47 protein-coding genes, 2 tRNA genes and 3 pseudogenes are annotated in these 50438 nt (G+C 59.5%); 31 read left to right on the top strand and 21 right to left on the bottom strand.

Going from position 1 to position 50438, the window contains the following annotated elements; genetic code table 11:
• Positions 1 to 185, top strand: a 185-nt coding sequence (locus Q0562_RS11590) for a transposase (RefSeq protein WP_298644543.1), incomplete at its 5' end; no start/stop codon positions are given.
• Here Q0562_RS11590 and Q0562_RS11585 read toward each other — a convergent pair.
• Positions 182 to 463, bottom strand: coding sequence for a hypothetical protein (locus tag Q0562_RS11585; protein WP_298644542.1), 282 nt, complete (start codon positions 461 to 463; stop codon positions 182 to 184). The two genes, Q0562_RS11590 and Q0562_RS11585, sit on opposite strands and share 4 nt — an antisense overlap.
• A gap of 137 nt (positions 464 to 600) precedes the next feature.
• Between Q0562_RS11585 and Q0562_RS13825 the strand changes: the two are divergent.
• The 5 genes and pseudogenes from Q0562_RS13825 to Q0562_RS11560 all read left to right on the top strand — a co-directional run.
• Positions 601 to 1044 (top strand): annotated as a pseudogene (locus Q0562_RS13825) (OsmC family protein); the annotation flags it as partial.
• A gap of 160 nt (positions 1045 to 1204) precedes the next feature.
• Complete coding sequence (locus Q0562_RS11575; RefSeq protein WP_298644545.1) at positions 1205 to 1786, top strand: hypothetical protein; 582 nt, start codon at positions 1205 to 1207, stop codon at positions 1784 to 1786.
• A 364-nt stretch (positions 1787 to 2150) separates the two neighbouring features.
• A complete protein-coding gene (nhaC, locus tag Q0562_RS11570; RefSeq protein WP_298644540.1) occupies positions 2151 to 3620 on the top strand; it encodes a Na+/H+ antiporter NhaC in 1470 nt (489 codons plus the stop codon).
• Positions 3621 to 3634: 14 nt separating this feature from the next.
• Positions 3635 to 4666, top strand: a complete 1032-nt coding sequence (locus tag Q0562_RS11565) for an Ldh family oxidoreductase (RefSeq protein ID WP_298644538.1) — start codon at positions 3635 to 3637, stop codon at positions 4664 to 4666.
• Positions 4667 to 4717: 51 nt separating this feature from the next.
• Complete coding sequence (locus Q0562_RS11560) at positions 4718 to 5959, top strand: FAD-dependent oxidoreductase (RefSeq protein WP_298644536.1); 1242 nt, start codon at positions 4718 to 4720, stop codon at positions 5957 to 5959.
• 118 nt (positions 5960 to 6077) lie between these two features.
• Here Q0562_RS11560 and fghA read toward each other — a convergent pair whose 3' ends face one another.
• Both fghA and Q0562_RS11550 read right to left on the bottom strand, forming a co-directional pair.
• Positions 6078 to 6923, bottom strand: a complete 846-nt coding sequence (gene fghA, locus Q0562_RS11555) for an S-formylglutathione hydrolase (RefSeq protein WP_298644535.1) — start codon at positions 6921 to 6923, stop codon at positions 6078 to 6080.
• Positions 6924 to 6930: 7 nt separating this feature from the next.
• The gene (locus Q0562_RS11550; protein WP_298644533.1) at positions 6931 to 8049 is read right to left on the bottom strand and encodes an S-(hydroxymethyl)glutathione dehydrogenase/class III alcohol dehydrogenase; all 1119 of its coding nucleotides are present in this window, start codon (positions 8047 to 8049) and stop codon (positions 6931 to 6933) included.
• A gap of 88 nt (positions 8050 to 8137) precedes the next feature.
• Here Q0562_RS11550 and bioB point away from each other — a divergent pair.
• Positions 8138 to 9091 (top strand): annotated as a pseudogene (bioB, locus tag Q0562_RS11545) (biotin synthase BioB); the annotation flags it as partial.
• A 121-nt stretch (positions 9092 to 9212) separates the two neighbouring features.
• On the top strand, positions 9213 to 10079 hold the full coding sequence (locus Q0562_RS11540; RefSeq protein ID WP_298644529.1) for a transporter associated domain-containing protein: 867 nt from the start codon (positions 9213 to 9215) through the stop codon (positions 10077 to 10079).
• A gap of 190 nt (positions 10080 to 10269) precedes the next feature.
• Here the strand turns inward: Q0562_RS11540 and Q0562_RS11535 are convergent, their stop codons facing one another.
• The gene (locus tag Q0562_RS11535) at positions 10270 to 11739 is read right to left on the bottom strand and encodes a S41 family peptidase (RefSeq protein WP_298644527.1); all 1470 of its coding nucleotides are present in this window, start codon (positions 11737 to 11739) and stop codon (positions 10270 to 10272) included.
• 106 nt (positions 11740 to 11845) lie between these two features.
• On the opposite strand from Q0562_RS11535, the gene carA reads away from it, so the two are divergent.
• Together carA and Q0562_RS11525 are read left to right on the top strand one after the other, a co-directional pair.
• The gene (carA, locus tag Q0562_RS11530) at positions 11846 to 12976 is read left to right on the top strand and encodes a glutamine-hydrolyzing carbamoyl-phosphate synthase small subunit (protein ID WP_298644525.1); all 1131 of its coding nucleotides are present in this window, start codon (positions 11846 to 11848) and stop codon (positions 12974 to 12976) included.
• Positions 12973 to 13434, top strand: a complete 462-nt coding sequence (locus Q0562_RS11525) for a hypothetical protein (RefSeq protein ID WP_298644522.1) — start codon at positions 12973 to 12975, stop codon at positions 13432 to 13434. Before carA ends, Q0562_RS11525 begins: the two co-directional genes overlap by 4 nt.
• A gap of 26 nt (positions 13435 to 13460) precedes the next feature.
• On the opposite strand, the gene Q0562_RS11520 is transcribed toward Q0562_RS11525, so the two are convergent.
• The 4 genes from Q0562_RS11520 to Q0562_RS11505 all read right to left on the bottom strand — a co-directional run bounded on the left by Q0562_RS11520 (position 13461) and on the right by Q0562_RS11505 (position 17527).
• Positions 13461 to 13724 carry a hypothetical protein gene (locus tag Q0562_RS11520; protein ID WP_298644520.1) on the bottom strand — a complete coding sequence of 88 codons (264 nt, stop codon included), beginning with the start codon at positions 13722 to 13724 and terminating at the stop codon, positions 13461 to 13463.
• 20 nt (positions 13725 to 13744) lie between these two features.
• Entirely contained in the window at positions 13745 to 14677 is a 933-nt protein-coding gene (locus Q0562_RS11515; protein WP_298644519.1) for a LysR family transcriptional regulator, read from the bottom strand.
• Positions 14678 to 14754: 77 nt separating this feature from the next.
• Entirely contained in the window at positions 14755 to 16212 is a 1458-nt protein-coding gene (locus Q0562_RS11510) for a hypothetical protein (RefSeq protein WP_298644518.1), read from the bottom strand.
• A gap of 28 nt (positions 16213 to 16240) precedes the next feature.
• The gene (locus tag Q0562_RS11505) at positions 16241 to 17527 is read right to left on the bottom strand and encodes an ATP-binding protein (protein WP_298644516.1); all 1287 of its coding nucleotides are present in this window, start codon (positions 17525 to 17527) and stop codon (positions 16241 to 16243) included.
• A 216-nt stretch (positions 17528 to 17743) separates the two neighbouring features.
• Between Q0562_RS11505 and Q0562_RS11500 the strand changes: the two genes are divergently transcribed.
• From Q0562_RS11500 to Q0562_RS11490, 4 genes are all read left to right on the top strand, one after another.
• Entirely contained in the window at positions 17744 to 18877 is a 1134-nt protein-coding gene (locus tag Q0562_RS11500) for an alpha/beta hydrolase (RefSeq protein WP_298644514.1), read from the top strand.
• A gap of 95 nt (positions 18878 to 18972) precedes the next feature.
• Positions 18973 to 19368 (top strand): cyclophilin-like fold protein, encoded by a 396-nt coding sequence (locus tag Q0562_RS11495; RefSeq protein WP_298644512.1) that lies wholly within the window; start codon positions 18973 to 18975, stop codon positions 19366 to 19368.
• Positions 19369 to 19390: 22 nt separating this feature from the next.
• On the top strand, positions 19391 to 19624 hold the full coding sequence (locus Q0562_RS13820; protein ID WP_366144774.1) for a type II toxin-antitoxin system mRNA interferase toxin, RelE/StbE family: 234 nt from the start codon (positions 19391 to 19393) through the stop codon (positions 19622 to 19624).
• Positions 19606 to 20151 (top strand): DapH/DapD/GlmU-related protein, encoded by a 546-nt coding sequence (locus Q0562_RS11490; RefSeq protein WP_298644510.1) that lies wholly within the window; start codon positions 19606 to 19608, stop codon positions 20149 to 20151. The genes Q0562_RS13820 and Q0562_RS11490 overlap by 19 nt, the downstream gene beginning before the upstream one ends.
• A 336-nt stretch (positions 20152 to 20487) precedes the next feature.
• Here the strand turns inward: Q0562_RS11490 and Q0562_RS11485 are convergent, their stop codons facing one another.
• The 13 genes from Q0562_RS11485 to Q0562_RS11425 form a co-directional block, all read right to left on the bottom strand.
• On the bottom strand, positions 20488 to 21831 hold the full coding sequence (locus Q0562_RS11485; protein ID WP_298644509.1) for a GTP-binding protein: 1344 nt from the start codon (positions 21829 to 21831) through the stop codon (positions 20488 to 20490).
• Complete coding sequence (locus tag Q0562_RS11480) at positions 21767 to 23260, bottom strand: GTPase (RefSeq protein ID WP_298644507.1); 1494 nt, start codon at positions 23258 to 23260, stop codon at positions 21767 to 21769. Before Q0562_RS11480 ends, Q0562_RS11485 begins: the two co-directional genes overlap by 65 nt.
• On the bottom strand, positions 23250 to 23681 hold the full coding sequence (locus Q0562_RS11475; RefSeq protein WP_298644505.1) for a thioesterase family protein: 432 nt from the start codon (positions 23679 to 23681) through the stop codon (positions 23250 to 23252). Before Q0562_RS11475 ends, Q0562_RS11480 begins: the two co-directional genes overlap by 11 nt.
• Positions 23678 to 24340 carry a tRNA (adenosine(37)-N6)-threonylcarbamoyltransferase complex dimerization subunit type 1 TsaB gene (tsaB, locus tag Q0562_RS11470; protein ID WP_298644503.1) on the bottom strand — a complete coding sequence of 221 codons (663 nt, stop codon included), beginning with the start codon at positions 24338 to 24340 and terminating at the stop codon, positions 23678 to 23680. The genes Q0562_RS11475 and tsaB overlap by 4 nt, the downstream gene beginning before the upstream one ends.
• The gene (locus Q0562_RS11465) at positions 24337 to 26403 is read right to left on the bottom strand and encodes an ATP-dependent DNA helicase (RefSeq protein WP_298644501.1); all 2067 of its coding nucleotides are present in this window, start codon (positions 26401 to 26403) and stop codon (positions 24337 to 24339) included. The genes tsaB and Q0562_RS11465 overlap by 4 nt, the downstream gene beginning before the upstream one ends.
• Before the next feature lies 1 nt (position 26404).
• Complete coding sequence (locus Q0562_RS11460) at positions 26405 to 27322, bottom strand: tetratricopeptide repeat protein (protein ID WP_298644499.1); 918 nt, start codon at positions 27320 to 27322, stop codon at positions 26405 to 26407.
• A gap of 371 nt (positions 27323 to 27693) precedes the next feature.
• The gene (gene galE, locus Q0562_RS11455) at positions 27694 to 28707 is read right to left on the bottom strand and encodes a UDP-glucose 4-epimerase GalE (protein WP_298644497.1); all 1014 of its coding nucleotides are present in this window, start codon (positions 28705 to 28707) and stop codon (positions 27694 to 27696) included.
• A 692-nt stretch (positions 28708 to 29399) separates the two neighbouring features.
• The gene (locus Q0562_RS11450; RefSeq protein WP_298644495.1) at positions 29400 to 30602 is read right to left on the bottom strand and encodes a glycosyltransferase; all 1203 of its coding nucleotides are present in this window, start codon (positions 30600 to 30602) and stop codon (positions 29400 to 29402) included.
• 19 nt (positions 30603 to 30621) lie between these two features.
• Positions 30622 to 31977 (bottom strand): undecaprenyl-phosphate glucose phosphotransferase, encoded by a 1356-nt coding sequence (locus Q0562_RS11445; protein WP_298644494.1) that lies wholly within the window; start codon positions 31975 to 31977, stop codon positions 30622 to 30624.
• Between the two features lie 19 nt (positions 31978 to 31996).
• Positions 31997 to 32968: a glycosyltransferase gene (locus Q0562_RS11440; RefSeq protein ID WP_298644493.1), complete on the bottom strand. Its 972-nt coding sequence runs from the start codon at positions 32966 to 32968 to the stop codon at positions 31997 to 31999.
• Positions 32969 to 32970: 2 nt separating this feature from the next.
• Positions 32971 to 34119: a UDP-galactopyranose mutase gene (glf, locus tag Q0562_RS11435; protein ID WP_298644492.1), complete on the bottom strand. Its 1149-nt coding sequence runs from the start codon at positions 34117 to 34119 to the stop codon at positions 32971 to 32973.
• The gene (locus tag Q0562_RS11430) at positions 34116 to 34838 is read right to left on the bottom strand and encodes an ABC transporter ATP-binding protein (RefSeq protein ID WP_298644491.1); all 723 of its coding nucleotides are present in this window, start codon (positions 34836 to 34838) and stop codon (positions 34116 to 34118) included. The genes glf and Q0562_RS11430 overlap by 4 nt, the downstream gene beginning before the upstream one ends.
• A 2-nt stretch (positions 34839 to 34840) precedes the next feature.
• Positions 34841 to 35611, bottom strand: a complete 771-nt coding sequence (locus Q0562_RS11425; protein WP_298644489.1) for an ABC transporter permease — start codon at positions 35609 to 35611, stop codon at positions 34841 to 34843.
• A gap of 159 nt (positions 35612 to 35770) precedes the next feature.
• Between Q0562_RS11425 and Q0562_RS11420 the strand changes: the two genes are divergently transcribed.
• The 17 genes and pseudogenes from Q0562_RS11420 to Q0562_RS11340 form a co-directional block, all read left to right on the top strand.
• Positions 35771 to 35855: transfer RNA gene (locus Q0562_RS11420), tRNA-Leu, on the top strand.
• A 53-nt stretch (positions 35856 to 35908) separates the two neighbouring features.
• Positions 35909 to 37225 carry a trigger factor gene (gene tig, locus Q0562_RS11415; RefSeq protein WP_298644488.1) on the top strand — a complete coding sequence of 439 codons (1317 nt, stop codon included), beginning with the start codon at positions 35909 to 35911 and terminating at the stop codon, positions 37223 to 37225.
• A 248-nt stretch (positions 37226 to 37473) separates the two neighbouring features.
• On the top strand, positions 37474 to 38094 hold the full coding sequence (clpP, locus tag Q0562_RS11410) for an ATP-dependent Clp endopeptidase proteolytic subunit ClpP (protein ID WP_298644486.1): 621 nt from the start codon (positions 37474 to 37476) through the stop codon (positions 38092 to 38094).
• A 27-nt stretch (positions 38095 to 38121) separates the two neighbouring features.
• Entirely contained in the window at positions 38122 to 39369 is a 1248-nt protein-coding gene (gene clpX, locus Q0562_RS11405) for an ATP-dependent Clp protease ATP-binding subunit ClpX (RefSeq protein WP_298644484.1), read from the top strand.
• 22 nt (positions 39370 to 39391) lie between these two features.
• Positions 39392 to 41788 carry an endopeptidase La gene (gene lon / locus Q0562_RS11400; RefSeq protein ID WP_298644481.1) on the top strand — a complete coding sequence of 799 codons (2397 nt, stop codon included), beginning with the start codon at positions 39392 to 39394 and terminating at the stop codon, positions 41786 to 41788.
• A gap of 218 nt (positions 41789 to 42006) precedes the next feature.
• On the top strand, positions 42007 to 42312 hold the full coding sequence (locus Q0562_RS11395; protein WP_298644479.1) for an HU family DNA-binding protein: 306 nt from the start codon (positions 42007 to 42009) through the stop codon (positions 42310 to 42312).
• Positions 42313 to 42383: 71 nt separating this feature from the next.
• Positions 42384 to 42470 (top strand) — tRNA-Leu (locus tag Q0562_RS11390).
• Positions 42471 to 42805: 335 nt separating this feature from the next.
• Positions 42806 to 43114 (top strand): PTS sugar transporter subunit IIB, encoded by a 309-nt coding sequence (locus Q0562_RS11385; protein WP_298644478.1) that lies wholly within the window; start codon positions 42806 to 42808, stop codon positions 43112 to 43114.
• Between the two features lie 101 nt (positions 43115 to 43215).
• The gene (locus Q0562_RS11380) at positions 43216 to 43830 is read left to right on the top strand and encodes a hypothetical protein (protein WP_298644476.1); all 615 of its coding nucleotides are present in this window, start codon (positions 43216 to 43218) and stop codon (positions 43828 to 43830) included.
• Entirely contained in the window at positions 43827 to 44408 is a 582-nt protein-coding gene (locus tag Q0562_RS11375) for a GrpB family protein (protein ID WP_298644475.1), read from the top strand. The genes Q0562_RS11380 and Q0562_RS11375 overlap by 4 nt, the downstream gene beginning before the upstream one ends.
• A complete protein-coding gene (locus tag Q0562_RS11370; RefSeq protein ID WP_298644473.1) occupies positions 44405 to 45541 on the top strand; it encodes a VWA domain-containing protein in 1137 nt (378 codons plus the stop codon). Before Q0562_RS11375 ends, Q0562_RS11370 begins: the two co-directional genes overlap by 4 nt.
• Before the next feature lie 45 nt (positions 45542 to 45586).
• Positions 45587 to 47038: an IMP dehydrogenase gene (guaB, locus tag Q0562_RS11365; protein WP_298644471.1), complete on the top strand. Its 1452-nt coding sequence runs from the start codon at positions 45587 to 45589 to the stop codon at positions 47036 to 47038.
• A 209-nt stretch (positions 47039 to 47247) separates the two neighbouring features.
• A complete protein-coding gene (locus tag Q0562_RS11360; RefSeq protein WP_298644469.1) occupies positions 47248 to 47523 on the top strand; it encodes a hypothetical protein in 276 nt (91 codons plus the stop codon).
• 78 nt (positions 47524 to 47601) lie between these two features.
• Positions 47602 to 48162, top strand: coding sequence for a hypothetical protein (locus Q0562_RS11355; protein WP_298644467.1), 561 nt, complete (start codon positions 47602 to 47604; stop codon positions 48160 to 48162).
• 121 nt (positions 48163 to 48283) lie between these two features.
• A pseudogene (locus Q0562_RS11350) lies at positions 48284 to 48430 on the top strand (Tex-like N-terminal domain-containing protein); the annotation flags it as partial.
• Positions 48431 to 48548: 118 nt separating this feature from the next.
• Entirely contained in the window at positions 48549 to 49241 is a 693-nt protein-coding gene (locus tag Q0562_RS11345; RefSeq protein ID WP_298644466.1) for an SMI1/KNR4 family protein, read from the top strand.
• Positions 49242 to 49533: 292 nt separating this feature from the next.
• The coding region (locus tag Q0562_RS11340; RefSeq protein WP_298644464.1) for a Tex-like N-terminal domain-containing protein at positions 49534 to 50438 on the top strand (905 nt) is incomplete at its 3' end.

Genomic DNA, 50438 nt, shown 5'->3' with positions numbered 1-50438 from the left:
AAAGCGAAGAAATCAGTAATTTATTGAAAGAGAATGGGCATGGAATACTATGGCTTCCGCCTTATAGCCCTGATCTTAACCCTATTGAGCATAAGTGGGCATGGGTTAAATCCATTCATAATAAGTTGCGAATAAATGATATCGACAAGCTATTTAGGATCTGTATGAAAAATGAAATCCATTAGCTATATACCAAGCGGCGGCAATCGGGGAAGGCGGTAATCAACCGCCGTGCCAATTTATCAGGCAGCCCGATAAACAGGGTGCAGGTACTGTCCCAACAAACGATTTCGAAGGATGCCTGCGGATGCTGCGGCACGTGGTCGCCCTGCCAGAATCCGGCGCTTTCCGCATCGGGCAGGGTCTGCAAGTCGATTTGCTGCGGGACAATGCCGGGCGCGAACGCGGAAAAAACCGCCCAGATGTATTGTTCGTGCGGGGGATGGGTCAGTATCCGCGCCAATTCCGCCCCCGTGCACACGCACGGGTCGGGCAGCGCCGCTTCCCGGCTTCATTTTTGAGACTGGTACAAGAAGTGCCATCCTCGCTTGCTTGATTTGGGAGAATCTTTATGAATAAACACCACACACCTACAGCACCATCGTGGAATGGACGGGTAATTTGGGCAAAGGTACCGCGTCCTACACCGCCTATTCACGCGATTACACCGTCAAAATCGCCGGCAAGCCCGACCTGTTTGGCTCGTCAGACCCCGCCTTTCGCGGTGACAAAAACCGCCACAATCCCGAAGATATGCTGCTTGCGGCCATCTCCGCCTGCCACAAACTCTGGTATCTGCACCTGTGCAGCGCCGCAGGCATTACCGTAACCGCCTACACCGACAACGCAGAAGCCGTGATGGACGAAGGCGACAGCGCCCGGCCGGGCAGATTTATCAAGGCCACCTTGCGGCCACGGGTAACCATCACCCAGGCACAGTACATTGAACAAGCCAAAGCCCTGCACCACGAAGCCCACCGTTTGTGTTTCATTGCCAATTCTTTGAATTTTGCAGTGGAATGCCAATGTGAGATTGCCGTTAAGCAAGATGCAGCAGAAGGAGTCCCATGGAAATTGCAATACAGGTTCAAGCGGAATAAAACCGGCTTTCTTGCGAATACAACAAGCCCCCTTCAATTACCCCGCCTACATGGGAAAATAACCGCGCCGCCTTCCGGCGGCTTCCTTACTACTTGGAGAAAACATGAAAAAAACCCTCACCTTCACCTGCGCCCTGCTTCTCGCCCACACCGTCGGCGCGGCCACGGATGCCGGCAAAATCGCCGTCGGCGGTATCAAACTGGGCATGACTCGTGCGCAAGTAACACAAGTGCTGAACAAAAGTTGCCCCGGTTACCAAGAAGCAAAAGACATACCGGCCGCATCATTCACCACCATCAACTGCGCGCCGACCGGCAAACAACCCCTTTCCGTGATGCTGGACAACGCCGTCATCAGCGCGGGCTATCCGCAGCAAGAACCACTGCCGAAAGGCGTCGATTCAGCGGCAGTGAATAAAGCCATACAGGCGCAAGTGGACAAGCTGAGCAAAGAATACGGCAAGCCGGACCTCGTCGCCGACAACAGTGCCGTAAAAATGGGCGAAGCCGAACTCGGCAGAGTCAACAAAGTGCTGTGCTGGGGCGAATGCGGCAAAGCCAAAGACGGTGCCATCCACCCCGACGGCAAAGTACTGGTGGTGGGCATCGTTGCCCTGCCGGAGGCACTGCATATCTCACGCGGCATCATGGACACCGCCGCCATCAGCAAAGCCGCCGCCCAATAACCGGCAGCGACGAATGCAAAAACAGGCTGACACACGTCAGCCTGTTTTTTTTGCGCCATGCGTTATACCAATCCCGGGAAATAAAATGACGTTCACAGGACGGTCTTTAGCCCGCCATCCGCATGATTTCGGCGGGATAAAGCCCGCTCTACGGCAAGTTATTTTTTGATTTTGGCATTATCCCGCCGGGCGGCCAATATGTTCTGCGGCAAGGATGGAAAACTGCGCCGTTATTCGTGAATGTTTGCTGTTTTCCGCGTTTCTCCGTGCAATCGTGTGTGGAAGGATGTGTTTTTATTTGCTAGTTGTTGCTTATCATCCTGACTTATAGCAGTATGCAGGTGAACGTCAACCAGGAGTGCTTATGCTGTTCAGCTCATACAAAAACCGCAGCGACTATTCCTTTCGCTTTGAAGTCGCGCCGCTGTCCATCACCGTCGCCATCCTCATGGTGCAGTTCTTTATCTTCAAGGACTACACCCCGCACATTCCGCTGATTATCGGCATTTGCATCACCGGCATCTTCATGGCGCTGAAGGGGCGCAAGTGGGCGGAGATGGAAAAGAACATGTACCGCGTGATGAAAGTGGCACTGCCGACCACCATCATCATTCTCTGCGTCGGCATGATGATTGCCGCCTCCATCGCCGCCGGCACGGTGCAGACGGTGCTGAAATTCGGCCTCGACATCATCAGCCCGAGCATCTTCCTGCCGGCCACCTGCATTCTGACCACCATCGTCTCGCTGGCCACCGGCACCTCCTGGGGCACCCTCGGCACGGTCGGCCTCGCCATGCTCGGCATCGGTGATGCCCTCGGCATTCCGAACTACTGGACCATCGGCGCCATCTGCTCCGGCTCGTTCTTTGGCGACAAAATGTCGCCGCTGTCGGATACCACCAACCTGACCCCGGCCGTGGCCGGCACCGACGTGTGGTCGCACATTAAATCCATGCTGCCGAACACCACCGTCGCCTATACCCTCACCATCATCATCTACGCGCTGGTCAGCCGCCACTACCAGGGGGACGCGGGCGAAATCGCCAACCAGACCCGCGCCATGTTCCAGACCGCCATCGCGGGCCATTACAAAACCGGCTTCATTACCCTGGTGCCGGCGCTGTTCGTCATCGCCATGGGCTTTCGCAAATATTCCGTAACCGGCACCCTCTGCACCGGCATTTTCCTCGCCGTGCTTATCGCCGTCTGCTACCAGGGTGAGAGTATCAGCCGCGTGTCCGACATTCTCATGAACGGCTACAAGGCGCAGACCGACCAGGAATATGTGGACAAACTGCTTTCCAAGGGCGGCATCATGTCCATGACCTGGGTTATCACCATGATGATGCTCTCGCTGGCCTTCATCGGCGCTCTGGAAACCTACGGCACCTTCCGCGCCATACTCGGCAAACTTAAAGTTCTCATCAAATCGCGCTTCAGCCTGGTGGCGACCACCGCCATGATTGTTCTCACCGTCGGCATGGTGGCGGGCGAAATCTACACCTCGCTCGTTCTGCCCGGCCGGCTGATGAAAAGCAAATACGCCGAAATGGGCTACGACCGCGCCATACTCTCGCGCACCATTGAAGACTGGGGCACCATCGTTTCGCCGCTCATTCCCTGGAATAACGGCGGCGTCTTCGTTACCACCACCCTTGGCCTGAGCACCTTTATCTATGCGCCCTTTGCCCTCTTCTGCTGGCTCTCGCCGGCGGTCGGCCTCATCTTCGCCGCCCTTGGCTGGTTCGTGCCGAAAGACCCGCACGGCCCGCAGACCATCGACGACGAAGAAATGGAAGAAATCGCCGACGACGTGGACGACTACATGGTTTAACCGGAGGAACCGCCATGACCGACACCTACCTCAGCTATGACCAGCTACACGCTCTGCTTACGGGCGTCCTGCAAGCGGGCGGCTACAACGCCGCCCACGCCGCCGCCATCGCCCACACCATGACTCAGGCCGAACGCGACCAGTGCCGCTCGCACGGCATCTACCGCCTGGCCGGCGTCCTCAAAAGTCGCCGCGCCGGCCTGGCCACGGGTGAAAAGGCGCCCGTCATCGCCGATGCGGCCGACAAACCCATCACCAAAATCGACGCCGGCGGTGAATTTGCCCCGCTGGCCAGCGCCCAGGGCCTGCCGCTGCTGGCCGCCAAAGCGCGGCGCTACGGTCTGGCCGCCCTGGCCATCAACCACTGCCTGCACCTGGCCGCCCTCTGGCCCGAAGTGGAAGCCCTCACCCACCAGGGGCTGGGCGCGCTGGCCATGTGTCCCAGCAACGCCTACGTCGCCCCGGCCGGCGGCATTCGCAAACTCTTCGGCACCAACCCGCTGGCCTTCGGCTGGCCCACCGGCGACGACCGCCCCTATGTCTTCGACTTTGCCACCTCCGTCATCGCGCGCGGCGAAGTGGAACTCTACCGCCTCGATAACAAACCCCTGCCCGACGGCTGGGGCATTGACCGCGACGGCCAACCCAGCAACGACGCCGCCGCTGTCCTCGACGGCGGGGCCCTGCTGCCCTTCGGCGGCTACAAGGGCTCGGCCATTGCCACCATGATTGAACTGCTGGCCGCCGTCTGGATAGGCGACCTGCTCAGCAGCGAAAGCAGCGAAGCCGACGGTGGCCGTGGCCTGGCCCCGCTACACGGTGAACTCATCATCGCCCTCGACCCGACCGCCTTTGGCGCCGCCGATTACGAAGCCCACAGCCGGGCTCTGCTGGATGCCATCCGTGACCAGGGCGCACGCCTGCCATCCCAACGCCGCTATGCCGCCCGTGCTGCCGCTGCTACCCAGGGCATCCCCATCAGCGCGGACAACCTCGCCAAGCTGCGGCGCATGGAAAAAGGTGAACTGGACGTGGAACTGTACTAGCCGGCCCAGTGGAATAATTACGCCCCAACCTACTTAAATAATGGACTCCCCATGACCCAACCCACCCTCATCCTCGGCGGCGGCATAATCGGCCTCACCATCGCCTACAACCTGCAACAGCGCGGCGTTGCCACCGTTCTCATCGACGCCCACACCATTCTCGGTGGCGCCTCCAGCGGCAACGCCGGCCACCTGGCCGCCGAATACAACTACCCCGTCGCCAACCTGGCCACCCTCGCGCGCCTGCCCGCCCTGCTGCTTAACTCGCTCGGGCCCCTACGCATTGACTGGCGCTACCTGCCCCGCCTCATTCCCTTCGGCTGCCGCATGGTCGCCAACATGACCCCCAAGCGCTACCGGCACATTCACCACGCCCTGTACCAGCTCAACCGCCAGAGCGTGGCCGCCTGGGAACGGCTCGCCGCGCGCGTCCCCCTCCGGCAATACGTCCACCGGGACGGTATCCTGCACGTTGCCAGTCGCGCCAAAACCGCTGCCGGCCTGGCCGACCAGGCCGCCAAAAACCGTGCCCTTGGCCTGGCCTGCGAACACATCCCGCGCGCCGCCCTGTCCGACTACGAACCTGCACTGGCAGAAGACCAGCAGGGCGGCCTCTACTACCCCGAATCCGCCCACATCAGCGACCTCGCCGCCATCGGCCGGGCACTGGCGGACGCCCTGCGCGCCGCCGGGGGCGACATCCGCGAACACTGCCGCATCCGCCACATCACCCGCACCGAAGACGGCTACACCCTGCACGACGACGCCGGCAACAGCCACCCCGGCGCCACCCTCATTCTCTGCACCGGCGCCTACAGCAAGCCCTTCATCCAACAGCTCGGCGTGGGCAAAGTCGCTCTCGACACCGAACGCGGCTATCACCTCATGCTGCCGCACGAACCCGGCCGCCTGCGCCGCCCGCTGTCGAGCATTGACCACAGCTTCGTCATGACCCCGATGGCCCACGGCCTGCGCCTGGCGGGCACCGTTGAATATGCCGGACTCACTGCCCCGGCCAACATGGCCCGCGCCCACAACCTGTTGCCGCTGGCCAACAGACTGCTGCGCCGCCCGCTGGACGAGCGCGACGCCGCCCCCTGGATGGGCTGCCGTCCGACCACCGCCGACAGCCTGCCGGTCATTGACCGCCGGGACCGCCTGCTCCTCGCCTTCGGCCACCAGCACCTGGGCCTGACCCAGGCGGCGCTCACCGCCGAACTCATCGGCGCGCTATACCACGGCGAAACTCCGGCCATTGACCTCAGCCCCTACCGGCTGGCCCGCTTCGGTTAGGGGCTGTTGACATCCGGGCGGCGCCGGAAAATCCGGCCATGTGTCGTGTTGGCTGAGAAGCCGGTATTTATCCCGCCGGGCGGCGGCGGTTGTGGGTGCCGCCCAGCGGCGGTTCGTCTTACGGCTTTTCCAGCCCCAGTGCTTCAGCGTGGAAGACGATATGCGCGCCGATGTAGCTGGCGATGGTGTAGTAACTGTGGTCGTAGCCGGGGTGCAGGTGGTAATCCACGCGGTAGCCCGCTTGCCGGGCGGCGTCCACGAAGGTTTCGCAGCGGATTTCGCGCGGGCGGAATTCGTCGGCATCGCCCGCGTCAATGCGGATGGGCAGGTGTTGCGCGCGGGCGGTGGCGAGCAGCGCGGTGCTGTCCCAATCGCGCCAGGCGCTCTTGTTATCGCCGAGGTAGGCGGCGAAGGCTTTTTGTCCCCACGGGGTGTCGCCCGGGTTGACGATGGGCGCGAAGGCGGATACGGCGGCGTAGCGCGCGGGGTTTTTCAGGGCGATTTGCAGCGCGCCGTGCCCGCCCATGCTGTGTCCGGCGATACCCGCACGGCCATCGAGCGGGTAGTGCGCGGCGAGGTGGGCGGGCAGTTCTGCCGTGATGTAGTCGTACATGTGGTAGTGCTGCGCCCACGGGGTTTGCGTGGCGTTGAGGTAGAAGCCCGCGCCCTGGCCGAGGTCGTAGGCAGGGTCGTCGGGGACGTCCCCGCCACGCGGCGAGGTGTCGGGCATGACGAGGGCGAGGCCGTATTGGGCGGCGTAGCGCTGCGCCCCGGCTTTCTGGGTGAAGTTTTCGTCGGTGCAGGTGAGGCCGGAGAGCCAGTAGAGCAGCGGCACGCGCCCGCCCGCCAGCGCTTGCGGCGGCAGGTAGAGCGAGTAGGTCATCTCGCAGTGGTTGGCGGCGGAGGGGTGGCGGACGCGCAGTTGCAGGCCGCCGAAGCATTTGTGTTCGCTCAGGGTGTGCATGGCGGCCTCAGTAGTGGATGACGCTGCGAATGGCTTTGCCTTCGTGCATCAGGTCGAAGGCGCGGTTGATGTCGTCGAGCGGCATGGTGGTGGTGATGAAGTCGCTGAGGGCGAATTTGCCGTCGAGGTATTGCTGGACGATGCCGGGCAGTTCGCTGCGCCCTTTGACGCCGCCGAAGGCCGAACCGCGCCAGACACGGCCGGTAACGAGCTGGAACGGCCGGGTGCGGATTTCCGCGCCCGCCGGGGCGACGCCGATGATGACGGATTCACCCCAGCCTTTGTGGCAGCATTCGAGCGCAGAACGCATCACGTCCACGTTGCCGATGCACTCGAAGGAGTAGTCCACGCCGCCGCCGGTCAGTTCGATGATGACGTCCTGGATGGGTTTGTCGTAGTCGCGCGGGTTGATGCAGTCGGTCGCGCCGAGTTTGCGCGCCATCGCGAATTTGTCCGGATTCGTGTCGATGCCGATGATGCGCCCCGCACCGACCATGCGCGCACCGATAACGGCGGCAAGGCCGATACCGCCGAGGCCGAAGATGGCGACGCTGTCGCCCGCCTGCACTTTCGCCGTCTTGATGACTGCGCCCATGCCGGTCGTCACCCCGCAGCCGAGCAGGCAGACTTCGTGCAAATCCGCTTCCGGCTGGATTTTGGCGAGGCTGACTTCGGCGACCACGGTGTATTCGGAGAAGGTCGAGCAGCCCATGTAGTGGTAAATCGGCTGATCGTCCTTGAAGAAGCGCACCGTGCCGTCGGGCATCAGGCCTTTGCCCTGGGTGGCGCGCACCGCCGAGCAGAGGTTGGTCTTGCCCGACTTGCACATCTCGCATTCGCCGCATTCGGCGGTGTAAAGCGGGATGACGTGGTCACCGGGCTTGACGCTGCTCACGCCTTCGCCGACCGCGACGACGATGCCCGCGCCCTCGTGACCGAGGACGCAGGGGAAGACGCCTTCCGCGTCCAGCCCGTCCAGGGTGTAGGCGTCGGTGTGGCAGACGCCGCTGGCGACAATGCGCACCAGCACTTCGCCCTTCTGCGGCGGCATCAAATCCAGTTCTTCGATAACCAACGGCTGTTTCGGCGCCCAGGCAACGGCGGCGCGGGTCTTGATAGAGTCCATAAAAATCCTCGCTGAAAGTGGTGGGAACCCCTGAAAAACAGGGAAGTCGCATTGTACACTTAGCGCCCCATCCCCACAGGTCAAAACCATGCCCCGCTGGACCCTCGCCCGCGCGCAAGCCCTCTACCAACTGCCCTTCATGGAACTGCTCTATCAGGCGCAAACCGTGCACCGCGCCCATCACGACCCGCAGCACATCCAGATCAGCACCCTGCTCTCCATCAAGACCGGTGCCTGCCCCGAAGACTGCAAATACTGCCCGCAAAGCGCGCGCTACCACACCGGCGTCGCCCGCGAAACCCTGCTGAAAATCGACGACATCGTCAGCGCCGCCGAACGCGCCCGGGCGCAGGGCGCGACCCGCTTCTGCATGGGCGCGGCGTGGCGCGACCCGAAAGACAAAGACATGCCGTACCTCGTCGAAGTTGTGCGCCGCGTCAAGGCGCTGGGGCTCGAAACCTGCATGACCCTCGGCATGCTCGATGAAACCAAAGCGCAGACGCTCGCCGACGCCGGGCTCGACTACTACAACCACAACCTCGACACCAGCCGCCGCTACTACGGCGAAATCATCACCACCCGCAACTACGACGACCGCCTGCACACCCTGCAACACGTGCGCAACGCCGGCATGAAAATCTGCTCCGGCGGCATCCTCGGCATGGGCGAAGCAGACGACGACCGCCTCAGTATGCTGGTTGAGCTCGCCAACCTCGACCCGCCGCCGGAAAGCGTGCCCATCAACCAGCTCGTGCGCGTCAAGGGCACACCGCTGGCGCAGGCGGACGACCTCGAACCCTTCGACTTCATCCGCGTCATCGCCGTCGCCCGCATCATGATGCCCGCAAGCGCCGTGCGCCTCTCCGCAGGAAGGGAAAGCATGAACGAACAAATGCAGGCGCTGTGCTTCATGGCGGGCGCGAACAGCATCTTCTACGGCTGCAAACTGCTGACCACGCCGAACCCGGCGGAAGACCGCGACGCCGCCCTCTTTGCCAAACTCGACCTCAACCCGGAAATGCGGCAGATGGCAGAACCCGACCCCGCGCCGACGACGGCGGCAGTACGCAGGTATTACCCGAAAAAACGGCAAACCGCCTGAACATTACGGCTTGCCGGATATTTGACTACAATAACCGCCATCGCAAACGACCCGCCCCGCCATGAACGAAGACCACCAGGAACCCAAGAACCAATCCCTGCTCAGCCGCCTGACCGCCCTCTGGAACAACAGCGAAGCCCCCGAAAACATCGCCGACGCCATCCGCGACCTCCTGCAACAGGCGCGCGCGCAGCAGCAAATCGGCGAAGACAGCGCGCAGATGATTGAACGCCTGCTCAGCATCGACGACACCCGCGTGCGCGACATCATGGTGCCGCGCGGACAAATCATCCTCATCGAAGAACACTGGACGCTGGAACACATCTTCGCCGTCATCACCGAATCCGGCCACTCGCGCTACCCGGTGGTGGACGAAACCCACGAACAAATACGCGGCATCCTCCTCTCCAAAGACCTCCTGCCCTGCGCCTTCGGCCGCCCGCTGCCGGCGACCATCCCGGAAATGCTGCGCCCGGCAACCATCGTCCCCGAAAGCAAACCGCTGGACGCGATGCTGCGCGACTTCAAAACCAACCGCAACCACATGGCGCTCGTCATCGACGAATACGGCAACCTCTCCGGCCTCGTCACCATCGAAGACGTCATCGAAGAAATCGTTGGCGAAATCGACGACGAACACGACGAAATCGCCGCCGCGCCCATCATCGCCAACAGCGACGGCAGCTATCAGGTGCAGGCGCTGACGCCCATCGACACCTTTAACGAGACCTTCGGCACCGACCTCTCCGACGAAGACGCCGACACCATCGGCGGCTACATCCAACACATCCTCGGCAAAATGCCGGACATCGGCGAAAGCGCCGACCTCGGCGGCTGGCAGGCGATCGTGAGCAAGGCCAACCGCCGCCAGCTTATCAGCCTGCACCTGCGCCCGCTGCCGCCGGAGACGACGACGGCAGACGCCTGAACGGACACGCCCGCCACGAACCAATGGCACCACCTCGCACCCCGGCCAGCCACCAGGTGGGTTCCGGCCGGGCGGTGAACTTTGACGATGGTGCCATCAACCCCGACATTTCCATATCCGGCTTACCGCTGATGACCTCAAAGCTTCCGGCGAAACCCCGGCGCAGGAAGCGGCGCGCGTCGTTTCCCGTCTAGCGGCCGAAGCCCGCCGGGATTTTCGGGGCATTTGCCTTATCGGCGGTTCCGTTTTCCGTCTTTTCTGCGGGTTTGTCCCCTGCCGCCGTCGTGTCCGCCTTTTGTTCGCCGCCCGGCGCGCCGTTCGCCGGCAGTTGCGTTTCCGGGGCGATGGTTGCTTGCAGGATGGCCATGGTTTTCAGCACGTTCAGCGCTTCGTAGAGGGCGAAGTCCTGTGTGGCGAGGTCGGGGTTTTGCGCGGTCTGTGCGGCGGCCTGTCCGGCGGGGTTGACGAGGTGATAGGGCAGCGAGCTTTCCCGCTCGCTGATGCTTTCGCCTTCCGCCTGCTGCACGCGCAGCGGGGTAAGGATGACTTGCGGGGTGATGCCTTTGGCCTGGATGGAGTTGCCGGACGGGGTGTAGTAGTGCGCGGTGGTGAGTTTGACCGCGCCGCCGTGGTAGAGCGGGATGACGGTCTGCACGCTGCCTTTGCCGAAGGTCGGCTGGCCGACGATGACGGCGCGGCGCTGGTCTTGCAGGGCGCCGGCGACGATTTCCGAGCCTGATGCCGAGCCTTCGTCCACCAGCACGACGATGGGGAGGCCGGCGAGGATGTCGCCGTCGCTGGCGAGGTATTGTTCTTCCTGGTCGGGGTCGCGGCCGCGCACGTAGAGGATGGGGCCGCTGTTAAGGAAGAGGTCGGCGGTTGCCACGGCGCTGTCGAGGTAGCCGCCGGGGTTGTTGCGCAGGTCGATAATCGCGCCGCGCAGGGTGTGTTTGACGCGCAGCGCAGCGACTTCTTTTTCCAGCGCTTCGGTAGTGTCGTCCTGGAACTGGCTGATACGCAAGTAGGCGTATTCGTCGTTCAGCATCCGCGAACTGACGCTGCTGGTGGCGATGATTTCGCGCAGCAGGCTGTATTCGACGATGCTGTCGCCGCGCTGCACGATGATTTTGACTTCGGTGCCCGCTTCGCCGTTCAACAGTTTGGCGGTTTCGTTCAGGGTGAGGTCGGCGACGTTCTGCCCGTTCACCTGGGCGATGATGTCACCGCTCTGGATGCCCGCGCGCGCTGCCGGCGAGCCTTCGATGGCGGAGACGACGCGCATCGAGCCTGCCTTGATGTCGAGGACGACGCCGATGCCGGCGTACTGGCCGTCGCTCTGCTGCTCGAAGTCCTGGTATTCCTTGTCGTTCATATAAACGGAGTGCGGGTCGAGGCGGACGAGCATGCCGCGAATGGCTTTTTCCATCAGCGCTTCGTTGCTGATGGTTTCGATGTAGTTGCTTTTCACGGTATCGAAAACGTCAACAAAGGTTTTCAGCGCCTCAAAGGGAATGTCGTCATCCGGTTTGCCGCTGTCGAGGGAGGTGAGGGTAAGATCAATCGCGTTGCCGTTTTTCGGGGGAGCGGCCGCTGCGGGCGTGTTCTGCGCGAAGGTGGTGATGGTCAGGAAAAGGGCGGCAAGCGGGAGGTAGCGGAACATGATGCGGCAGACCGGGAAACGAATGGAGCGGCAAGGATAGCAGCGTCGCCCGCAAATGTCATGGCAGTATAATGCGCGCGTTTTTGCGCTAAACAGAGGCTTCATCATGCAGACCAACGCCATCCTCGCCCTCGCCGACGGCAGTGTGTTTCGCGGCCGCGCCATCGGTGCCACGGGCAGCCGCTGCGGCGAACTCGTCTTCAACACCGCCATGACCGGCTACCAGGAAATCCTCACCGACCCGTCCTACGCCGGACAAATCGTCACCCTCACCTACCCGCACATCGGCAACACCGGCGTCAACGCGCTGGATGTCGAATCCCCCGCGCTGCAAGCCGCCGGCCTCGTCGTGCGCGACGCCCCCGATACTTACAGCTCCTGGCGCGCCGACGGCTCGCTCGGCGACTATCTGCGCACGCACAACATCATCGGCATCAGCGACATCGACACCCGCGAAATCACCCGCCGCCTGCGTACCCACGGTACACAAAACGCCTGCCTGATGGCGGGCGAGATTGATGAAACCGCCGCTATCGCCGCCGCCCGCGCCCATCCGTCCATGAGCGGGCAAGACCTCGCCAGCGGCATCGGCATCAAAGAGGCGCAGCCGTGGCGACAAAGCATCTGGGACGCGGCCGGCGACCGCTACCCGGAACACGCCGACGGGCAATACCACGTCGTCGCCTACGACTACGGCATCAAGGCCAACATCCTGCGCCTCCTCGTCGCGAGCGGCTGCCGCGTTACCCTCGTCCCCGCCGACACCACGGCAGATGCGGCCATGGCGCTGCTGCCGGACGGCATCTTCCTCTCCAACGGCCCCGGCGACCCCGAACCGATGACCGCCGCCATCGCCACCATCCGCGACTTTATCGCGCGCGACATCCCCATCTTCGGCATCTGCCTCGGCCACCAACTGCTCGGCCTCGCCTGCGGCGGCCAAACCGTGAAAATGAAATTCGGCCACCACGGCGCCAACCACCCCGTGCAAGACCTCGACAGCGGGCAAGTGATGATCACCTCGCAGAATCACGGCTTCGCGGTGGACGAAACCACACTGCCCGCCAACGTCCGCCCCACGCACCGCTCATTGTTCGACGGCTCACTGCAAGGGCTGGCCTTCACCGACCGCCCCGTCTTCGCCTTCCAGGGCCACCCCGAAGCGAGCCCCGGCCCGCATGATGCGGAAAACCTCTTTGCCCGCTTCGTGGCGGCGATGAAAGAGAGACGGGTGTGATCGTCATCGCCCTCTACTACGCGGCTCTCTTCTATCACCTCTTTGGCTATCATGCGTTTTGCCTTGTAAGCGGGCGCCTGCCGGAACCCTTGGAATACTGGGGCATTCCGACCCTGACCTGCTTTCTGGCAGCGGGAATATTGCTGTATATCCCGCTCGCCAAAAGCCTGGTCAGACTTTCATCGGCGGCCAGAATCATCTTAGCAATAATCATAGCGATGCCAATTATCCGGATATATACAGAGCCTTTATTTGACTATTATCTGGAATCCCAAAAACCTGATGACTTTGCATCGGTAGAATCCATTATGCGATCCGTTTCGCATCCGCTTGGGAAATTGAATATATGGCTGGAAGGGATCAGTAACTTATGCGGAATGTTCATTGTGCCGACTTGTCTGATTTACCCAATATACAGCGCATTTATCCTTATCAGGAAGAAGATCCGGATTTATTAAAAAAGCAGTGCGATACGCGTTGCTTTTTACTTCTGACACCTGCCAAACGGCGTAAATACCGGATTTCGTAGAAACGTTGCCTGCAAGGTCTCAAAAACAAAAAACGCGTGATTCCCCGCTTCGCGGCTGCGTTTATCCAGGATCTGTTGATATTCGACTGGCGCAGCGGATTTTTGCGGCAAAAACGGCAGATGCAAGGCAAAAAGCGCAGCAAGATTGGGCACTTTGCGAATATTTTTAATGCAGCCGCCGAATCTTGGCTGAAAAGCTGCCGCGATGTTGAGTGTCAACAGCCCTTCCATCAGGCAGCTCAACCGCGCAGGTTTTTTGTCGGCCCGGCTCCGCCGTAAAAGCCGTCGATGATTTCCGTCAGCCAGTCAAAGACGACGAGGACGCGCGGGCTGGTGATGCTGCGTTGCGGACGGTAGAGAAAGACCGGCCAGCGGTAACGTTCCAGCTCGGGCAGGAGTTCCACCAGCCGCCCGGCGGCGAGGTGTGGCCGGCAATAACTATCGCCAATAAGGGCACAGATAGCCCCCGCCAGCACCGCCGCCAGTTCGCTGTAAGCGTCATCGCACACGAAGCGTGGATTTTTCGGCATGACCTGCACCGTGTTACTGATCGGCCAACCCCAAGAGCGGCCGGTGTTGATATTGATCTGGCTGCCGGTGGGATAGCGGGCGAGGAGATCGTCGAGATCGGCGGGCGTGCCCAATTTTTCCACCAGCGACGGCGCGGCCACCAGCAGTTCGCAGGTGTAGCCGAGGTGGCGCACAACCATCCACGGCTCCGGTTCGCTGCCGATGCGCAAGCCAATGTCGATCTGGTTTTCCACGTTGTTCAAGCGGGCGGCGTTCACCCGCCAATCCGGCTGCAAATCAGGGTATTCGGCGCAGCGCGCGAAGAGCGCGGCGATGATAGCGTCGTTTTCCGGCAGCAGCGGTAGGGTGATGCGCACCGTGCCGCGCATTTCATCCGCTGGGGTGCGAGTACGCGCGGCGGTGAAAAGCCGCTCGCTGTCGGCGAGGAGCCGCTGCGCTTTGGGCAGGAAACGCGCGCCGAAATCGGTGAGCTGCACGTTGCGGGTGTTGCGCACGAACAGCGTCTCGCCAAGATAATCTTCCAGCTCGGCGATGACGCGCGTCACCACCTGCGGCGACACGGACAAACGCTGCGCCGTCTCGCGGAATTGCAGAGTATCGGCAGCGGTGCAGAAATATTTGAGGGCGTTGAGTTTGTCCATAGGTTGGATTGAAAATTACGTACCGCTTCTAGATAAAAATTTATATAGAAAATTGTTTTCTAATATAAAACCTAAATTTAGTCCTTTTTTGTTGGCGTAAAATTTTTTATAAACTCCCATAAATCTTTATTTTTAGCAATCTCTTCTATTGGTGAAGGTTCTTTACTATTTCCATCAAGAATTTTAGCTGGATTAAATGCTATAGCGTTTAATGTATTCTCCATTAACACTAGCAAGAGTCTATCACTCTCTTCTCCTGATAATTTTTCTATTTGCTGTTTATAACTATCATATGATTTTGCTAAAGCTTCTTTATGAGCGTATTCCTGTGCTAATCGTTGAGATTCATTGCGCCGTCTTGAAATATAAAATGCTAACCAAAGCGCTGGCAACACAAAAGGAAGTTTATAAATTATTCTATCTAACGTTGTAACTATTCTAGCCATTATAGAACTATCTAGCACCACATGTTGAGCCGCAATATTAGGAATAAAATTTACGCCAAAAACAGCACAAAGAAGTAATACAAGAGATAAGTAGAATAACCATCCATACATTTTTACTTCACCATTAAACTTGTTATACATTATATTATATGCACTAGATAGCCCTGCTGATGTCGCTCCTGGCAAAAGGCTTTCAATCTGCTTATTTAATTCTTGGTAACGTTGTTGTTGTTTTATTTTAAAATTATCTAATTCTTCTTTCCTTGTAGATATTTCATCTTTTAAACCGCCTTCTAGATTCCCATCTTGATTTTCTTTTCCGAAAATCTCTGCATGGAAATCTTCTAATTCATCTAATAATTCTTGAGAGTCATCTTTTAAAGAATGTAATTCTTTATTTTGAGTCTTTCCATCTAAGAGATATTTATCAATCTTCATCTTTATTCCATTTTCAGGATCAAAAACCTTCTTATAAAGGTTGTTAATCTGCTCACTTTTTTTCTCAAAATCATCAATAAGATCTGAAATCTTACTTTCCATTCCATCATCGTCAAATAATTTTTCATTATACTCAGAGAACTTCTCTTGTTGCTTAGATAAAGCACTAAGTATCCCCCTTATTTTATTAAGTACATTTTGTGCATCTTGAGATAGTTCTTTAATTTTATCTAAGTAAGATTTAGCATGTTCTGAAACTGCTTCTGCATATTGATTTAACGCGCTACTTAATGCAGAAGCAGCTCTTCCTTTATAAAAAATAAAAGGCATTAGACTTGTAAGTAATTTATCTAAATACTCCTTATTAATATTTTGTATGCATTCATAACTACTTGAACTTTTATAATTATCTAATAATTTAGATATTTCATTTAATAATAATTCTGCTTCACTCAGAGAATTCATTGGAACAAAATCTGGATCGACTGATTTCACCATATCAGACAAATACGCAAAGACCTTCTTTAAATGTGCAACTTCATCTCTATATTCAAGAGATAGATTTTTAATATTTATTTCTTTTATATTTACTTCTATACTCTCCAATAATGGCAAAATATCTTGTTGCATTTTATTAAGTCTAGTAGACATGTTTTCTCCTAATTTTAAGTTAATGTTATTAAATATTTGCTCCATACAACGGCACATTCTCCATCCAGTCCTGTTCGCGATAGTCCGCCATGGAATAGCGTATAGCTTGTTGGGGCTGGTATTGTTCAACGTAGGTTTTCAGGCTTTTGGCTTTCAGGTTTTCTTCCGCTTTGACTTCTATCGGGATAACGCTTTGTCCGCGTTGTAGCACGAAATCGACTTCTGCCGTGCCTTTTTCGGTTGCCCAGTAGTAAACAGGCTGGTCTTGCGTGGCGATGAGTTGTTGCAGGACGTATTGTTCGGCGAGGGCGCCCTTGTATTCGGTAAAGATGCGGTTGCCTTCGAGCAGGGTAGCAGCGTCCAGTTGATTTTGGGCGGCAAGCAAGCCGATGTCGAGGCTGTAGAGTTTGAAGGCGTTATCCTGATAGGCGGCAAGCGGCAGGTGCGGTTTTTTGATGCGCGGCACGATGTGCACCAGTCCGCTGTCTTTCAACCATTGCAGGGCGGTTTCGTAGTCTTTGCTACGCGCGCCTTTTTGCATTTGGGCGTAGATGAATTTTTTGTTTTCTTTGGCGAGCTGGTGCGGGATGGCCTGCCATATGGCGCGCACACGCTGCACGGTCTGGCTGTCGGGAATGTGTTTGGAGAAATCCTGTTCGTAGGCAAGCAGCAGGTCGCGCTGTATTTGCCGGACTTCGTCGAGGTTTTGTGTGTCGAGGTAGGTTTGCACGACTTCGGGCATGCCGCCGATGTAGTGGTATTGGCGCAGCAGTTCGATGTAGCGGCTTTTCATCGCGGTGATGAGCGGCCAGTCCCGGCTGTCGAGGAGTTGTGCGAGGTCTTTTTGTCCCAGGGCGATGAGGAATTCGCGGTAGTCCATGGGGTAGAGCGGCAGGAATTCGACTTTGCCGACGGGGAAAGAGGATTGTTGGTGTAGCGAGACGCCTAGCAGTGAGCCAGCGGCGATGATGGGGTATTGCGGGGCATTTTCGTGAAAGTATTTGAGGCAGGATAGCGCCGACGGTACTTCCTGGATTTCATCGAAGATAAGCAGGGTGTTTTCTGCCTGGATGTCCACGCCGCTTTCGATTTTCAGACCGAGCAGCAGGCGGCCAATGTCGTAGTCGCCCGCAAACAGGGCTTGCATACGCGGGTTGTGATCGAAGTTGATGTAGGCGGTTTGGGCAAAGGCTTCAGCGCCGAAGTGCCGCATTGCCCAGGTTTTGCCGACTTGTCGCGCACCCCGGATGATGAGGGGTTTGCGCTTGGCTTTATTTTTCCATTGATGCAGGGCTTGGATGATGTTGCGGTGCATGAGGGAGTCCGTATGTGGGTTTTGCTCTCTATTGTAGGCTCTGCGCATTTTTTCCAAGGAAAAAATGTTGTCTCCGCGCACTTTTTCCTTGGAAAAAGTGTAAACGGGCGATTTGTTCTTGTTTCAGGAATTTTGTATTCGCAAAACATTCATTGTTTGCGCACTATTGCCCCGCCATACTGCGCTTCGTCAATTCAACAACGCAGGAATCATGCCTTGACCAAAATTTTGATGAAATCCACCCTCGCCGCCGCCCTTGCGCTCAGCCTTGCTGCGCAGGCGGAGGTTTCCCTCACCCCAATGAAAGGTACGCAAACCATGCAACTCAGCCAGGAATGGGACAAGATTTTCCCGCAATCCGACAAAGTCGAGCACCACAAGGTGTTGTTCAAAAACCGCTACGGCATCACCCTAGCCGGTGATCTCTATGTACCGAAGGACATCAAGGACGGCGCGAAGCTGCCCGCCATTGCCGTCGCTGGTGCTTTTGGCGCAGTAAAAGAACAGTCCAGTGGACTGTACGCGCAAGCGATGGCGGAACGCGGCTTCGTTACCCTGGCGTTTGATCCGTCCTACCTCGGCGAATCCGGCGGTGAGCCGCGCAACATGGCCTCACCCGACATCAATACGGAAGATTTCAGCGCTGCTGTGGACTATCTAGGTCTGCAAAATTTCGTGAATCGCGATGAAATCGGCATTCTCGGCATCTGCGGCTGGGGCGGCATGGCACTGAATGCGGCGGTATCCGACACGCGCATTAAGGCCGTCGCCACCAGCACGATGTACGACATGACCCGCGTGATGGCCAACGGCTACGAAATCAACATGAAGCAGAACGCCCAGGGCGGCTATGACCGCGCTCAACCACAAATGGACGCTGCCGCGCGCGACAAGTTGAAAGAGCAGCTCAATAACAACCGCTGGGAAGGCGCGCAAAACGGCTACGCTACTCTGGCGCCTGCCAACAACCTCGACCCGGAAAAAGACATCACCGCCGATACGCCAAAATTCATCGCCGAATACGCTGAGTTCTATCGCAGCAAACGCGGCTTCCACCCGCGCGCGGTCAACTCCAACCCGCAAGGTTCGTGGGCAAATACCGTGCCGCTAGCTTTCATCAACATGCCCATCCTGCAACGCGCCGCCGAGCTGAAAACGCCCGCGCTGCTGGTGCACGGCGAAAATGCGCATTCGCGCTATTTCAGCGAGGACGCGTTTAAGTCGCTGGGCAGTGAGGATAAAGAGCTGTTTATCGTCGAAGGCGCGAGCCACACCGATTTGTATGACAACACGGCAGGTAAAATCCCCTTTGACAAGTTTGAGGAGTTCTTCAAGAAGCTCCTGAAATAAGCAGAAAAGCCGCCCGCTTGGGCGGTCTTCAGCAACCATGATTATCAAGCATGACCATCCCGACCACAGCATCGCCCGCATCACCGGAGAAACCCATGAAAACCCTGCTGTTCGCCGCCGCTTTCAGCATTGGCACTACCTTTGGCAATACCATGAATATCACCCTCAACGGCCACACCTACACCGCCACCCTCGCCGACACGTCGGCGGCGGCCGCCTTGCAGCAACAACTGCCGCTCACCCTCGCCTTGCACGACTACAACCGCAACGAAAAAGTCGGCCCGCTGCCGCAGGCGCTGCCTGCCGCCGACGAAGCCATCGGCCACATCGAAGCGGGCGACATCCTGCTCTGGCAGGGCGACAGCATCGTCATCTTCTACGAAAGTTTCAAAACGCCCTATCACTACACCCGCCTCGGCAAAATCACCGACCCGCAAGGGCTGAAGAACGCGCTGGGCAGCGGTAACGTGCAAATCCGGCTCTCGCGGTGAGGGAGAAGACTTTCCCTTGCCAATGGTCGGCAAAGCATGGGGGACGTGCTTTATTGTCTCAACCGGAACCGGCCACTCGCCGGGAAATACCGCAAGCACGCTTACCGGCGACCTGCGCAACTATCGGGAATGTCACATAAAACCCGACCTGCTACTGAGCTATGCCAAGCGGGAGCACACCCTGCATTTGACCCGCATCGGCAGCCATACGGAACGCTATCTAAACCGGACATCACCATGCATCCCTACCCCTTGAACACCATCATCCCCGCCGACAGTCCGCTCTTTGCCGAAATCCACACCATCGTCGCCGAAAACACGCCGAAAATCGCCGAACTCTCCGGTGCGTTCCGCACACAGGAACACATCCGCGCGCTGCTCGCCGACATCACTTGCCGCGACATCCCCGCCGATTTACACGTCAACCTGCCGCTCTACTGCGACTTCGGCAGGCATATCCGCATCGGGCGCGGCGTTTTCATCAATGCGGCAGTGATGCTGACTGACCTCGGCGGCATCACTCTCGAAGATAACGTCCTCATTGGTCCGCGCGCGAACATTATCAGCGTCAACCACCCAGGCGACCCGCAAGCACGGCGCGGCCTCATCCTGAAACCTGTGGTCATCCAAAAGAACGTGTGGATAGGCGCAGGTGCCACCATCCTGCCCGGCGTGACCGTAGGCGAAAACAGCATCGTCGCCGCCGGCGCGGTGGTCAGCAAAGACGTGCCGCCCAACACCGTGGTCGGCGGTGTGCCGGGCAGGGTGTTAAAAAGCTTGTGAGATGGCGCCAAGCGGCGTGGTTGCTGGTTTTGTGGAATATTTTTGTCGCTACGCGGTTTGTCTAAACCCTCTCCCAAACCCCGCTCCCATAGGGCGAGGGGCTTTTGGTGCGAGCAGGAAAGCCCGTAGTTGTGCCGCTTGGCGGAGTTTTGTCGCTGCGCGTTCCCCCCTCCGTCGCTACGCGACACCTTCCCCCACAAGCGGGTGGAAGGATGCCCAGTGCAAGCGGAAAAGTTCGTGGTTTGTGCCGCTTGACGGTTTTTTTGTTTATCGCAATCCGCCCACTCTGCGTCGGCAGCCGTCAAGCGGCGTAAATACCGGCTTCTCCGCCCTGCCCTACTCTTCTTCTGTTTTTTTGCCCAGGTATTGGGCGATGCTCTGCTTGGCTTCCTGCATCAGGCGGTCTTTGTCGAGGTCGCGCATGATTTCTTCGATGATGGGTTTGGCGCCCGCTTCGCCCCAGCTCGCCCCTTGTGCGAAGTAGCGTTCGGCTGCTTTGCCGATGACGTAGCTGCCGTAGTAGGCCACTGCGCCTTGCGCGCCGGCGGTGAGGATGGTGGATAAACCGGCGGTGAGGCCTTTGAGCAGGGAGGAGAGTGCCTGCACACCGTACACCGCGCCCATCAGCACGCCGGTTTGTACGGCGATGGCGCGCACGAGTTCGCCCGCCTGGTGGCGGGTGATGTCGATGCCGTAGGTGCGCGAGAGGTGCACGACCATGCTGGCGTCCGCGGCGAGGGCGAGCAGGTCCACGGCAGGAATGGGGTTTACTGCAACGCCGACGGCTTTGATGAGGGCGTATTGGCGGATGATGTGGTCGGCGAGGTGTTTGCGCGCGGCGACGATTTCGCGGCCAACGCGTTCGGAGAGTTTTCCGGCGAAGACGCTGGCGTTCAGCGCGGCGTAGCTTTTGCCGTCGGCTTCGAGGAGTTGCCAGAGGACGCTTTTTAATGCGGCGATGTCGGGTTCGGAGCGGATGGTGGTCTCGGTTTCGCGCCCGGCGGCGTCCACGCTGATTTGCCGGTAGGCTTCGGGGCGGGCGCTGGCGGAGACGATGCGCTCGGCCGGGATGATGCCGGCGGTGCGGCGGATGAGGTGTTTGTGCAGGGTGGCGCGGTCGGCGTCGCTCAGGCGGTCAGCTTTGTTGTGGACGAGGATGAGCGGCTGGGTTTTTTCGTGCAGTTGCAGCAGAGCTTCGTATTCGGCGCGGGTCATGTCGCTATCAACGACGAAGAGGACGGCATCGGCCTGGCGGGCGACGTGGGCGGCGAGTCTGGCGCGCTCCCGGCCGTCGATTTCGTCGATGCCGGGGGTGTCGATGAGGTACACGCCGCCGCTGTCGTATTCTTGCCAGAGGGTTTGTTCGCTGTGCCGGGTTTTGCCGTGCAGGACGCTGGTGGCGAAGATGTCGCGCCCGGCCAGCGCGTTCAGCAGGGCGGATTTGCCGACACTGACGCGGCCGTAGGCGGCGACGTGGACATGGCCTTTTTCGAGCTTGTCGAGCAGGCGTTGCAGCTGGCGGTAGTCTTCGCCGAGGCGGGCGCGCGCTTCTTCGGGCAGGCGGTCGTCTGCGAGCAGGGCGGTGAGGCTGTCGCGGGCTTTTTCGAGGTGGCGATCAGCTTTGTTTGTCGCGGCCGGTGGCGAGTCGGACGAGGTTTTGCGCCCGCGTTTCCAAATCATTGTGCAGTTGTTCCTCGAATTTCTGGATGATGTGCCGGGTGTCGATGTTGCCGCTGCCGCTTTCGAGTGCTTGCAGGGTGGCGCGGCCGAGGCTTTCAAAGATGAGGCCGTAGGCGACGGCGTGCGAGGCACCGCCGATGACGGTGCCGATGCCGGGGAAGGCTTTGCAGACGTTGCCGGCGAGCGCGAGGATGAGGGTGAGCTGGGTTTTGACTTTGCTGCTCGCCGCTTCGACGAGGGTTTGCAGGTCGATATCGCGCGCGGGGATGTCGTAGAGGCGGGTGAGGTGTTTCAACATATCCATGCCGAGGTAGCCCTGGATGAGGATGTCGGTGCCGGGGCCGACGGCGGCGACGCCGCCGAGCATGGCTTTGCGCGCGTAGTTTTTGACGAGGGCTTCGCCGCGTTCGCGGCGGTAGTAGGCGAGGCGGTGGTTGAGGTTTTCGTTAGCGAGGCTGAGGAGCGCTTCGCGGTTGCGCGCGGTGAGGGTGCCGCGCGCGGCGGTCATTTGCGCGAGGGCTTGCAGCAGCGGCGCGATGTCGCCGCCTTTGTATTCTTCTTCCCAGGTGGCGCTGCCGTCGGCGGCGATGCGGCGGATTTTTTCGCGGTAGGCGCTGGCGCAGGCGATGTAGTGGACGCCATCGGGCAGGCGGCTTTTGATGCGGGTTTTGAGGGCGGCGAGTTCGTCGGCGGTGTAGAGGTTGGTTTTGTTGAGGACGACGAGCATGGGTTTGTCGAAGGCATGCAGGCGCAGGATGGAGATGATGTCGCTTTCGGTGAGATCCTGGTCGATGACGTAGGCGACGATGTGCACGCGGCGCGCGGCGGTCATGACTTCGCGGTCGAGGGTGCCGTCCGCGCCCGCCTGGTGGGTGCCGGGCATATCGAGCAGGGTCAGGCTGAGGCCCCGGTTGTTTTCGTAGTGGTAGCGTTCGATGGCGGTGGTGGAGCCGCCGATGATGGAGGTGTCGATGGCGGCGTTCGGCAAGAGGGTCTGGATGAGCGAGCTTTTGCCGGTGCTGATTTTGCCGAAGAAGGCGAGTTCGAGTTCTTGCGGCTCGGCTTCGATGGCGGCAAGTTCGGCTTCGATGGCGGAGACGTCGATGCCCTGGGCGCGGGCGGCGGCGGCGCGTGCTTGCAGGTCTTCCAGGGTGTGGCGTTTTTTTTCGGCGGCGGCGGTGCCCTGCCCGCGCCGCTTGCGGCCGACGGTCCAGATTTTCCAGATGAGGCCGAGGCCGATGGCGGCGATGAGGGCGACGATGGTGAGGTAGATGGCGATGAAGGCGGGCGGGGTGTGCTGGATGCGGTCCCAGACGCGGAAGGCGATGTCGGTGAACTGGAAGATGATGAGGAAGACGACCAGGACGATGAGGACAGTCAGCAGGATGATGGCTTTGCGGATGAGGGAGACGCTGTTGTTATTGGTCATGGTGGTGCTCCCGGCGGCGGTGCAGCGCGTCGGTAAAGGCGGGCGGCAGGGCGATGATTTTGTGGCGGGCGTAGTCGTAGGCGACCATTTCGCTCTCGGCCCCGGCGATGACGCGCGCACCGCAGCTCACGCGGTATTGCAGGGTGAAGGCAGTGGGGCGCAACGCGTCCACACGCATGGCAATGTCGAGCACATCGTCCAGGAAGGCTTCACCGCGATAGTCGCAGGCGAGTTTGCGCATGATGAGTCCCGCGCCGAAACAGTCGGTTTCCGTCGCGCCGAGGGCGTGCAGCAGGTCAAGCCGCGCCTGGTGCAGCAGGGTGATGAGGCGGTCGTGGCCGAGATGGCCGCCGTAGTTGATGTCGCCGATGCGGACGGTGAGGCGGCCGGTGTAATCCGCGATGAAGGGGGCGGCGGTCATGGCTGCGGCTGGACGACGTCGTTGCGCAGGTAGTGCAGTTCGACGCCTTGTTGCGGCGGCTGCCAGTCGGCGCTGTCAAGGAGGGTGAAGGCGTCAACGGCTTCGGGGAGGTAGTTGTCTTCGGCGATGTTGGCACCGGCGGGAAAGTGCGCGGCGTAAATGGTGCCTGCACCGGCGACCAGCGCGCCGTCGAACCAGTCGGCGGGGATGTCCTGCGGCGGGCAGACGCGGTCGGCACCGGTGCAGACGCCGTTTTCGTACAGCCCCGCATAGACTTCACCCATGCGCGCGTCCATCACCGCGAGGATTTTTTCCGCGCCGCTGTGGCGGCGGATGGTGGCGGCGAGCAGCGCCAGCGAGGAGACGGGCAGGAGCGGCACATCCCAGGCGGTGGCGAGGCCGGTGGCGACGGCCGCGCCGATGCGCAGGCCGGTGAAAGCGCCGGGCCCGGCGCTCAAAATGATGCCCTGGATGGCGGTTTTTTCGAGGCCGTTTTTTTGCAGCAGTTTGTCGATGAGCGGCAGCAGTTCGCGGGTGTGCTGTTGTGCTTCGATTTCGTAGGACTGGCTGGTTTCGCCGCCGTGTTGCAGGGCGACGGAGCAGGCGGTGCCGGAGGTGTCGATGGCGAGCAGGGTGCTGTGTCTGGTCGGCAGGTTCATGCGGGGTTTCCGTTGTTGTTTTCGTGATAGGCGAAGAAGCGGTCAATGGCTTCTATTTTACGCGTTTTGCTCATGGGCGGCAGGCTGTTGAGGAAGGCCGCGCCGTAGTTTTTCCGGGTCAGGCGCGGGTCGGCGAGGACGAGCACGCCGTAGTCGCCCCGGTCGCGGATGAGGCGGCCGACGCCCTGTTTCAGGGTAATGATGGCCTGCGGCAGGGTGTCGTGGATGAAGGGCGACAACCCTTTGTCGGCGAGCAGGCGGTGGCGGGCGCGGGTGACGGGGTCGTTCGGCGCGGCAAAGGGCAGTTTGTCGATGACGACGCAGACGAGGCGGTCGCCGCGCACGTCCACGCCTTCCCAGAAACTCGATGTGGCGAGCAGTACGGCGTTGTCGTGGCGGCGGAAATCGGCGAGCAGCGCGTTTTTCCCCGCCCGCCCCTGTACCAGCAGGTGATAACCGCTGTCTTTGAGGGCGCGTTCGGCGTCGTGCATGGCGCGGTAGCTGGTGAAGAGCAGGAAGGCGCGGCCTTTGCTGCGCGCCAGCACGGGCAGGACGGCCTGAATCAGCGCTTCGTTGTACTGCGGCTGGTTCGGGTCGGGCAGGCCCTCGGGGTGATAGAGGAGCGCCTGATGGCGGAAATCGAAGGGGCTGGCGAGCAGCAGCGAGCGGTAGTCGCGCAGGCCGAGTTCGCGCGCGAAATGGTCGAAGCTGCCGTTCACCGCCAGCGTCGCCGAGAGAAACGTCCAACCGGCGTTGCTGTTCGCAATCCAGTGGGCGAAGCGCCCGGCGGCGTTGACCGGCACCGAGCAGAGGGTGTAATGACGCGGGCCGGCGTCGAGCCAGACGGCACGGGGGGTGGGTTCGCTTTGCGGCGCGGCGCTGTCCCGCCCGGCGGGGTCTTCGTCTCCTTGCGCAGCGCTCTCCGCCCCGCCCTCCCCCGCCAGCGGCGCGGCGTTTTCATCCCGCCCGGCGGCATCTTCCCCCTCCGCAGCGGGTGCCTGCGCGAGGAAGGCGGCGACCAGTTTTTGCAAGTCCTGACAGCGGCCGCAGAGGTGGGCGAGCAGTTTGCCGCGCATTTTTTGCGCGTTGAGTTGCGTCTGAAACAGGGCGAGCAGAGCGGCGAGGTGGCGCAGTTCCGCCCAGAAATCTGGGATGGCGGCGAGTTGCGCCTCGTCCAGCCGCGTTTCCGCCGGTTGGCGCACGGTGAGCTGGATTTTGCTGTTTTGCAGCTTCAAATCACGCAGGGTTTCGCGCAGTGCCGGTGTATCCGGCGCTTCCAGCAGGGCGGCGTGTTCGCCGTCGCTGATAAAACCGAGCAGTTGCCGCGCCGAGAAGCGGTCGCCCAGGAAATGGATGGCGGTCTGCGGCAGGTGGTGCGCCTCGTCAATCACAAATGCCTGAATGTCCGGCAGGATTTCCGCAAAACCCTCGCTTTTCAGGGCGAAATCGGCGAGCAGCAGGTGGTGGTTGATGACGACCACATCCGCTTCTTTTGCCTTTTGCCGCGCCTTCTGCAAAAAGCATTCTTCGTAAAAGGCGCAGTCGCGGCCGAGGCAGTTTTCAATCGTCGAGGTGATGCGCGCCAGCACCGGCGCGTCTTCCGCCACTTCTTTCAATCCGGCGAGATCGCCGTCGGCAGTGGTGTCGAAAAAATGCTCGATGGCGCGGCGCTGCCGCCTGTCCGCCGCCGTCGTGCAGTCATCATCAAGATACTGGTGGTAGTGGTGGTGGCAGAGGTAATTGCGCCGCCCTTTCAGCAGCGCAACGCGGGCTGCGCTGCCCAGCACCTTGCGCACCAGCGGCAAATCCTTGCCGTAAATCTGCTCCTGCAAGTTGCGCGTGGCGGTGGAGACCAGCCCCTTGCGGCCAGAGGCCAAAAGCGGCAGCAAATAGGCAAATGTCTTGCCCGTACCGGTACCCGCTTCGGCCAATAAAATGCCGTCGCGCGACAAATTGTCGGCGACGGCTTCGGCCAGTTCCTGTTGCCCCTGACGCGGCTGATAACCGCTGACGGCGCCGCTCAGGGCGCCGCCTGCCGCGAACAGGGCGGAAATCTCGCGCAAATCAATAAGAAGCGGCTTTGGTGGCGGCCTGTACCGCGCCCTGACTGTCGCCCAGCTTGTTGCGCGAATTGGAAATCAGCGACCACGATTTCTTCAGCATCTGGCTGTTGCCGCCGGACTGCACGGCGCGGCTGGCCATGCTTTCCGCTTCCTTGTAGCGGCCCTGGTGATAACGGATGTTGGCGATGTCGTAGAGAATCTTGCTGTTCTTCGGGTCGAGCCGCTGCGCGTTTTCCAGATAGGCGGCGGCACCGTCCAGATCCCCCTTGCCGAGCGCGCCGGAAGCCTTCTTCAACAGCGCGGACACCGCCGTCTCGCCCTCCGCCCGCGCGGCAGGCTGGGCGCTGGCGACGGCCTTGTTATCGGCAACCGCCGGGGTGCTGGGCGCGCCGACGTTCACATCACTGCTGCCCGGACGCAACGCCTGCCGCTTGTTGTCGGCAGGCGGCTGCGCGGCAGGCGGATTGGCCCCCGTGCGCGGCGCTTCCTTCACCGCCTCGCGCACCGCCACCACGCCCGGTTCCTGCGGCGTCTTCGGCGTGGCCGGATTATTAGTATTCGCCGCCTTGATGGTCGGCGCGGCGGGCTGGTACGGGCTGGCTGCCTGCACCTGCGTCTGCCCGGCGGGCTGCGGCGGCACGGCGGGCTGCTGTGCGAGCTGCGGATTTACCGGCGGCCGCGTCTGCTGCTGATTGACGGGCGGCATCTGCGGCCGCTGCCCGCCGATAGCCATATTGTTGAAACCGCCGCCCTGATTGTTGAAACCAAAACCGCTGTCGGCAGGCGGCGTCTGCCCGCCGAAGGCAGGCTGCTGTCCGTATTGGGTGTTGCGGTTCACAACCGGCGCCTGCCCGTCGCCGTACACGCTGCATCCGCCCAGAAAAAGTGCGGTGGTGATGCCAAGCCATAGGTATTTCATGTTCCGGATCCTCTTAATCGTTTGCCAGGATTGAAAAAATGGGGAATAAAAATGGAGAAAACAAGGGGGTAGAAAGCGGGCGCATTTTACCTTGAATTGTGCGGACGTGCTGGCGGGCGGAACTTTCCCCGCCCGACGGCAGACGGGAAAGAGCGGCGGTTTTTTCACCCTTCCCCTGCGGAGACGACAAAACACGGGACGCGTCAAGCGGTGTCAATGCCGGCTTTTTGCTATTCGAGACGTTGCCCCAACGTCTCAACAGCAAAAAACGCACCGTTTCCCCGCTTGGCAGCGCGCCTGCCCGGAACACACAAAGCAGGCCGCATCTGCCGGCGTGCTAAAAACCCGCCCTGCGCCCGTCAGGCAGCGGTTCAGCGGTAGCCCTGCGGGTTTTTCGCCTGCCAGCGCCAGGTGTCGGCCATCATGTCATCCAGGCTGCGTTCGGTGCGCCAACCGAGTTCGCGTGCGGCTTTTTCCGGATTGGCCCAGAAGGCGGGCAAGTCGCCGGCGCGGCGCGGCACGATGGTGTAGGGAATGGCTTTGCCGCAGGCTTTTTCGTAGGCACGGACGACGTCCAGCACCGAGCTGCCTGTGCCGCTGCCGAGGTTCCAGGTGTACACGCCGGTTTTGTCCGCAATGTGTTCCAGCGCCTTGACGTGGCCGGCGGCAAGATCCATGACGTGGATGTAGTCGCGCAGGCAGGTGCCGTCCGGGGTGTCGTAGTCGTCGCCATAGACGGCGAGGCGTTCGAGGCGGCCGACGGCGACTTGCGAGATGTAGGGCACGAGGTTGTTCGGGATGCCTTGCGGGTCTTCGCCGATGTCGCCGCTTGCGTGCGCGCCGACGGGGTTGAAGTAGCGCAGGAGGGCGATGGTCCATTCCGGGTCGGCGTGGGCGGTGTCGCCGAGGATGGTTTCAATCATGACTTTGGTTTTGCCGTAGGGGCTGCTCGGCACGCCAAGCGGCATGGTTTCGGTGTATTCGCGCGCGCCGCCCTGCTCGCCATAAACGGTCGCCGAGGAGCTGAAGACGAGGTTTTTTACGCCCGCCGCCTGCATGGCTTCGATGAGGGTAATGCTGCCGCCGACGTTGTTGTCGTAGTAGGCGAGCGGTTTTTGCACGCTTTCGCCAACAGCTTTCAGGCCGGCGAAGTGGATGACGGCGCGGACGGGGTGTTCGCCGAGGAGCTGGTCGAGCAGGGCGCGGTCGCGGATGTCGCCTTCGATGAGGCGCGCGTTTTTGCCGGTGAGGCGGTTGACGCGGCGGATGGCTTCCGCCGAGCTGTTGCAGAGGTTGTCGAGGACGAGGACGTCGTGGCCGTGTTGCAGGAGGGTGAGGACGGTGTGCGAGCCGATGTAGCCGGCGCCGCCGGTGACGAGGATCATGTTTTTTCTCCGTTTTGCCGGGGGTGAGGGTGGAAGATGCGCTGCCAGTAGGCTTCGTCAAAGGGGTGTTCCTGCATGTAGGCGGCGATCTGCGGGTAGGCGGCGCGCACGCGGCGCACGATTTTCCAGGTCTGCCACAGCAGTTCCAGGGTCTTTGCCCCGGAGTAGGTGCAGTAGTAGCCGGTGCTGCCGTCCGGGTTGTAGAGGAAGTATTGCCGGTAGGGGTAGATGATGGGGAAGTTGCCGTTGTCCATGGAGAGCAGCGGGATTTTGCCGTTGCTCAGCGCCCGTTTTTTCCACGGGATGATGAGGCGGATGGAGGCGAGCATCATGCATCATGCGCAGCGCGCGTTTGGCGAAGGTGCCGCGCGGGTAGCGCGCTTTTTCTTGTTCGTAGTAGGTGTCGATGTTGTTGTCGATGCCGGTCAGGGGCGGCATGTATTCCCGCGCCAGTTTGACCGGGTAGTCACCGTGGCCGTCGGCAACGAATTGCGGCGCGAGGATGCGGCGGTAGTCGAGCGCGTCGTGCAGTGCTTTGAGGCGGATTTCCGCGCGGCGGTAGTCGTACATCAGGATGTCGCGCACAATCATGGCGAAGGTGCGGCGGAAGGCGATGTTCATCTGTCCGGCCGGGATGTTGAGGAAGGCGAAGGCGAGGACTTCGTTGCGCATGCTGAGGTAGTCGGTCATCATCAGGTGGCGCTTGATGCTGAAGTCTTCGTGCCAGAAGAAGATGGTCGGGAAGACGCTGATGGCGGTGCCGCGTTGGCGCAGGTAGAGCGAGGAGCAGATGTCGTCCCATTTGAAGAAGTAGTTGGGCAGGATGGGAGTCTCGCGGGTTTCCGCCATGTAGAACCACCAGCCGCTGAAATCGGGATACCCTTCGCTGTACAGCGGGGCGTAGAGGTCGTTTGTCCGGGCGGCGGATGCTTCTTCCCGTCCGTCTGCCGCTGCCGCCTGCGCCGTTTTTTCTGCTGTCTGCTGCCGTTGCAGTGCTTTTTTGAGGATGGCGTCGTCGTTGATGGCCTGGAAGAAGTTGCGGATTTTCCACGGCAGGCGGCGCCCTGTTCGTGAATTTTGTCCTTGCGCGTGTAGTGCAGCATCATCCCGCCGAAGGCGCGTTTGGGTTTGGCGATTTGCGCGATGGCGACGGCGCGGTAGATCATTTCCGGCGCGAGGAGGATGTCGTCGTCCATGAAGAGGATGTAGTCGCTCTGTTTTTCCCGCGCGTCCATCAGGCCGCGCATGAAGCCGCCGGTGCCGCCGAGATTGGCCTGGCGGATGAGGGTGAAGTTGTCCGCGCGGGGGAAGTCGCCGGCATCAAGGGTGCTGCCGTTATCGACCACGGTGATGCGGTAGTTCATGGCGGCAAGCGGCGGGTAGGCAAGCAGGGCGGCGACGTTGGCGGTGACGTAGTGTTCTTTTTTGAAGGTGGTGATGCAGATGTCCACGCTTTTGTCCTGCGGTTCGGCATCTACCCGCCAGCAGCCGGCGTGCAGGATGATGTCGGCGCGGGTTTCGATGGAGAAGGCGTAGCGCTTGGTGTTTTTTTCCAGCGGGAAGGGGCCGAGCAGGATTTCGCCGACGGCGGGGTCGAGCTGCCGGTGGACGGTTTCTTCGTTCCACTGGGTTTTGCGGTGCACGCTGATGCTGTCCGCCCGCCCGCTGAAGCGCAGTTGCAGATAGGCTTGCCGCGCGCGGGTGTTGGTGAGGAAGTGTTCGGCGGGGAAGCTGTTGAACAGGGAGGTGAGGTTGAGCGAGACCTGTCTGCCGTAGGCGGTGAGGTGCAGGCCGTCTTCTTTGACCTGGCAGGCGTGGTCGCCGCCGCTTGTGGTGTAGAAGAGTTTTTCGGGGATGGTCGGGAAGGTGAATTGCAGGTGCTGGACGGTGTGCATGGGGTTTCTGTTTCCGGGGTTATTGGGCATGGCGGTCGTGGAAGACGCGCAGGGCGGTCAAGGCAATGATTTTCAGGTCGAGCGCCAGCGACCAGTTATTGATGTACCAGAGGTCGTAGTTGATGCGTTCTTCGAGGTCGGTGTCGCCGCGCCAGCCGTTGACTTGCGCCCAGCCGGTAATCCCCGCCTTGACCATGTGTTTTTGCATGTAGCCGGGGATTTGGCTTTTGAATTGTTCGACGTATTGCGGGCGTTCCGGGCGCGGGCCGACCACCGACATTTCGCCTTTGAGGACGTTCCAGAATTGCGGCAGTTCGTCGATGCTCAGGCGTCTGAGCCAGCGGCCGAGCGGGATGGTCGGTTTTTCCGCCGCCCCGCCCCAGGTGCTGCCGCTTTTTTCGTTATCCACCGGCATGGTGCGGTATTTGATGATGTTGAAGGTGTCGCCGTTCCAGCCGACGCGTTCCTGGCGGTAGAAGACGGGGCTGCCGCTCGTCAGGCGTATCCACAGGGCGACGAGGAGGAGCAGCGGCGCGAGCAGGATGAGGGCAAGCGCGGCGATGGTTTTGTCTTCCAGCCATTTGGCAAGACGCTTGCCGCCGTGCATCGGCGAGATGCTGAGGTCAAGCGCGTAGTGGCCGACGAGGTGGGAGGCGCGGTAGTTGATGAGGCGGATGTCGCGCAGGTCGGGGATGTAGCGGATGTTGGCGGTGCTGTATTTGAGGGCGTCGAGGATGTCGGCGACGGCGTGGGCGTCCGCGAGCGGCAGGCACAGCCAGATTTCGTCGCAGGGCGGTTCACTGTCAAGCGCCGCGTCGTAGCGGCGGATGTCGCCGATGTCGTTGTAGTGGGCTTCTCCGGCATCGGTCAGGCGGATTTGCTTGATGCGGTAGCCCGCAAGCGGTTCGCGCCGCACGGAGCGGTAGATGTCGCGGCAGGCGCTCTGCGTGCCGATAAGCACGATGGAGCGGGTGTTGTAGCCCGCGCCGCGCAGGCGGTTGAGGATGGCGTAGGCGACAAGGCGGGTGATGATGCAGGCGGCGCAGGCGGTACTCAGCCAGATGCCGAACCAGTAGCGCGAGAAGTGATGCCCCGCTTTGGTGAAATAGAGGTAGGCGACGATGAGGGCGGTGAGGTAGGCGTAACTGCGCACGAGGCGGAGGAAGAGCCGGCCGCGCAGGGCGCCGCGCCAGGAGCGATAGACGCCGCAGGCGCCGAACAGGTACACGGCGGCAAGCGAAGAGAGGGTGGTCATCCACTGGTAGCGTTCCCATTGCCAGATGGGATAGCCGAAGTAGGCCCAGAAGGTGAAGGCACCGGCGAGGTAGATGAGGACGGCATCGGCACATTTCGCCAGCCAGTGCATGTGGTGCATGGCGCCGTTGCGCGCGGGGCTAGCGGGTGCCTGGTGCGTCATCGGGGTAATCGCGGATGAGGGTGGCGGGGTCGCGGCGCAGGTCGCGGCGCAGGCCGTCGCCGACCGCCTGCCGCCACAGGCGCAGGTAGCGGTGTTTGTGGCGGTAATGGCGCACAGCGGCGAGCCAGGAGAGCGCTTTCAGCACGGCGACGGGGTAATACCAGATGCCCGCCGCCAGGCGGTAGATGAGCAGGCCGTTGCGGTAGGTGTAATAGGCTTTCCACATCGGATGGTAGCCCCGCCGCGCCGTCTTGAAGGTGGAGCAGTCGTGGATGAAGCGGACGGTCGGCAGGAAGGCGTGGCGCGCGCCCTGCCGGCGCAAGCCGAGGGTGTAGAGGATGTCGTCGCCGTAGATGAAGAGGGCGGCATCAGGTACACCGCAGCGGCGCACCCACCCGGCGCGCACGAAGTAGCCAACGAAGGAGGAGCTGTCGATGGCGACGGGGGCGGTCTGCGTGTAGGCGGCGTGGTCGAGGTGAAAGGCGGCGCGGGCGCGGCCGGTGATGAGGCCGAGCGCGGTCTGCCACAGTTTGCGCGGGTGCCAGAAGGGGTTGTAGCTGGGGCGGTTCATTTCGCAGATGCGGCCATCCGGGTAATAGACGGCGGCGGCGGCGCTGTCGGTGTCGCCGAGGTCGAGGGCGGCGAATTGTTGCAGGGCGTCGGGCGCGGGATAGGCGTCGTCGTCGTAGCAGACGAGCCAGTCGGGATTGTGGGTCAGGGCGGCGGTCATGCCCTGGGCGAAGCCGCCCGCGCCGCCGCTGTTTTTCTCGCTCAGGATGAGGTGCAGACGCGGGTCATGCTGCTGCGCCAGCCAGGCGCGGCTGCCGTCGGACGAGGCGTTATCGACGACGATGACGGCGGCAAAAGGCTGCGCCAGGGTCGCTGCCAGGGTGTGTTGCAGCTTGTGGCAGCGGTTGTGGGTAACGATGACGGCGGCGATGTTGTCCATAGTCAGTCGTGCAGGAAAACGGGCAGGGTGCCGCCACCCGCCTGCGCAGCGAGGTAGGCGCGCGCGGCGTCCAGCGCTTCGCGGATGGTTACGTCCATGTCGAGGTAGCGGTAGGTGGCCAGCCGCCCGATGAAGGTGATGCGTTCCAGGCTGCGCGCCGCCTGTTGGTAGGTGTCGAGCAGCGGTTGCGCGGCGGTGAGGCGGACGGGGTAGTAAGGCAGGTCGTTTTCGCCGCAGGCGCGGCTGTATTCGCGGTAGCAGACGGTGTTGTCGTGCTTTTCCCACGGCGCGAAGTGCTTGTGCTCGGTGATGCGGGTATAGGGAACGTCCAAATCGCCGTAGTTCATCACCGCCGTGCCCTGGTAGTCGCCGGCGGCGGTGAAGCGCTCGAAGTCGAGGGTGCGGTAGTCGAGGCGGCCGTGGCGGTAGTCGAAGTAGCCGTCCAGCGCGCCGCTGTAAAAGGTGTGGGCGTAGGCGGCGCTGTCTGCGCGCCGGTAGCGGGTGTTGAGGCGCAGGCGGATGTTGGGGTGATCCAGCATGGCGGCAACGATGGCGGTGTAGCCGTCTTGCGGCATGCCCTGGTAGCGGTGCGCGAAGTAGTTGTCGTCGTAATTGAAGCGCACCGGCAGGCGTTTGAGGATGGCGGCGGGCAGGGTGCGCGGGTCAAGCCCCCACTGTTTTTGCGTGTAGCCTTTGAAGAAGGCTTCGTAGAGGGCGCGGCCCACGTATTTCAGCGCCTGTTCTTCAAAATTTTGCGGCTCGGCGATGCTGCTGTCCGCCTGCCCGGCGAGAAAGGCGCGCGCTTCGTCGGGGCGCAGGGCTTTGCCGTAGAACTGGTTGATGGTGTGCAGGTTGACCGGCAGGGAATAGACGCGGCCGCCAACGATGCTTTTCACGCGGTTGGTGTAGGGCATCATGGTGCCGTAGCGGCGGATGAAGTCCCAGACTTCGCCGTCATCGGTATGGAAGATGTGCGGGCCATAGACGTGCACCATCACGCCGGTTTCGGCGTCGCGCGCGCTGTGGCAATTGCCGGCGAGGTGGTCGCGGCTGTCGATGACATCCACGGATAATCCCGCCTCGGCGAGGATGCGGGCGATGGTGGCGCCGGAAAAGCCGGCACCGACGATAAGGACGGTTTTTTGTGTCATGGGGTTTTCTCCGTGTGTTCTTCACGCACGATGCAGCCGTGTTCAAGGAAAACCATGCGGCTGCACAGGCGTTTGGCAAGGTCGTGGTCGTGGGTGGCGAAGACGAGGATGCCGGCATGTTCGATGAAGCGCAGCAGCCGCGCTTCGGCCTTCTGGCGGAAGGCTTCGTCACCGACGCTCATCCATTCGTCCATCAGGAGGATTTCCGGTTGCAGGCTAGTCGAGATGGAAAAGGCCAGGCGCAGCACCATGCCGCTGGAATAGGTGCGCACCGGCATGTTGATAAAGTCGCCCAGTTCGCTGAATTCGACGACTTCGTCGGTGATGCCGTCAATCTGTTTCGGCGTGAGGCCGAGGAAGAGGCCGCGCATGCGGATGTTTTCAAAGCCGGTCGCTTCGCCATCCATGCCGAGCATGGCGTCCAGCAGGCTGGTGATTCTGCCTGCGACGGTGATGTTGCCGCCGGATGGGGCATAAACGCCGGCGAAGACGCGCAGCAGGGTGGTTTTGCCGGAGCCGTTGTGTCCGATGAGGGCGACGCGTTCGCCTTCGCGGATGTCGAGGCTGATGTGTTTCAGCGCTTCGATTTCGGCAAAGCCCTTGCGGAAGCTGTTCAGTCCGCCGCCTGCCGCCGCCTTGAAGACGGTTTTTTTGAAGGAACGCTGGTGGGCGTCGAACACGGGAAAGGTGACGCTGATGTCGTCTGCGGTAATGTGCATGGTTATAGCCAGTAGGTGATTTTGCGGCGGGTGAGGTTGAACACCCACAACGCGAACAGCGAACCGGCGACGGCAAAGAACGCCGCCACCTGCCAGTAGAGGGCGTCCGGGCGGTGGCCCAGCACGGGATCACGCAGCAGCGTAATCAGCGAGGTGAAGGGGTTAATCTGGGCGATATGCAGGCGCGCCGGCGGCAGTTGTTGCAGTTGCCAGATAATCGGGGTGACGAAAAACAGCAGGGTGACGATGCTCTGGATGACCGGCAGCATGTCGCGGAAGCGGGTGCAGAAAATGGCAATAAGCAGCCCCAGCCAGAGGATGTTGACCGCGACCAGCAGGAAGGCGGGCAACAGCCAGAAGAAGTTGGCGTTGACGGGGATACCGAGCAGCAGCATCACTACCGGGTAAATCAGCAGGTTGTGCAGCAGGATCAGCAGTTGCCGGTAAAACACCCGCAGCACCAGGGCCGAGAGCGGCATATAGGACTGTTTGAGGATGTGCTCGTTGGCCGTGAAGGTTTCGGCATATTCGTTGAGCGAACCGGCGATAAAGGCCCAGAAAATCAGCCCCAGCGCCAGATGCGGGACGAACTTCGACAAATCAATGGAAAACAGCGCGCCGTAAAGCGGCCCCATCGCCGATACCGTCACCGCCATGCTCAGCGTGATCCAGAACGGCCCCAGCGTGGAACGGCGGTATTTCAGGCGAATATCCTGCTTCGCCAGCGCCTGCCACAGGCGGAAAGCGGCGATACCGCGACGGATATCGGTCATTGCATCATTTCGCATCAAGGATAGCGCCTCGTTATAAGAAGACAAAACGGCGCAATTATCCATAATCGCCCCGGCAAAGCAAAGTAACACACGTTAAGAACCGCCCGCCTTCCCTTGCTTTCCCCCCGCGCCCTATGCTTAAATGCGCTGCTTCTTTCGGCGAGAGTGGCGAAATTGGTAGACGCGCTGGATTTAGGTTCCAGTGGGGCAACCCTTGAGAGTTCGAGTCTCTCCTTTCGCACCAGTTTTCTAGTCTATATTTTTGGCGACAGCCATATTTTTTGAATCGAGGACAGCATGCAATCATCCGTTGAACATCTGGAAGGTCTGACGCATAAATTAACGGTTGAAGTTCCGGCGGAACGGCTGGATCAGGAAGTGGAAAAGCGCTTGAAGGACATCCGTCCGCGCGTCCGCATTGACGGCTTCCGCCCCGGCAAAGTGCCGCCTGCCGTGGTCAGGCAGAAATACGGCGACAGCGTCCGCCAGGACGTCCTCGGTGAAATCATTGACGAGACTTACCGCGAAGCCATCAAGGAAAATGGCTATACCCCCGCTGCCGCGCCGACCATCGAACTGGTTTCCGGCCTCGCCGTCAACGAACCCGTCAAATACACCGCTACCTTCGAAATCATGCCCGAAGTCCATGTACAGGGACTGGACAGCATCAGTATCACCCTGCCGCACACCACTATCGGCGATAAAGATGTGGACGACATGATTACCACCCTGCGCCGCCAGCAGGGTACTTTTGCCGAAGCCGACAAGACGGCGGAAGACGGCGACCGCATTACCGTGGATTTCACCGGGCGGATTGACGGCGTCGCCTTCGACGGCGGTAGCGGCGAAAACATGAATTTCATCATCGGCAACGGCCAGATGCTGCCCGATTTTGAGCAAGGCTTGCGTGGCGGCAAGGCGGGCGAGGAACGCACCTTCGACGTGCATTTCCCGGAAGACTACCACGGCAAAGACGTGGCCGGAAAAACCGCGCAATTCACGGCGACGGTCAAGAAAGTCGAACAACTCAACCTGCCGGAAGTGGATGAAACCTTCATCAAGGCTTTCGGTATCAAGGACGGCGATGTCGCCGCCTTCCGCAAAGCCATTTACGACAATATGGCACGCGAGCTGAACAACGCCATGCTGCGTATCCGTCGCGCCTACATGTTCGACGCCCTGCTGGAAAAAAATGCAGAACAGCCCGTTGCGGAAGGCATGGTGCGTAACGAAATCGCCCGCATGGCGCGCGAAATGCAATTGGAACAACGCATTCCCGATGCCAAAGAGCGCGAAGAACTGGCAGCCCGCATTTTTGACGAAGCCGCGCGCGGCCGCGTCCGCCTCAGCCTGCTGCTGAACAAGCTCTTCGACGAGCGCAAGCCCGAACTGGACAAAGCCCGCGTCGAAGCGCGTATCCAGACCATTGCGGCGACCTACGAAGACCCGCAGGAAGTCGTCAAGTTCTACAACAACGACCGCGAAACCCGCGCCAACCTCGAAGCGGCCATCTTGGAAGAGCAACTGATAGACCAGCTTTACGAACAGGCGCAGGTCAACGAAGAAGAGAAGACCTTCCAGGAAGTCATGGCACTTGGCCAGCAGCGCGGTTAAACATTACGCACTCGCAGGGCAGCCTTGGGCTGCCCTTCATTTATGCCTACCACCGGCCACATACACTCGCGGGGAGAGGATTGGCCAATCCGCGCAGCGACAAGCCCGCATTGATACCGCTTGACGATATTTTGTCGCGTACGAACCCCGCTTGTCATCGAACCGGCACATCCGCCGCTTTACGCCTACCTTGAAATTTCACCAACCACCCGCACATCGGGGACTAGCCTTTTCTCAGGAGAAAACACATGGACATCCAAAACAATCTGCTCATCCCGATGGTCATCGAACAGACCGGGCGCGGCGAACGATCCTACGACATCTATTCCCGCCTGCTGAAAGAGCGGGTCATCTTCCTCGTCGGCCCGGTCAATGACGCCTCGGCCAACCTGATTGTCGCGCAACTCCTCTTCCTTGAAGCAGAAAATCCGGATCAGGACATCCATCTCTACATCAATTCGCCGGGTGGTTCCGTCACCGCCGGTATGTCCATCTACGACACCATGAATTTCATCAAGCCCGACGTCTCCACCCTCTGCCTCGGTCAGGCAGCGAGCATGGGCGCCTTCCTGCTGTCCGCCGGTGCCAAAGGCAAACGCTATGCCCTGCCGCACAGCCGCGTCATGATTCACCAGCCGCTGATTAGCGGCGGTCTGGGTGGACAGGCATCCGACATTGAAATCCATGCCCGCGAGCTGCTCAAAACCAAAGCCACCCTGAACGAACTGCTGGCCAAACACAGCGGCCAACCGCTGGAAAAAATCGAACGCGACACCGACCGCGACAACTTCCTCTCTGCCGAAGAAGCCGCCGCTTACGGCCTGGTGGACCACGTTACCACCTCGCGCGCCGACCTCGCCGCATCCTGAGGCACTACCGCATTCCCGGAGTCATCCATGACTGACAAACACCACCGCTGTTCCTTCTGCCACAAGCCGGATACCGAAGTCCGCCGCCTCATATCCGGGCCGGACGGCATCAATATCTGCGATGAATGCATCACCCTCTGCGGCGACATGCTGAAAGACGGCACGCCTGCCGCAGAAACGCCCACCCTCTTTGAAGGCAAACCGTTGCCGACCCCGTCCGAAATCAAGGCATTCCTCGACGACTACATCATCGGTCAGCACCGCGCCAAAAAAGCGCTGGCAGTCGCCGTGTACAACCACTACAAACGCCTGCTGCTCAACCAGCAGAAAGCCGATGACGGCGTGGAAATCGTCAAAAGCAACATCCTGATGATCGGCTCGACCGGATCGGGCAAAACCCTGCTCGCGCAAACACTTGCCAAATGTCTGGACGTCCCTTTTGCCATCGCCGATGCCACCGCGCTGACCGAAGCGGGCTACGTCGGCGAAGACGTCGAAACCATCGTGCAAAAACTGCTGATGAACTGCGACAACGACGTGACCCGCGCCGAAAAAGGCATTATCTATATTGATGAAATCGACAAAATCGCGCGCAAAAGCGAAAACCTGTCCATCACCCGCGACGTATCCGGTGAAGGCGTGCAACAGGCGCTGCTCAAACTCGTCGAAGGCACCATCGCCGCCGTGCCGCCGCAGGGCGGACGCAAACACCCGCAGCAGGAACTCATCCACGTCAACACCACCAACATCCTCTTCATCTGCGGCGGAGCCTTTGCCGGCCTGGAAAAACTGATTGCCAAACGTACCGAACAGGGCGGCATCGGCTTCGGTGCCCATGTCCACACCAAAGCGGAAGCGGACGAAAACAACAACCGCCTGCTGCAACAAATCGAACCGGAAGACCTCGTCAAATTCGGCCTCATTCCCGAATTTGTCGGCCGCCTGCCCATTATCGCCCTGCTCGATACCCTCGATGAAGACGCGCTGGTACACATCCTGACCGAGCCGAAAAACGCCATCGTGCGCCAGTTTGAAAAAATCTTCGGCTACGAAGACGTGGCGCTTGAATTCACCCCGGAAGCGCTGCAAGCCATCGCTCAAAAAGCCATCAGCCGCAAGACCGGTGCGCGCGGCCTGCGCTCCATCGTCGAGCAAACCCTGCTGGATACCATGTTCACCCTGCCCGACCAAAAAAACATCGACAAAGTTACCGTGACAGCCGACACCATCCTGCAAGGCAACGACCCGCAAATACACCAGAAAGCCACCGCCTGAACCGAAAAACCGAAGAAACCCGATGCAAGAAAAAAACCTCCCCGTACTGCCGCTGCGCGACGTCGTCGTTTACCCGCACGTCATCGTGCCGCTCTTCGTCGGCCGAGAAAAATCCATCGCCGCCCTCGAAGCCGCCAACAAAGACAACCCGGAACAACTGCTGCTCGTGCCGCAGAAAGACGCCACCGTACGCGAACCGGAAACCGCCGACCTGCATCCCACCGGCACCGTCGGCCGCATCGTGCAAATGGCCAAACTGTCCGACGGCACCGTCAAAGTACTCGTTGAAGGACTGCGCCGCATCGAAATCACACAGTGGCAAGAAGGCGGTGCCTACCTGCAAGCGGGCTACCGCGACTACGGCAAACCCGACGCGGACAACGTCGCCACCGACGAACAGCGGGCCATGGCCAAAACCGCCGTCGAACAATTTGCCCGCTTCCTCAAAGAAAACGACAAAAACGCCGACGACCTGTTGCAAAACCTGCGCCAGCTCAACAACCCCGGACGCGTCGCCGACACCATCGCGGCGCACATGGATCTCAGCCTTGAACGCCGCATCGCCATCCTCGACAGCATCGTTCTCGGCGAGCGCCTGCAACACATCCTCATCATCCTCGAAGAAGAACTCGAAAAAACCGACCTGGATCGCAAAATCCGCAAACGCGTCAAACAGCAAATGGAGCGCAACCAGCGCGAGTACTACCTCAACGAACAGATTAAAGCCATCCAGAAAGAGCTCGGCGAAATGGAAGACGCCCTGAACGACGCCGAACAGCTGGAAAAATCCATCAAAGACGCCGGCATGTCCGCCGACGCCGAAAAAAAAGCCCTGTCCGAACTGAACAAACTCAAACAAATGTCGCCGATGTCGGCCGAGGCCAACGTCATCCGCAACTACCTCGAATGGATGATTGACTACCCGTGGTCAAAACGCCGCCGCAGCCAGTACGACATCGCCCGTGCCGAAAAAATTCTTGACCGCGACCACTACGGCCTCGAAGACGTCAAAGAACGCATCCTCGACTACCTCGCCGTGCAAAAACGCAACAAAAACGGCAAAGGCCCCATCATCTGCCTCGTCGGCCCGCCCGGCGTCGGCAAAACCTCGCTGGGCAAATCCATCGCCGAAGCAACCGGGCGCGACTTCGACCGCATCTCGCTCGGCGGTGTCCACGACGAAGCCGAAATCCGCGGTCACCGCCGCACCTACATCGGCTCCCTGCCCGGCAAAATCGTGCAGAAACTGTGCAAACTCGGCAGCAACAACCCGCTCATCCTGCTGGACGAAATCGACAAAATGGGCATGGATCACCGGGGCGACCCCGCCTCCGCCCTGCTCGAAGTCCTCGATCCCGCCCAGAACAGCGCATTCAGCGACCACTACCTCGAAACCGACGTGGATCTCTCCGGCGTCCTCTTCATCGCCACCGCCAACACCCTGAACATCCCGGCGCCGCTCCTGGACCGCATGGAAGTCATCCGCCTGCCCGGCTACACCAGCCGCGAAAAAAGCGAAATCGCCACGCGCTACATCCTGCCGCGCCAAATCCGCGAACACGGTCTGCACAAAAACGAATTCCGGCTGGAAGACGGCGTCATCAACGACATCATCGAGGATTACACCCGCGAAGCAGGCGTGCGGAACCTCGAACGGGAAATCGGCAAGCTGGCGCGCAAAAGCGTCCGCAAACTGCTGACCCCGGAAATCAAAAACATCATCATCGACCGCGCCAACCTCGAAGACTACCTCGGCGTCGCCAAATACCGCCGCAGCGAAGACGACCTGCGTAACAAAATCGGCTGCGTCACCGGTCTCGCCTGGACATCCGTCGGCGGCGAGACCCTGCAAATCGAAGCAACCGTTTTCCGGGGCAAAGGCAAGCTCAACCTGACCGGGCAACTCGGCGACGTGATGAAAGAGTCCATCCAGGCCGCCTCGTCCGTCATCCGCAGCTACCTCGAAACCCACCTGCCCGACCTGCGCTACGACGAATACGACATCCATATGCACCTGCCCGAAGGCGCAACCCCGAAAGATGGTCCCAGCGCCGGTATCGGCATGGCAACCGCCCTGCTCTCGGCACTGAGCAAAATCCCCGTGCGCGGCGACCTTGCCATGACCGGCGAAATCACCCTGCACGGACGGGTACTCGCCATCGGCGGTCTGAAAGAAAAGCTGCTTGCCGCCGTACGCAGCCACATCACCACCGTACTCATCCCCGAAGAAAACCGCAAAGACCTGCGCGACATCCCCGACGAAGTCAAAGACGTGCTGACCATCATACCGGTCAACCATATCGAACAAGTCTTTGCCCATGCCTTCGAAGCATCAGAAATTCCCTTCGACCAGCGCTTGGCCGCACACAAACCGCCGCCGCCCATCAGCACCGAGACCGTAAAAAACGTCCATTGCTAGGCAGAAAAACCAGCCAGGACACCCGAGCCACCCGTACAGGGTGGCTTTACAAAAGTCATCAAAAACAAATAGTTGTCAGAAACACAACATTACCGTAGTAAAAACGCAACAAAAAAATGAAAAAAAGATTGCGCCACGCGGTTATGACTGTATAGAATTCCGCCGTCGGCGTAGTAAGAGCGCCGTCTAATCCTGTAAAACTCACAAAAGGTAGATTTATGAACAAGACGGAATTAGTTGATGCTATTGCTGCCGCTGCGGACATAACCAAAGCACAAGCCGGCAAAGCACTGGATGCCGTACTCGAAAGCGTAACCGAAACCCTGAAAAAAGGCGAAAAAGTTACCCTGATCGGCTTCGGCACTTTCGAAACCCGCGAACGCGCCGCCCGCATCGGCCGCAACCCGCAAACCGGCAAAGAAATCCAGATTGCCGCCAGCACAACGCCTGCATTCAAAGCGGGCAAAAAACTGAAAGATGCCCTTAATACCGCAGCCAAAGGGAAAGGCAAAAAAGGCAAATAACGGCTTGACAAAAAGGGGGTGCAAAACAGTTGCAAGCAGAACAAAAGAAACTATAATGCACGCCCTGCCTAGCCTGAGTGGCGGAACCGGTAGACGCAGCGGATTCAAAATCCGCCGGTGGCAACACCTTGAGAGTTCGAGTCTCTCCTTAGGCACCAATTTTAAAAGCCCCGTTTACGGGGCTTTTATTTTTTGTTGCGGCAAGACGACAGAAACATCATGATGATTGCAAAAGCAGGGGAAAGTTCTTACTCTTTTACCACCGCTTAATACCGATCCCAAGAATAATCTGAGTATGTTGGCGTGCCTGACCGGACACCCATAAAATCTTTATCCGATTTTTATGGGGAACCTACACCGCGCATCGGTATCGTCTTCATCGCCGCGCCGCCTTCTCGGCTCAATTCCCGGGATTGAATAACCACGCCGTTCTGGAATCACAAAACGGCTTCGCCCGTCTGAACGAACATAAACGCTTATCCGGAGAACCGCCATGAAAATCCTCGTAACCTGCGCACACGGCACCGGCACCGGTCCCATCATGAAAAACAAGGTTGAGCTGGTGCTGCAAGAGTTCGGCATCCCCTTCGAGAAAATCGACCACTGCGCCATTGTCAAGGCGAAAGACATTGCCGAGCAGTACGACATCATCTTTTGCGCCACCAGTTTTGCCAGCCTTTTCAAAAATGCCGCCGCCACGGGTACCACCGTCATCGGCATGCGCAACATTCTTTCACTGGAAGAAATCCGCCTGCGCCTGCGTAACGCGGGATTGGCGCCCGACGCAACCGGTATGGATTGAACATATCCCCAACCGGGCAAACAAGACGGCGCAAACTTTCGTGCCGGGGTGCATCCCACCGGCAACACATCATCCGGCAAGTCATTCATGCGGCATAAATCATGCAATACCCTCCCATCAAAAAGCTCAAAACCATCTCCGAACATGAAAGCAGCCTTACTGCCTGCGTTTATATTGTCGCTATCTGTGCTTCTTTCATCGCCTTTGCCGATGATCTGACCAATGGCCGCCAGCTTGTCGGCTTCAGCAAAATGCTGTTGGTGTTATCTGCCGTCATGTTGCCGTTATCGGCCTTGATGAAGTGGAATGAATCCCGCCGCCAGCATTTGATCATACAGACCATCACCGAATTGGGCTTAACCATTCATTTGGCGCATTGGGAGCAAACATCGCTGGGTTTATTGGCGCTGGATACCGCGCAATGCAAGATTATCCTGATTCGTGCCGACAATGATTATGCACCTGTCGTTATCGCCAAGGCGGATATTCTGCAATGCCGGATAGTGACGGAAAGCAAAGACCGCACCCGCAGCAGCGGCTTTGTCTGGGGCAATTATTTCAGCGAAAGCGTTTCCGTTGAGAGCAAAGAAACCTACACCCTGGAAATCCACTACAAAGAAAGGGACAGGACCGTGCATATCCTGCAACTGCCCTTTGGCAAAGACCGCCTCGCCACAGAATCATTGGCGCAAACCATTCATCTTTTCAGCGTATGAATAAACCGCTGACGGAAATGACGCTGGCCGAATTGTGGCAATTATTTCCCATCATGCTGACCCCGCATCATCCCGCCTGGGCGGATTGGTATCGGGAAGAAGCGGCCCTCTTGCGGCAATATCTGCATGCGGAGTCTGTCCGCATCCATCATATCGGCAGTACGGCAATTCCCGGAATTTGGGCGAAACCGATTATCGACATTCTGCTGGAAGTCGCCGATAAGGAAGCCCTGCAACGCGTTGCCGCCATATTGACAGCGCACGGCTATCTGCAAATGTCGGCGAATGATCAGCGCATTTCCCTCAATAAGGGCTATACGCAGCAAGGATTCGCCGAAAAGGTTTTTCATATCCATCTGCGCCTGCCGCAAGATGATGACGAGCTTTATTTCCGCGATTATCTGCGCGCGCATCCCGCCGTCGCGCAGGCATACGAAGCCTTGAAATTGTCGCTGTGGCATCGCTATGAACACGACCGCGACGGCTACACCGCCGCCAAAGGCGATTTCATCCGCCGATATACGCAGGCGGCCAAGTCGCTTTATCACGCACCCATCAACCCGGAGGATTCTGTATGAACGACATTGTGCAACGCTGGCGGCTGGTGCTGGGCACCGAGGCGCAGGAAACCACCGGCTGCGTGCTGGGCGAGCGCGAGCTGCGCATAGACAAGGCGCTGGCGGCGCTTTATGACGAATCCGACCGGCATGAACGGCGCGGCGGGCTGGGTGCGTCCGCGCCGAAGGTCAGCACTTGGCTGGGCGACATCCGCGAGTTTTTCCCGCAGACGGTGGTGCAGGTGATGCAGCAGGACGCGGTCGAACGCCTCAATCTCTCCAGCCTGCTCACGGAAAAAGAAATGCTGGCGAACGTTGTGCCCGATGTGCATCTGGTTGCCACCCTGATGAGCCTCAGCCGCGTCATCCCGGAAAAGAACAAGGCGCTTGCGCGCGAAGTGGTGCGCAAAGTGGTGGATGCCCTGCTCGCCAAGCTCGCCGCGCCGATGCAGCAGGCGGTCACGGGTGCACTGAACCGCAGCGTGCGCAGCCGCAACCCGCGTTTCCGCGAAATCGACTGGCATCGCACCATCCTGAAAAACCTGAAGAACTATCAGCCGGAGTACCGCACCGTCATCCCGGAAATCCGCATCGGCTTCGGGCGCAAGCGCCGCGCCCTGCGCGACATCGTCCTCTGCCTTGATCAAAGCGGTTCGATGGGCACTTCCGTCATCTATTCCGGCATCTTCGCCTCGGTGCTGGCGTCCCTGCCCAGCCTGAGCACGCGACTCGTCGTCTTCGACACCTCTGTGGTGGATTTGACTGACGAGATGCAAGACCCGGTTGACCTGCTCTTCGGCGTGCAACTCGGCGGCGGCACGGACATCAACCGCGCCCTCGCTTTCTGCCAGGAACGCATCACTCGCCCGGAAGAAACAACGCTTGTCCTCATTACCGACCTGGAAGAAGGCGGCAACAGCCAGGCGATGCGCCGCCGCATGCTCGAACTGGTGCAAAGCGGGGTGCAATTCATCGTGCTGCTCGCCCTCAGCGACGACGGCGCGCCGTTTTACGACAAAAGCCATGCCGCCTTCCTCGCCGGACTCGGCGTCCCCGTCTTCGCCTGCACGCCCGACCGCTTCCCCGACCTGATGGCGGCGGCGCTGAACCGGCAGGATTTGTCGCTGTGGGTGTCGCAAAATATCCAGAGCTGACCCCGCCTGTTAAAATACGCCGCCACTGTTATTCCAGAGGCACCCATGCGTATTATTGAAGAAGCACTCACCTTCGACGACGTCCTGCTCGTTCCCGATTTCTCCGACGTACTGCCGCGCGACGTGGATTTATCCGTCCGCCTTGCCCGCGACGTGCAGCTCAACATCCCCCTCTTCTCCGCCGCGATGGACACCGTTTCCGAGGCCCGCCTCGCCATCGCCCTCGCCCAGCTCGGCGGCATTGCCATCATCCACAAAAACATGCCCCCCGCGCAGCAGGCGGCGGAAGTGCGCAAAGTGAAGCGCTTCGAGTCCGGCGTCATCCGCGACCCGCTCACCACCACGCCGCTCGCGACCGTCGGCGAAGTGCGCGAATGCACCCACGAACACAAATTCTCCGGCCTGCCGGTGCTGGAAGACGGCAAAGTGGTCGGCATCGTTACCCGCCGCGACCTGCGCTATGCCGAAGACCACGAACTCGTGCGCGACGTCATGACCCCGCAGGACAAACTCGTGACCGCCAAAGAATCGGCAAGCACCAACGAAATCAAACTGCTGCTGCAAGAGCGGCGCATCGAAAAAGTACTGCTGATTGACGACGAACACCGCCTGAAAGGGCTCGTTACCGTCAAAGACTTGCGCAGCGCCCGCGACTACCCCTTCGCCTGCAAAGACGGCAACGAAAGCCTGCGCGTCGGCGCGGCCATCGGCCCCGGCGGCGACAGCGACGAACGCATCGAACTGCTCACCAAAGCGGGCGTGGACGTGCTGGTGGTCGATACCGCGCACGGCCACTCCAAAGGCGTGCTTGACCGCGTACGCGAACTGCGCCGCAGCCACCCCGGCCTCGTCATCGTCGGCGGCAACATCGCCACCGCCGAAGCCGCCATTGCTTTGGCGGATGCTGGTGCGGATGTGGTTAAAGTTGGCATTGGTCCCGGCTCCATCTGCACCACCCGCATCGTCGCAGGTGTTGGTGTGCCGCAAATCTCGGCCATCAGCAACGTCGCCAAAGCCCTTGCCGGACGCGGAGTCAGCATCATCGCCGACGGCGGCATCCGCTACTCCGGCGACATCGCCAAAGCGATCGCTGCCGGCGCACACGCGGTGATGGTCGGCGGTCTCCTCGCCGGCACCGAAGAATCGCCCGGCGAAGTCGAACTCTACGAAGGCCGCTCCTACAAAGCCTATCGCGGCATGGGTTCCATCGGCGCGATGGCCGCCGGCTCCTCCGACCGCTACTTCCAGGCGGGACAAAAAACCGACAAACTCGTGCCGGAAGGCATCGAAGGCCGCGTACCCTACAAAGGCCTGGTTTCCGGCGTCGTCGAACAGCTCATGGGCGGCCTGCGCGCCTCGATGGGCTACACCGGCTGCCACGACCTGGCGGAAATGCGCAGCAAACCGCGCTTCGTGCGCATCAGCAACGCGGGCATGCAAGAATCGCACGTCCACGACGTGACCATCACCAAAGAACCGCCGAACTACCGGCGCTAAACGGAAAAGGGCAGGCTTCGGCCTGCCCTTTCACGACAAGGATGACCATGCCCCACCGCTACACAATCATCAGCCCCAGGCGCGCCGGCTGCCGTATGGCCGGCCACATCACCACCGACCACCGCCTCAACATCACCATTTGCCAAAACGGCGCGGCGAGTGCGTGCGCAAAGCCGACATCGTCATCGTCAAAAGCTACCTGACCGCCGATGAAATCAACCCCTGAACCGCCTGACCGTCATCTTTCTGGAAAGTGCGGAACTGTGCGCGCCAAAAACTGGCAAGGGTTGACACTTTCATTTTGGCAAAGCCACATAGACGGCATCATCGCCTACAACGACTTTGCCGTATTGGAGGGCAAAGGCACACGCAGCCGAAAGCAAATGGAAGCGCTCGCCAAAGAACAATACGCACTGTTCAGGCAAAACCGTTTGGCGCAGCGCGGCAGGCGGGAGCGGGAGATATTGCCGAGCTGGAAGCGTTGAAGCGGTAGTTTCAGGCAGCTTTCAAGTCCAATTTACAGACATTTTTAACAAATAACATCTTGAAGTACCATAATTAATATGAGTAATGAAATTCTTGCCTTCTTGGGTGGTAGTGCGGTAGGCGCAATAGTCAGCACGTCCATCAATGCATTTGTTACCTACAAAACCACTCAATCCAATCAAAATTTCCAATTAGAACTGGAGCATCAAAAACATCAAAGAGAACAAGTTGAAAAGGAATTGACAGAACAAAAAAGAATGTTGCTGGAAATTTATCAATTATTAAGCAAAATTTCTCGCGAGTTCTCTTTAACCGGCATCAACATAAAGCAGGAAGCACAAATAACAGCAGAACAATATGATGCAGCATATTCGGAAACATGTGCATCTTGCGATTTAATCAGTGCTTATTGTGATTTATTTTTTCCAGACTTATCTCGTGATATAGACAGGATATGTGGAGAAATGAATATATTTTGGGGAACTTTTAAAAACTATCTCTACCTTTGGAAAACACAAGCTGACCACAAATTGAAGCAAAGCAAAATGGATGAGCTTGTAACCATAGCCAACAAAATTGACAAACATATTGGAACGGTAAAATATCAACTATCTTCTATAATGGCAAAAACAGATTAGCCAAAGAGTAACTAAATTTTTGAATCATTTTTCCATATTTTCAAGAAAATAAAACCTTTATCACCCAATATAGAACATTTGCCTTTCAGGTAGCCTGCATCCTATCCACACAAGGAATTTTATGAACATTATCCAAACCATAACCGCCGAGCTCTCCGCCACTGCCGCGCAGATTACCGCCGCCGTCGAACTGTTGGACGACGGCGCGACCGTGCCGTTTATCGCCCGCTACCGCAAGGAAGCCACGGGCGGACTGGACGACACCCAACCTCTCATCAAATCTTCTTATGACCAAACAGCACAAAACCCTGCCACCTGTTCATCAAAAGCGGCAACAACCGCGACACCGTCGCCTAGGCGTATCATCCTGAACCACCCGCGATGCCATGAGCTCTCTCCACCACATCACCACCCTCTACCGGCTTGATCACACCCGCTGCGGCCTGCCTGAACACCAAATAGCCGCCGCCGAACAGCGGCTGGGCATACGCTTTCCCGCCGTGTTGCGCGAATATTTGCTCACATTGGGCGGCAATGAAGCGGTCAATCAATCGTTTAACCGCCTGCTGCCCTTAGGCGAAATGGATTTTGACGGCGGCTATTTGGTGCTGACGGAAGAAAATCAAGGCGTGTCCCGCTGCGGCATAGCCAAAGCCGATTTGGCGCAAGACAATCCGCCCGCCCACATCGGCTTTTATATTGGCGAAACCGACAACTACGAATGGCAGCCGCATCTGCCCGACACCCGCGCCCTGCTGCTGGAACTGGCCTGCACCAACGCCACTATGGGCGGCTTGCCCTACTGCGCCAACATCATGGACGAAGAATCGGTAAGCCCCCAAGCCGTGCAGTTTATCCGGCAAAACTGCAGCGAAATCGTCGAGCTTCGCCAAGAAAACCAACGCTTCTATACCGATGGCTTCCACGAAATCACCCTGCTCTGCTTTGCCGAAAACGGCAACGTCGGCGGCGTATTTATCGGTACAGCCGAGCAAGACCGCTTCGACACGCTGCTCGAACTGTTCGGCTGGGACAACTGGCCCTACACTTCTTATGACGACGAGGATGACGAAGAATAAACCGCTGATATAGTGGATCAAGCTGGAAATAGTACAGAATCATCATTTCTGCCGTAGGTAGAAAATTCAAGTAAATAGAACAAGAACATATTGATTTATATAAAGAATCTGGATTCCCGCTTCGCAGGAATGACGATATTTAGCTGTCATATTCTTAGATGAAATCACTATATTTTCAACTCCGCAGAAACCGCGTTTTAGCTAACGCAGAAACCCAGCCTTGGCTTCACCAAGACATCGTTTTCAGGTAGCCTTTTACCGAAACAGCCTGATATTTTTAGAAAGCACACCCATGAACATCACCCAAATCCTCTCTCAGGAACTCTCCGCCACCGCCGCCCAAATCACCGCCGCCGTCGGGCTTTTGGACGACGGCGCGACCGTGCCCTTTATCGCCCGCTACCGCAAGGAAGCCACGGGCGGGCTGGACGACACTCAGTTGCGCCAGCTTGCCGAGCGGCTGCAATACCTGCGCGAGTTGGAAGAGCGCAAAGCCGTTGTTTTAAAAAGCATTGAAGAGCAAGGCAAGCTTTCAGACGACCTTAGGGCGCAAATCGAAGCTGCCGACAACAAAACCGCGCTGGAAGACCTGTATCTGCCCTACAAGCCCAAACGCCGCACCAAGGCGCAAATCGCGCGCGAACACGGTTTGCAGCCGCTGGCGGACGTGTTGCTTGCCGAGCAGCCGCAGGACGTGGAAGCCGCCGCGCAGGATTATCTCAACGAAAACGTTCCCGACACCAAAGCCGCACTGGACGGCGCACGCGCGATTCTGATGGAGCAGTTTGCCGAAGATGCGGAGCTTATCGGCACACTGCGCGACAAGCTGTGGAACGAAGCGGAAATCCACGCACAAGTGGTTGAAGGCAAAGAAACCGAAGGCGAAAAATTCAGCGATTATTTCGACCACCGCGAACCCGTCCGCGCCATGCCCAGCCACCGCGCGCTGGCGGTTTTGCGCGGCCGCAACGAAGGCGTGTTGAACATCGCGCTCAAATACCAGCCCGACGACACGCCGATTACGCAGCAAAGCGAATACGAGCAACTCATCGCCCGCCGTTTCAAGGTTTCAGACGGCCACAAATGGCTGCGCGACACCGTGCGCCTGACTTGGCGCGCGAAAATCTTTTTGTCGCTGGAACTCGAAGCCTTAGGCCGTCTGAAAGAAGCCGCCGACACCGACGCGATTACCGTGTT

It is taken from the genome of uncultured Cardiobacterium sp. (assembly GCF_938028825.1).
Classification (GTDB): domain Bacteria; phylum Pseudomonadota; class Gammaproteobacteria; order Cardiobacteriales; family Cardiobacteriaceae; genus Cardiobacterium.
The sequence above is the reverse complement of the archived record's forward strand: the minus strand, read 5'-3'. Positions and strand labels throughout refer to the sequence as shown.

What these genes read in the sequence shown, in the direction of transcription:
- tig (WP_298644488.1), top strand. Translation starts at nt 35,909, where the DNA reads ATGCAATCATCCGTTGAACATCTGGAAGGTCTGACGCATAAATTAACG.
- Q0562_RS11510 (WP_298644518.1), bottom strand. Translation starts at nt 16,212, where the DNA reads ATGTCTACTAGACTTAATAAAATGCAACAAGATATTTTGCCATTATTG.
- glf (WP_298644492.1), bottom strand. Translation starts at nt 34,119, where the DNA reads ATGACACAAAAAACCGTCCTTATCGTCGGTGCCGGCTTTTCCGGCGCC.
- guaB (WP_298644471.1), top strand. Translation starts at nt 45,587, where the DNA reads ATGCGTATTATTGAAGAAGCACTCACCTTCGACGACGTCCTGCTCGTT.
- Q0562_RS11360 (WP_298644469.1), top strand. Translation starts at nt 47,248, where the DNA reads ATGAAATCAACCCCTGAACCGCCTGACCGTCATCTTTCTGGAAAGTGC.
- lon (WP_298644481.1), top strand. Translation starts at nt 39,392, where the DNA reads ATGCAAGAAAAAAACCTCCCCGTACTGCCGCTGCGCGACGTCGTCGTT.
- galE (WP_298644497.1), bottom strand. Translation starts at nt 28,707, where the DNA reads ATGATCCTCGTCACCGGCGGCGCCGGCTACATCGGCTCGCACACCGTC.
- Q0562_RS11385 (WP_298644478.1), top strand. Translation starts at nt 42,806, where the DNA reads ATGAAAATCCTCGTAACCTGCGCACACGGCACCGGCACCGGTCCCATC.
- Q0562_RS11515 (WP_298644519.1), bottom strand. Translation starts at nt 14,677, where the DNA reads ATGGACAAACTCAACGCCCTCAAATATTTCTGCACCGCTGCCGATACT.
- Q0562_RS11475 (WP_298644505.1), bottom strand. Translation starts at nt 23,681, where the DNA reads ATGACCGCCGCCCCCTTCATCGCGGATTACACCGGCCGCCTCACCGTC.
- Q0562_RS11430 (WP_298644491.1), bottom strand. Translation starts at nt 34,838, where the DNA reads ATGCACATTACCGCAGACGACATCAGCGTCACCTTTCCCGTGTTCGAC.
- nhaC (WP_298644540.1), top strand. Translation starts at nt 2,151, where the DNA reads ATGCTGTTCAGCTCATACAAAAACCGCAGCGACTATTCCTTTCGCTTT.
- Q0562_RS11540 (WP_298644529.1), top strand. Translation starts at nt 9,213, where the DNA reads ATGAACGAAGACCACCAGGAACCCAAGAACCAATCCCTGCTCAGCCGC.
- Q0562_RS11380 (WP_298644476.1), top strand. Translation starts at nt 43,216, where the DNA reads ATGCAATACCCTCCCATCAAAAAGCTCAAAACCATCTCCGAACATGAA.
- Q0562_RS11445 (WP_298644494.1), bottom strand. Translation starts at nt 31,977, where the DNA reads ATGCACCACATGCACTGGCTGGCGAAATGTGCCGATGCCGTCCTCATC.
- Q0562_RS13820 (WP_366144774.1), top strand. Translation starts at nt 19,391, where the DNA reads ATGGTCGGCAAAGCATGGGGGACGTGCTTTATTGTCTCAACCGGAACC.
- Q0562_RS11395 (WP_298644479.1), top strand. Translation starts at nt 42,007, where the DNA reads ATGAACAAGACGGAATTAGTTGATGCTATTGCTGCCGCTGCGGACATA.
- Q0562_RS11535 (WP_298644527.1), bottom strand. Translation starts at nt 11,739, where the DNA reads ATGTTCCGCTACCTCCCGCTTGCCGCCCTTTTCCTGACCATCACCACC.
- Q0562_RS11495 (WP_298644512.1), top strand. Translation starts at nt 18,973, where the DNA reads ATGAAAACCCTGCTGTTCGCCGCCGCTTTCAGCATTGGCACTACCTTT.
- Q0562_RS11505 (WP_298644516.1), bottom strand. Translation starts at nt 17,527, where the DNA reads ATGCACCGCAACATCATCCAAGCCCTGCATCAATGGAAAAATAAAGCC.
- Q0562_RS11440 (WP_298644493.1), bottom strand. Translation starts at nt 32,968, where the DNA reads ATGGACAACATCGCCGCCGTCATCGTTACCCACAACCGCTGCCACAAG.
- Q0562_RS11485 (WP_298644509.1), bottom strand. Translation starts at nt 21,831, where the DNA reads ATGATTTGGAAACGCGGGCGCAAAACCTCGTCCGACTCGCCACCGGCC.
- Q0562_RS11460 (WP_298644499.1), bottom strand. Translation starts at nt 27,322, where the DNA reads ATGAAATACCTATGGCTTGGCATCACCACCGCACTTTTTCTGGGCGGA.
- Q0562_RS11565 (WP_298644538.1), top strand. Translation starts at nt 3,635, where the DNA reads ATGACCGACACCTACCTCAGCTATGACCAGCTACACGCTCTGCTTACG.
- Q0562_RS11490 (WP_298644510.1), top strand. Translation starts at nt 19,606, where the DNA reads ATGCATCCCTACCCCTTGAACACCATCATCCCCGCCGACAGTCCGCTC.
- tsaB (WP_298644503.1), bottom strand. Translation starts at nt 24,340, where the DNA reads ATGAACCTGCCGACCAGACACAGCACCCTGCTCGCCATCGACACCTCC.
- Q0562_RS11575 (WP_298644545.1), top strand. Translation starts at nt 1,205, where the DNA reads ATGAAAAAAACCCTCACCTTCACCTGCGCCCTGCTTCTCGCCCACACC.
- Q0562_RS11450 (WP_298644495.1), bottom strand. Translation starts at nt 30,602, where the DNA reads ATGCACACCGTCCAGCACCTGCAATTCACCTTCCCGACCATCCCCGAA.
- Q0562_RS11355 (WP_298644467.1), top strand. Translation starts at nt 47,602, where the DNA reads ATGAGTAATGAAATTCTTGCCTTCTTGGGTGGTAGTGCGGTAGGCGCA.
- clpX (WP_298644484.1), top strand. Translation starts at nt 38,122, where the DNA reads ATGACTGACAAACACCACCGCTGTTCCTTCTGCCACAAGCCGGATACC.
- carA (WP_298644525.1), top strand. Translation starts at nt 11,846, where the DNA reads ATGCAGACCAACGCCATCCTCGCCCTCGCCGACGGCAGTGTGTTTCGC.
- Q0562_RS11550 (WP_298644533.1), bottom strand. Translation starts at nt 8,049, where the DNA reads ATGGACTCTATCAAGACCCGCGCCGCCGTTGCCTGGGCGCCGAAACAG.
- Q0562_RS11370 (WP_298644473.1), top strand. Translation starts at nt 44,405, where the DNA reads ATGAACGACATTGTGCAACGCTGGCGGCTGGTGCTGGGCACCGAGGCG.
- Q0562_RS11560 (WP_298644536.1), top strand. Translation starts at nt 4,718, where the DNA reads ATGACCCAACCCACCCTCATCCTCGGCGGCGGCATAATCGGCCTCACC.
- Q0562_RS11345 (WP_298644466.1), top strand. Translation starts at nt 48,549, where the DNA reads ATGAGCTCTCTCCACCACATCACCACCCTCTACCGGCTTGATCACACC.
- clpP (WP_298644486.1), top strand. Translation starts at nt 37,474, where the DNA reads ATGGACATCCAAAACAATCTGCTCATCCCGATGGTCATCGAACAGACC.
- Q0562_RS11480 (WP_298644507.1), bottom strand. Translation starts at nt 23,260, where the DNA reads ATGACCAATAACAACAGCGTCTCCCTCATCCGCAAAGCCATCATCCTG.
- Q0562_RS11375 (WP_298644475.1), top strand. Translation starts at nt 43,827, where the DNA reads ATGAATAAACCGCTGACGGAAATGACGCTGGCCGAATTGTGGCAATTA.
- fghA (WP_298644535.1), bottom strand. Translation starts at nt 6,923, where the DNA reads ATGCACACCCTGAGCGAACACAAATGCTTCGGCGGCCTGCAACTGCGC.
- Q0562_RS11425 (WP_298644489.1), bottom strand. Translation starts at nt 35,611, where the DNA reads ATGACCGATATCCGTCGCGGTATCGCCGCTTTCCGCCTGTGGCAGGCG.